The following is a 50104-nucleotide window of genomic DNA, read 5'->3' as shown; positions in this document are numbered from 1 at the left end:
TGGAGCGCCTTGCCCCGCTTGTAAGGGATAACCTTGTAAATCTTTGTAATCATCCATATATTTCCTCCTAAACGTTAGGTAGCTTGTACCATTGTCCTGCCATTCCCATAAAATAAAACCCATAACCTTGACCGCCATCAAAGAAACGAATGGACCCAGCTTGGCCCTATTTTATTACGCCCTAAATTTATTCCCTGCGTTAGAATAGGTTGATTTATGAATACATCCTTTTCTGTACTTATATCAAAGGTCTGCCCATGAGCAGCTGGACCTATGTTGTTATTTACGCTGCCTATAGCAATTCTATTAAACGGTTGAAGACCATCGGCCCTTTCTGCTGCCGCACGATCCCAGTTATACATGCAAGCGTAGTTACCACTAACCAATGTTATCCCTGAAACACAAACAGCTCTACCCGCAGAAACTTGTGCATTTGCAGCTGTAACTTTAATTACAATCATATGTTCTTGTGGATTGTAATTGTTAGGAACGGTAAACGTGAAATTATACCTTCTAATTTCACCATAAAATGTAGATGGCTCTGGAAAATCTTTATATATTTCGTGCCAAATTTTATAACTCACTTCATCCAATGGCGTAACAAAGCATACCTGCAATCGTGGTTTTGCCGTTACACGTACACTATTAATCTGTGCGGTTCTATAATGGGCTGACAATGTATAAGAGTTCCCTGGATGAATCCCGTTTTGAACTTTTGTTTCTGGGTAATTATACGTGTCGACACGGACTGCATTTACCATTTGTTCATAATTAAATATAAAAGTATTATTTTCTATCACTACACCGTTTCCTTGTACTTTCCAAGGTAGACCATATCCAGCACCAAACCCCTGATAATTGGGGTTACCTATGTTCAATTTTGGAACACTAGAAAAATCATGATCGGCTATTAAATTTCGTTTTGGCATAACGGTTGTTTTTGTTCCCCATTCATCTTCAAAAAGGAAGTCTAACATTTTAACAGTAACACCGTTTTTATCGATGGTAATTTTATCACCATTAACGTTTATAACATTCGTATCAATACCCTTTGCAGTTAACCATTTCACCATTGTGTCTGCGTTAATATCTAGTTTTGCAGCATTGATTGTAATTTTCCCAGGGGACATATTGATGGCAGTGACAATGCCGTCCTTTAAAATCTGCGCTAAAATCCCTTCATCTAACACTTCTAACTTAGATTCTGTTTTCTTTACATAGGCATTATAAGTCTCATTTATAAACGTTTCTTGTTTTCCAGAGATAATTGAAACGCCTTTTTCAGTAGCACTAATACTTCTTTCTAATTCTGTAACTTTTTTATTGTAAGGTTCAGTTGCTATCTTATCGGCCAATTCTTCCATGATTTTATCTTTATCTACAATATCAACAGGGTTCTCCATAAACGAAGAAGGTTTATCACCAATTTGTAGCATGGGCTGTGCCATCCATAGACACCCATTTTTACGAACCCAAAACAGCACTTTAACTTTTTTTGTGCCTTCGATTAATAGCCCTGCCACATGTGTACGAATCCATGTTCCTTGTAAAATAGTTATTTCTTGCAAGTAACTTTTAATCATTTTATTGTTTATATCGTAACATTGGAGCTCGATAGCAGCTCCAGCATCTATACTAGCTTTGTTATCTGTATAAAAGTAAGCAGAGAAAACATAATTCCATCCAGGACCAGCATTTATATAATCGTGCGATGCTCCTTTATACAAATTGCTCGCATTACCTGCAGTAATAACACTAAGTGAATTACATCCCTTATAAGTGACTTGTGTATCTCTTGCTGCGTTTGAAGTTAATTGCCAATATTTCGTGTCGTTCTTCCACAAGACATTGCGTAAAACCGTTTGGTCACCAATTCCACCAACGTAATCTTCAACATCTTTCATTTTTAATTGCAATTCCAATGCTTTACTATGTTGTTCTATCTTTGAAGTAGCCTCACTAAGCGTCTTCCCTTGCTGAGTTTGTATTTCTTGTACTTTACCGACGCTTTGTGAAATACTATCTGCGTTTTTCTCTACTGTTGTTACTCGTTTATCAAATCCCGTTTGATTTTGTTCAACCTTAGTTATATTTTCTTTTATACCATCCACACTTTTTTCAATTTCGGTTGTTCTCTTGGTGAATTTATCGGTTGTTACTTGATCTTCAGGCGCTGGTGTCCATCCAGTAGCTTTATTTCCTTTTTCAAGTTTAAAATTTTGAATAATGATTTTTGTTGTTTTAGCATCTATTCCCCAAAATTCCAGTCTCGCTTGTCCTGTGTTATTAAGCTGTTCTGTAATTTTTGTAGTGTACGTAACTCGTTGGAATTGGTCCGTAATTCCTGTGAATATTTGTCTAACGAATGTATATTTAGGCGAACCGTTTTCGCCATAAAACTGAACGCGACCTGCCGTTTTATCCGTTGTTATAATTTTTACATCGAAGCTAAAAGTTACGGTTTTGTCTACTAATTCACTAAAGATTTGATTTAAGTTATTCTTAAATACTCCATAAGCTGAATTTGAAGATAATTGCGTCGTTTCCCAATATTTCGTATCTGATATTAAATTACGTACTCCAATTTCTTGTTCATTGAAGTTCTTTTCTACACTTGTTAACTTCTCACTAATCTTTCCTGCTTGTTCTTTAATTTCAGTTGTTGTTTTCTTCAAGTCGTTTGTTGTTTGCTGCACATCAGAAATAATCTTCTTTGTGCCTTCTACAGTTTGTTCGACTGTATTTAATTTATTACTGATTTCAGTATCTTTTTTTGTTAACGATTCAATAGAAGTTTTAAATCCATTAGAATCCTGTTCAACCTGGGTTACTTTTTTATCAATTTCACCTTGTTTGTTCTCAATACTGGAAATCGTACGGCTCACACCTTGTAAGCTTTCCTTTACTTCGTTAAATTGTCCTGTCGCTTGATTTTGTGCTTCTTGAACCTTTTGATTTAACTCCGTTTTAGCTGTTTCAATATCTTTCTTAACATCTTTAATACTTTGCTGTAACGGAGCTGTATCAGGGACGACAGGTTCCCATGTTTTGCCTGTCCATATTTTTAAAATACCAGGCTTACCATTACTAATATCACGCCATAGTGTTTTATTTGATTTAAGATTAGTAGTAGGTGGATTAGCTCCTTCTATAATATCTACAAGGTTTTGATCCATATAATCTTTAGTCTTTTCTGCTATATCCTTTGCCGCTTTACTTTCTTTTTGAGCTTGTTCGGCTGTACCCTTCGCTTCTTCTGCTAACTTTTCTAGTTGTTCTAATAGTTCTTTATTGGCTTTATTACCTAAAGAAGCAAGCACTCTATTGTATAATTTTCGCATTTCTTCATTCGGATCGGTAATTTCACGGTAGTCACCAAATATATATTTATCTTGTGAAGGATCAGTAAATGATTCATCACCAGCGATTGCCCGTGCTTCTAAATACAGTTCAGGAGTAAAACCTGTATCTTTAATTCGGATTGTGTCACCTTCATTAATCAGCTCGTGAGCTAGGCCAAATACACGTCCAATGCTTTGTGCTTGAACATCGTAAGAAATAGAGGAATTTATCCGTTTGGCTAATTCTGTTTTCATAAGAGTCATTAAACGTTTCGGTGTTATATCGCCTTCTGTTTCTGGTGTATAAAAGCCAAATTTATGTTGCCCACGTTCGTTCCATCGTTGGAAAGCATCACTGTCCACAAGATAAGGAATACCGTCATTTATGTCAGTAATTGTAATAAATCCGTCCCCTTCTTTTTTTGGAGAAACCAAGTAATGCTGTACAAATGTTTTGTGAGTTCTCAACACGTTTAATTCCCACTAAATCTTTGCCAAGTGTTACTTCTTTCCCTGTTTCTTGACCGCGTTTCTTTACCATGTCCACATAGCGACTGACAATTTGAGAACCAACTACTTCAGCACGGTATTGGATTTCTAACTCGAACAAAGAAGCGATATCTTTTAAAAATTTCAGTGGATCTATGAATTCATCAATTGTCATTGTGTGGAAACCAGCATATTCTGTTCTTCCTCTTTTCCACTTCGTACCTACAAGAGCCATATCAATAAACTCATTTACTGTTTTACCTTCCACCTTCTGTGGAGTAATAATGCCAGCTTTCGCAAGTTGAATCCATTCACCAGATGCATAAGCAATGACTGATCTATCATTAGAATCCTTTTCGGTTTCAGTAATAACATACGGAACGATACGCCCGTCACGCACTTCTTTTAATACTAAATTTTGCTGCATGAGTGTAGCTGCATGTTCCGTATTATCAAACACTTTAAATTCTAATGTATCTATATTGTTCTTAATTTCCCAATGTCGTTTATCATCCCAATAATCTTTTGTTTGTATATTAGAAACGATTTGACTCGTTTTAAAATCAACAACATGTAATGTTCCGCTTGGTGTTCTCATCTAAATCGCTCCCTATACGTTATTTTGGCTATTCCCACATCGGAAGGCATAATTTCAAGCTTGTTTAATCCTTTGTTAACAACTGGATAATCACTGAATATATCTTTTAGATTAATCGCCTTTTTACCATTGATTGATACAAGGCTTCGCTCGGTATCAATAACTACTTTATCTCCAACATCAAAAATATAAGGCGGATTATCTTGGGTATTCATATTGACTTTCCAAATTTTTAAGTCATCGATGCTCATGTCTGTACAAAACATGTTATCCGAAAATTGACTGATGCTTATTTGAACTTGTGCCACTTTATCCATATTCATATTGTTTTCATCTTCCCACACGACAAAGCGCTCTGAATCATCCTTTTCGGTATTCCATAAAAACTTTGAAATATAAGCTTCCCACCTATTGCCGGTACGTGCTAACCATAATCGACCACGATATTGATTCCATGTAGTAGGATGATCTCCAGGTTCATTTATAAGCACTCGCTCGCTGTTTGGTTTCTTTTTGTTACCAAGCTTAGCGAACCCTGTATTCTGTTCTGCTTGCCAATGAACATCATTCATAGAAATACGAGCCACATAGTCGCTATTTTCATCTAATAAACCTATTTCAACACGCCCCATTTGATCGGGGTGAGAGCTTCTTACCCCAACATACGCCTGCATAATAAAATCTTGTAGTGGGCCTTGTGGGATGTTCTTTTTAGCTATGCAACCATGCCAACCTTTTATATTTGTTTCACCTAAATAAACCGGAACTAGGCGTGAGCCTGCATCTACTTTAAAAGCCCCGCCCCCAACCATATCTTCCGCACTCGGAACATCCGTCCAACCTACAGTTGTAGACATTTCATCCCACATTACCCGCTGATTTCTTTCAACAGGTATCTGATTTACACTAAGCGGCCATCCGATACGAAAATAATTGTTTCCATTCCATACATCAAGAAATGTGGAAGGGTTCTTCACTTCAACCTCTATAATTGGATTGGACTCTACACTTCCTTTGTTTTGAACATTTGCTATTAACACGCTTGCACCTGTTTGAAAATCTACTGTTCGAGTAGGTCCTAATTTATATGGCATTGGACAAATGAACTTAATTGTTCCTATTCCAAGTGTTACAAATTCATCTGGATCAAAGCTATCTTCCACAACTGCTAAATATGTTCTATTTGGTTCTACATCAAAAATAAGTTCTGCTGGTTGGCCTGTGATTAACCATTCTGCAATTTCTTCTTTCATAGTTTCCAAATCTGAACACTCAGGAACTATAATTCCTACAGGAATAGATAAAACACGCATTTCCGTTTGGGTGTTTAATAGTCTTGCTCCTGTATATCCTGGGACACTTAGAAAATTCCTTTTCACCGGTGCCCACGCTGGTCTTTTCCATCCCTTTTCTATTTGAACAAAATCTTTGCGTATGTTGTTAAATGAAAAAGAACTCATACTGTCACCCTATTTCTTTATAAAATAAAAGAAACCCAAACCTAAAAGTCTGAGTTTCTTTTTGCTTCTCTTTCTTGATACTCGGTTGTATAGCGATAAGTACCGCGTGCCACGTCTCTTCCTTCTAAATTAACAGGCACTTCAATAACTAAATCTCCACCAAGCATTGGAATAACTCCACCACCTGATGAACCAAAAGAGTTATTAATGACTTGATTTGATACACTGTTTGTCATGGCTTGTCTGCTGTTTGACATATTCCCATACACACCACTCATAACGGTTTTTAATCCCGCTAATTGGTTTGCAGAATTAGTCATCATACGGCTCATATCGCTCATTAGTTGATTTATTTCCCCTGGTATAGCAAATTGTTGTCGTGGCATGGCTGCTACGATTCCTGCGCCAATATCTCCAAGTGTCTTTTTATTTAAAGGTAAAACCGCTTCTTTTCCAGCTTCACCTGCACCTTGCAAGTTCCCACCATTCATTCCAAATATAGTCGGTTTAGTGAAGATACCACCTTTTGCACGCCAATCTATATTAAGTCCAGAAGGGAACGTAACATCCTTCCCTAAAATATTTTTCGTACTAGTTTGCAAGCTAAAGTGTGGAAGTGGTGGCATTTCAGGTTTAGGAATCTTTAACTTCAAATCACTAAAGAAGCTCTTAATCTTCCCAATAAATTTTTCTACACTGTCAACTGCATCTTTAATTGGATCAATTATAAAGCGTTTAGCTGCTTCGAATTTTTCTTGTGCAGCATTCTTTACGGAATCAAATTTTTCCTTCGCTGAATTATATAAATCAGTAAATTTTTGTTTGGCTGAATTGTAAGCTTCAGTTACTGGATCAATCACGTATTTCTTTGTCAAATTCCAAGCTGTTAGCGTATAAGATTTTATAGTTTCCCAGTTTGATAATATCCAATTAGCCAAATCTGAAAGTTTTTGCTTGGTTGTATTCCATAAGTCTTGAACAGGTTGAATAACATATTCTTTTACCAAATTCCAAGCTGCAAGAGTATATGATTTAGCAAGTTCCCATTTCGAACTTAACCAAGAAATTAAATCACCAAACTTTTCTTTTACTAAGTTCCAAGTATCTATGACAGGTTGAATAATATATTGCTTAAATAGTCCCCAAGCGATTTGCGCCATAGCTTTTGCAATTTCCCATTGTGTACCAAGCCAAGTGACCATTTCACCGATTTGTGTACTTACCCAATCGTAAGCTTCTTGGATTGGTTGAATAATGTATTGACAGATTGCTGCCCATGCAATTTGTGCACCTGCCTGTATTAACAACCAACCAGCTTCTAAAACGGTAGAAACTGCCGAAATAATTGGATCTAACACAGTAAGAATCGTATCCCAGGTTTCTTGCCATGCTTGCGTTAATAATCCCCACAATTCAGACGCTGTTTCAGTTAAAGAAGTCCACCAAGAGGAAGCTGTTTCCACAATTCCGGACCATAGACTACTAAAGAATTCACCTATCGGATCAAAGAAGCTATGCATCATTTCAGTGAATGAGGACCAAGCTCCTGAAAAGAATTCAACAATAGAATTCCATGTACTACTACATATTTCACCTATCCCTATCCATAAATCGCTAAAAAATTGCCCAATTGGATCAAAGAATGAATGCATTGCTTCTAAAAATGAATTCCATGCTTCACTAGAGGATTGAACTATCCCATCCCAAAGCTCTATTAAATATTCCTTAATAGAATTCCATGTATCTATTGTCCATTGTTTTATAGAATCCCAATTTTGATAAATGGCAATTCCTAGAGCAACTATAGCTGCTATGATAATAGGAACTATGGCAACTATGCCTAGTGCGGCGGCGGCTCCGATTTCAAATACACTCATGACCGCCATAACTATAGGAGCAAGCGCCATAACTGCACCTGAAATTACGCCAATAGCTATTGCAACAGCTGTTAATGTGGCTGCTAATTCTGGGTTATTAGAAATCCATTCAGCCACTTTTGAAATAACATCTGCTATAACACTAAGAACCGGCTGAAGTGAAACTTGTAAATCTTGCATCGCCTTTTGAAATTTAACTGCTGGGTTTGAATCCATTTTTTTAATAGAGTCATTCAATTTGTCCTGTTGCTTTCCAAAATCGACTGTTTTATCTTTCGCGCCTAGCAAAGTATTAATAATGTTTTGCCCTTGATCTTCGTACATTGTCATTTTGTTATCGTAAAGGCTTTTTATCCTCTACTTCTTGCACTTCATATTAATGCAAGCTCGGCATACGTTTTCACTTATAAAGAAAGTGTCGCGGTCTCGTGGAGGGATTATATCTTTTCACCCTCTATGCTCTGCCCCTGACTATACTTTGTATAGCCTTCGGTTCAAATTAGGATTCGCACCCTCTTTGCTTTATACCGCGATTTTACTTCGGCACAATTCATCATCTACCGAAAAATTTAACGCCTAATTCATTACGCTTTGTTTCATCATCAACTTGCGATAGAGCTTGTGCAATCTCGGTCATTGCTGCTGAACCTTCTTTACCACCATTTGCTACAGCTTGACCCCATTTTTGAACTTGTTCTGCTGAAATTTGTGTACCTTCAAGGGCTTCTATCATTGCTTTATCGACACCTTGACCGAATTCAGCAGCTTTTACACGACCTTCTTTCAGTCCATCTAGCAAATTATCGATATTCCAGGTTCCTGTTTCAACCCCAGCTGCCATAATAGCTTGTACTTCTTCAGCGTTGTATCCTGCTCGCGTTAACTGACCACCATATTCAGCGATAATATCTAATTGTTCCGGTGGAAAACCCATTTTTAATAAGGCATCAGCCATACCAAGAGCGCCTTCTTGTGAAATGCCTAATTCATTACCGATTTCATTCGTTTCTTGAATTAATTCAGTAAAATCAATGCCAGCATAAGCATTAGAAATAACAGCTGCACTCTGTACGAAAGAAGCATTTGCTTCATCACTAACATTTTTATTCAAAGCCCATTGTCTTCTTACACCCTCAAGTGCTTCTTCTGCATCTAATCCATAGGCTGAAATTCCTCTCACAGCATCCTCTACTGATTTTTTTGAGGACTCAGGAACATCAAATCCTATTTCAATTTTTGTTTTTAACTTTGACATATCAAGCGCTTTTTCAACAGCTGCTGCCATTCCGCCACCAGCTGCCATTCCACCGATAACATTTTCTAATCCAACTTTTAGACCTTCAAACTTCTTCTCAGTTCTTCCGGCTTCTTGTTGTAATTCTCTTAACTCATTTTGTACTTGCCGTATGGAGTTTCCAGCATCCACAGATCGAAGGGCTCTTTGTAATTTTTCAATATCAGCTTCTGTACCTAATGCTTCGCGCCCAATAATCCCAATCGCTTGTTCTAACTGACGACTTGTAGCTGTTCCATTCCGAATTGCATTCACAAGACGATTTCCTAATGCTCCTGCAAAATCATCAACGCTTTTTCCTGTAGCTCTAAACAATGTTTCTAATTGCCTTGTGGAACTCGCTACATTCTCTTGCTCAGCTTTCATGTTTCCTAGTTTATTTTTAAGACCATTAAGTGACCCTTCTGTAAATTCAATCTCACGCCTGAATGCACGATACTGTTCTTCAGAAATTTTACCGTTTTGAAATTGCGCTTGAACTTGTTGTTCCGCTGCTTTTAACTTATCTAATTTTTGCGTTGTGTTTTCAATCTGTTGCGTAAGTAACTGTTGTTTTTGAGAAAGTGCCTCAATATTACCTGGATCAAATTTTAGCAAACGCTCGACATCTTTTAATTCTTTAGCCAAAGCATCACTTTGTTTATTTACATCTTTTAAAGCATTTTGTAGCGGCTGAGTATTACCACCAATTTCAATCGTAATCCCTTTAATTCTTCCTGCCATTTTCTCACCCCTTTCTTAGAATGAATCGAAGTCTTTTTGATTTGCTTTTCTAACTTTTTCTTTATCTGGATTCTCCAGCTCAGCGAATTCAGCAATGTAATCAAAGCAATCACCAACGGTCATTTCTTCTAAATCACCTTGTGTTAAATTTGCTTTATAACAAAGAGCAAGAAACAATTCAGTAGTAAATTCTTCATCACTGAATGTTCCTTGCTCTCCATTATTTTTCTTTATTTTTTTTTTGCTCCCATAGTGACCTGAACCAATTCCATGACTTCTGGCATAATTTCTTCAATTGGGAATTCCTCAAATTTATCTAGCCACGTCATAGGATCAGGAATATTAGGATCAGCCGTTTTAGCGTATAACCACGTTAAGTCATAAATAAGTTCAAAATCTACTTTACTCATATCAACATTAGACATAGCAATGGGTTGTTCTGACCCATCTGATGAAGCTAAAGCATTAATTGCCCCTAACCCCATCAAATCTGCAAATAAATTACGTCTGAATTGTGCTTTATATCGTTTAACTGTTGCTGCTGTAGCTTTTAATCTGACTTGTTTTCCATCTATTGTAATTGTCTTTTCCATTCACTTACGCCCCTTTTGGTAATGCAGGTACTTTTGTATAAACTTTTTTGTACCAATTATCATAGATTTCTTGTTTTGATTTAGTAGTAGTTTTCGTTTTAACCATACGTTTTCCATTAATATCAATAGGGCTTGATACAAATTTAAGTTCATTTGTGTTAGGCTCTGCTGAATTTGTTTTCGTTTTAGATGCAAGTGTTGGACGACTTGCTGAACAGTTAAACATAACGTGTCGAGTCGCTCTTACATCGCCATCGAATTCAAATAATAACGCAAATGATTTTCCTTTTGCATCGGCTAATTCATTTAACACACCATCTTCTTCGTCTAATTCCTCACCTAATGCATCAATTGCAAATTGCTCTGGAATATGAGCGATTGATAGAGTGCCATCATACCCTTGGTTATTACTTGCTGCGTAGTAAAGCATGTCATCTGCATAGAACTCAATTAAATCCCCTCGTGGATCAAATGTTAATTCAACCGCCCCTGGTAATCGTATCGGTGTACTAAATGTAACTACACCATCTTTAATGTCATAGAGTGCATAGTGGACATTTTTCAGACCAAAAGCTACTTTGTTTTCATTCATTTATATCAACCTCGTTTCATAATTTTTTTGATACATTTTTTCAGATTCAATAAAAGTCTCATACGAGTCATAAGGAATCTCATAATCGTCTAGGACTTTTTCAAGTTTGGCTTCTGCAACTAAATCTTTTTTAGTTGTATAAAGCTCAATATTTGCATCGTCTATCTTGTGATACACCTTGTTATCAGCCATTAAATTTGCTGATCCATCCACAAGGAAACATATATAAGGTGGCGCTGGAACTGGCTTGGTCGGCGTTGCTGTGAAATGCGAATAAGCCACAGGATAACCTGTAGCCTCAAGGATTTTTGTTAATTCACCTAACGTCATTGTTGAATCGCCCTTTCAATACGTCTTGGCAACTCATCAATTACATACTGTTCAACTGGAAGGATATGAACTTGTGCTGGTACACGGCCCCCACCCACTTTCGCATGTCCCTTTTCTAAAAGATGTGTTAATTGTCCTTTTGTATTGTGAACGACAAAACCATTACCTTCTTTTTTCTTACGCCATCCTTTACGATAAGCACCTGTTTTTTTAGGGCTACCTTGCCTTAATTTTTCTACAGCGACATCAGCTACTTCTTCTTCTGCTATCATTAACTCTTCTTCCACAACATTTGCATATCTTTGTAATTCTCTAGCAATCTCACTCGCAAAATCATTCATATTAAGTATGCTCCTTTGCGATAATAGTCAATGTTTGATACATTTCATCATCATTCATTGGCGGTTCGATAATATCAAAGATACGATTCTTCATATTAATTCGCATTAATTCTGTAATACCTGTTGTATAAGGAATTACAAACCGATAAATTCGTGTAGACTGTGAAGCCGAAGCTTCAATGTACTCCGAACCTTTTACCGTTTTTATCATTGCCCATGCTTTTTTAACTTCTTGCCAATTCCCTGTTTCAATTTCTTGATTCAGTTCATCTTTTATTACCTCAGGTTGTTCAATGATAATTCGATTTCTACAATCACCTGTATTCAGTGGTTTCTTGTACTGAAAAGGACGCATATTAATCACCGTCCAATTTAATTTCTTCTAATGCTTTTGCAATACCAAAACTATTAATTTCCGTTAAAAAATTCTTAGTAAAATATTCAAGTGCATCATTATAAACATAACGAGAACGCTCAAAAACCAATTCTTTGAACGTCTCATCTTTGTTTATGTCATACAATCCACATACTTTTAATAAAGCTTCATTCGATGCAAAAAGGATGCGCTTTAGGTTATCGTCTTCATCATCACCCAAGTGCATCCTATCTTTGAACTGCTGTATTATTTCGTCTGAAATTACTGTTTCCATTTACATCATCCTTGTGTCGGTGGCGTTACTTCTTCAAGTTTCAGTGTATAAACTTGTGAAGTGTATTTATCCTTTGGTTTACCTGTAGCATATTGTTTAGCAATATAAACAGTTGCATCTTCTAAAGCTAATGTTTCTTCATACTTCTTGATTGGCTCTGTTCCACCCATTGCTGAAACATATTGACCTTTAACAAAGAATAATACTTTTCCTTGAGGTACAAACACTGATTCTGTAAGGATTGGGTTAAATGGCAAGCTAGTTACATATACTCCGGCCGCATTTTGAATTGTCGCGTTTGCCTGAATATCAAAAGTATCAAACGGATTAGTTACCATAACTACTTTACCAGCAATATTTTTTGGTCGATCTGCGTCTGAACCATCAGCATTTAATTTTTTAGCTAACAATTTAACAACGCCTTTTAGTTCGTTGATTGTTTCACGACCCGGTTCAAATGTTAAAGTACCTACTGGCTTTTTATCTGGATACACTCCGCCAACTACACTTCCACTTGGATCTTTTAATAACCCAATAGGTTCATTCTTACCTGTACCAGCTACAAATCCACGTTCTAAGCCTACTTTCATCGCTTCTGTAATCATTGTACGAACATAACGTTCTACCCATACAGGTCCAAGTTTCAACATGTCATTTGCTAATGGAATAAACGCCGTTAATTTAAGTTGTGAAATGCTATCTTTACGGAATGTAGCGTTTAATTGACCTTTAATACCATCAAATAATGGCCCCCATACCGCTGCACCTTCTGGATCTCCGTAAACGAATTCTGTTACTGCACCTAAATTCTCTAAACCAATATGTTGTAAGAAAGGATGATCTTCAACTAAGTCATCAAAAATACGTTCTTGAGTTGTTTTAGGTAAAGTTTCAGTAGACTTAAATCCACCTTCTTCAACTACTGCATTAAAGAACTTCATTTCTTCACTTGTTAATACATTAGCACCACGAGACTGCATAATAGAACGATCTACCATTGATTCATTCACTTGATTTAAAATATCTGCTCGTACATCTGTGGCAAGTGCTTCAATCATGGAGTTTAATGCTACTGATTGTTCTTCTGCGGTACCATCCTGTGTTGCTTTTGCAAAAGCTAGTTTTTTCTCTTCGAAATTATTAAACTTAATAACCATATTTTATTTTCCTCCTAAATTTAAAAAGAGCGTACTTAAATTCTGTTTTGTATGAACAGGTTTTTGAATAGGCTCTTTTGGATTTGTATTTGTTTGTAAATCATTCAGAATTTCATTTTTCAAAACTGATAATGCTGCATTTAAATCTTCTTTTGTAATCCCTTGGCCTTTGTTCATGGTTCCATTTCTAAAGCCATCGATTACTTTCTGTGGAAGCATGGCAGCAGTAGAAGCTGAAGCTATCATTTTTACCTGATTATCCATAAACATAATTTCATCCACAAAATTATTTTCTAACGCTTGTTGTGGACCCATCCACGTTTCTTCAGCCATCATATTAAGTAGTTCTTTTTCTGATTTACCGCTTTTAATGACATAGGCGTTTACAATTGCTCGATCTGTTGTTTTTAGCATTTCGGCAGCCTTTGACATATCGCGATGATCTCCACCATTCCACATTGAAGCGTTATGAATCATGATTTGTGCAGTTGGAGAAATTCGGACTTTATCAGCAGCCATTGCAATAACAGAAGCCGCACTTGCAGCCAAACCAACAATTTGAACTTCCACATGACCGGGATAATTTTTCAACGCTGTGTAAATCTCTGAACCTTCGTGTACATAACCACCAGGACTATTAATTGATACAACTAAGTCATCGCCATTTGCATCTTCAAGCGCTTTAGAAATCTTACCTGGGCTTGCAGCATCCATTTCAAACCAATCATAAATCCACGCTTCATCATTTGAAATGATTGGGCCTTTAACGTCAATGTTCACCGTCATTTTGTTTCTCACCTCCTTCAGATTCAGTTAATTTCGTATAGTTTTTCGTAATATGATGTGTATTTAAATTAGGATCATCTGAAATTTCATATCCTACTTCTAATCGAATTTCATTTCCTGTAAATGCACTTGAAGAAATGAGTTTATCAATACTTGTAGCGAGATCAAATATACTTTGATAAGATACAGCTTTAACTTCAATTTTTTTACCTAAAAGATACTCTTCTTTTTCAAAAAATTTAACGTTAGCTTCATCAGAAATCTTTTTCAACAAAGGTTTCACTGTGAAAAGCATGTAGTTTTTAGTTTGTTTTTCTACATCAGCCATTTCACCATAGATTAAAGCTGTAGGTATCCCCATTGCCATTGCTACTTGATTTAAAAAACCATTTGTAACTTTATTTATTTCTTCCACACTAGGGCCATTAGCAGATCCATTATAAACTTCTTTGTACTCAATTCCTTTTTGCTGCGGAACAATAGCAATATCTTTCTTACCAATTGCTTGATACATGTCATCTATGAATTTCTGTAACTTATCCACTTGTTCTTGTGTTTTAGCACCGATCATATCCATATCAACTACGCCACGAATTTGATTTTTTCGTTTCTGAGAACTTAAAATTCTTCCGAATAAGTCGCCATAATCAGCAAATAGTCCATCGATAAGTGGTGATAACTTATCATTTCGATATTTCAAATGGATAACTTCACTTTGTTTAAAACTTCTCTTAAACTGATAATCTTTTACTGTGACATTCGTAAAGGTATCTTCAAACACAGCATATTCGTTATGTTCAAAGTCATCAGCAATAAGTAAATCGCCATCATCAGCTTGAATAGCTAAACATTCATTATCATAAACAAGCTTTCGAATGAATATTTCCCAAAATGTACTTGCTGTCATGTTTTTATTCGGCCTAACATTTAACCGATAATATAGTTCGTTTTTTTCGAACTCTTCACCATTTTTCACCCTAAATTCTGATTGACTAATTGTTCTCCCTAATAAAGATATACAAGTATCAATAGCTAATCGCTTCATGTGGACTCTGTTCGCTGTATCAATGAACATATCTACATCAAACATAAATTTAATTTCCTTGTTTTTGTTTAATACATCACTGATCCATCCAATTATCATCACCCCCTTTATTAGAATTTAATATTGCCTATAACAAAATCAGTAGCTTCTTGTATCTCATCCGCCCGATAAAGAGCATGAACAAAACACTGAAATCCATCTGTTTTTCGACGAACAGGCTCTTTCTTTTCGTATATTTTATTTCCATCAGCTTTGATAACAACCAACACATTTTGCGTATACCAACGCATTAGTGGATTATCCTCAAAAATAATTTGTTTATTTGCAAACGCCATTTCAATACGTGGAGCTAACAAACTATGAATTGCTTTTGGGTTTCGTATAACTTCTATTTCAAACCCTTCTGCTACTAATAGTGGTCTTATTGCTTCCATACGGAAGTTATCCGCTATAATTTTTTTAATCCCATATTGTTCTCGCATTTCTACAAACCAATCAACAATGTGTTGAGGATTAATAGTCGGTTCATCAACAACTGTTAGTAATCCTTGCTCTTCCCACTCTTTAATTGGAGCGAATTTTTGTTTCTTGAACTCGCCTGCTTTTTTAGAATATCCGTAATAGATATCAACAAATTCTTTTCGTACGAAGGAATGAGTTTTAAAAATGTATTCCCCATTTTGTCTAAATAAAAGACCACATGCTGCAAAGTCCCGAATACTTGCAAAGTCTAACGCCCCTATGCATTCTTGAGCATATAAATCAGGAAAAGGACGATTTGTAGCAAGAATTTCTGACCATTTTGCAACGGACCGTTCTAAATTTGTAACAGGTAAGTTCATTCGCTTTGTCATGAACTCTTCTCGGTTACTTGGATCGTCCTCTAAATCCTCATACTCTTCTTTTATTGTTTCAAGTAAGCCTTCAGCATACTCACTTAACGGCTGAGATAACATTGGGTTCGCCATTTCCCAATTATCGATTTCATCAACTTCTTTTTCATCATTTAATTTACAGATGAAAGGGAACAGCGCATTCGGACGGGCTTCACCCTTTAAAACTTTCATTGCCTTTTCTTTTAATTTATCTAAGAATCCATCTCTTACATATCCATCTGTACCAATGTAAAACTCACGTGGATTTTTCTTTTTTCCCAAACCACTGATGTGAACACGGACATCTTTATTGCTTTCATATTGATGAACTTCATCAAACATTACAGCGCCATCGCGAAGACCATCTTTTGTGTCTCCGTTTGATGTTCTAAACTTCACTACACTTCCAGTCGATTTCGAAATGGTTTGTGTTAATGTTGTTTTAAAAGCTCTTTGTAAAACTTCATTTCTTTTAATACATTTATGAATTTCATCTGGGCTTGTTTTTGCTTGCTCTTCACTGTTTGCAACAACGGAAATGTTATATTCAGAAATTCCATGTAATTCGCTTATTAAAAAGTGAAGAATAACTGTCATTAAACCATTTTTACCGCCGCCACGGCCAAGCATCCACAAGAATTTACGATAAAATACACGGCCATTTTTCTTATAAAATAAAAAGACGAATGCTATTAAGAATTTTTGAAATGATTGTAATGGAAAGTACCACTTTTCACCAAAGCGGATACACTTCTCGATCATTTCATCATCAAAATACAAGTCGTCTCTGTTTAAAACGTATTTTTCCAGGTATTCAATTAACAGTTCTCTTTCATTATTGAACTTTACTTTACCACTTCTATAAAGTTCATTGTATTCATCTACATATTTTTGCCTAATCATACTAAATCACTTGGACTGTAACCCGAATTAGAAGCACCAACTTTAGGAGAAAGTTTTATATCTCTTCCCAAAGCAATTAATGAACTGTTAATTTTATTCCTCTCACTTATAAGAGGGTGGGCTTTAACAAAAACTTGAGAACCGTTTTTTATCGTTACGGACTCGCCTTCTTTATTAATAGTTTTATTTATTTTTCTAAATGCTTTTACAAGATCAATATATCTTTCTACCTTTTCAACTTCGACTAAATCTGTAATATCAATACTATTCATAAGCTGTTCTTTTAACCTCACAATACTAACAGCCATCTACCCACCCCCCTTACGTGCGTAAAATAGAAAAAAACCTGACAGTTAACCCCCTCCTCCGGTGCCCCTTAGAGCATTTTTTGATGAAATTTTTTAAGGGGGGGTTTATTTTTCTTTCCTTTTCTTTATATATTCCATACTCGTTTGTTTACCGCACTTTTTACATCTTCTTGCATCAGGATTTTTATAGTCTGATTCGATAAAGCCACAAGTTCTATCAATACAAGAATGTTTTACGAGTTTGTACTTCAACTTCATTACCACCTCTCATCGTCTTGCCATTTATTTACCTTCTTAACAAACACTCTTCCATGTTCTTTATTATGGCAATCCACACAGACTGTTTCTAGATTGTCCATTTCTAATGCAAGTTCAGGATGATGTTCCAGTTCTTTTATATGATGGACAACGAGCTGAATCTTCTTACGCTTTGCACTCTCACTGTATTCATTGGTGTCCACACGAACACTACCATTGCGCTTACACTCTTGGCATTCATAGTTGTCTCTCTTCTTTACTTGTTCACGTATGCTCTTCCATTCACCACTGTCATAGAACTTACGCTTCTGTTGTTTGGTCTTGTATTCATTCATCTGTCTTTACCCAACGTATTTGATTCTCTCTATCTCTTTCCAATAAATCTCTTATTGGCGTTTGCGTGAGATATTCTATCGAGTAAAGCATAGGTTCCTGTCCGTACAATTTGTAATACTTGAATCGATTAACGTCAATACCAGCCTTCTTATTTACTTTCTCATGCGGCTTAAGGTATTTGATATATGCTTTCTTATCAACAGGTAAAAGACCAAGTGCAGTAATCTTACCGTTTAAAACACTGTCCAATTATCCTCACTCCTTATCTTTCCTTAACAACAAACAAGACGCCACCCAGATCACGACAGCGCCTACGACAATTGCTATTGGCTTAATCACAATTTAACACCTGATGTTTGTTATAGTACGTCCATCCATTTCAGCATTAACATTAATCTTTGTTCGAGGGAAACCAGAAAATTTATCAGTTAACCTCTCCAACTTCTCCAATGCAGACACGCATTCATTAGCAGCCTCAGTAACTTCCCTCATTTGTTTTAATGCTTCAGTTGTATCAGCATCAATATTAATTTTTAATTTGTTATTAGCCATCCTTCATCCCTCCAAAATAAAAAGCACCCGAATGGGTGCTATTCATTAATTAAAATTTTCCTTGGCTTACTTCCTTCGTATGGTCCAATAATCCCATTTTCTTCAAGACGATCAATAATCTTATTTGCAGTTACGTACCCAATTCGGAATCTACGTTGTATCATAGATACTGATGCAGCTTGCATTGCGATTACACATTCTTTCGCTGGTTCATATAAGCTCTCTACAGCTTCATTAATCTTATATTCCATTTTTACTTCCTCCCTTTAAATAATACGAATCATTAAAATTAGTGCTTTTTATCTCAATATAAAATGACATACTCGTATTATTTTTTTATTATTAATCAATTTATTCAATAATTATTAAATCTCAGCAGGAAAAAAGGAAATAATTGTCGAATTTCTTATTTTTCAAGAGAGTTTTCTCTTTTTTGGAGGTGATTCATAAACTTCTAATAAAAGTGTCTTATCACACTTTATAATAACGTTTCCTACAGAATAAATATGATTATCTATTTGAAATACAGTGCCAACAGAGATCGTTTTAGACTTCTGACAAATACTTTTAATTGAAAACTCTCCTAGAAAAGAAAAATTCTTAATACTACGCACATTCTGATTCTCATCACCTTTTGAAAGGAAGATAACATGTCTAAATCAAAATTAACATTAAGCGAAAAATTATCCCTTTTTCACCCTTATTTCCAAAAGAAAACAATGCTACAAAAACTTAAATTTTATAATGTTTTTCCCGAATTTAATCAAGTCTACAATGCATTACGTCAAGAAAATAATAATGACCAAAACAGCAATGAATCTATATCCGATTATATAATTAAGACTTTAATTTATGGTATAGAGCATAATATTATTAATGAATCTAATCTAGATGATATACTCTTTTCATTATTAGAGGATTCGCTTTTAAATTCATATTTATTCAAACTTGATACAAGCTCATTTAATTTAAACCAATCCAATTTTTCTCAACAATTATTTCAATCATGGAATATACCCAAGCAACCAAAAATTCTCAGTAACATAGATAATTCAGATACTCATGAAGACTTTATTATTTGTGGATATAGAAAGATCGAAGATGAACAAATAGAGCTTATTAGACTACTTTTATTAGATACAAAAGTACTAAATACAGCATCTAAAAGAAATGAGTCCAAACAAATTATTTTCCCTACAATTATAGATATTGATTTTATCAATGAACTATTACACATTCGCTTGCGTGACGTTGACAATATTGTAAAGGAATCTCCAGAATTCAGTACAATGTCTGGAAGAATTAAAAATACTCTAACTTTTTTAGATCACTTTAATCCAGAAATTAAATACACACCATTTAGTAAATTTAAAAATAAGCTTTTTGATTTAGAAGAGCTCCTATTAGTTAATAAAAGGAATATTGTGAATGAAAAATTATCCGAATTTACAACAGAAATCGAAAATTTCACCAAGGTTATCTGTCAAAAATATTCTGTCCCCCAAAATAATGATATAGCACCAAAAGATTATATTTCTAACGGTGTTATGTCAATAATTGCATCAACACTAAATGATAGTGAGTTAGGAGATGTAGTTGGAATAAAGTTTCGTAATTCAAGACATGAAAAGGACTTGAATTATGCAGAAATAAAGATTATGGACAACGGTGATAAATGTATATCAACCAACAATCTTTATTGGCTCAATCTACCTGTTTTATTAAATCGAAAAGCCATTGAATACTTAAAAATTCAAAAGACACTCCCTTCTGGATTCGCAACTGTACATCTAGAATATTCACTTGATACTGCAAACATTAAAATTCTGCAAAAAAGCAAGAAAAAAACAAATGAAAACAAACAAGCAACTCAAGAGAAATATGATGATTTTATTAAATTCATCCTACCAATTATTAAATCGTAATAATAGATATTTCAAAAATAAAGAACCTCTAATATGATTATACTTTCACTAAAAAGCCACCTACCATTAGCTGGCTTTTTTAGTTTTAATAATCTGTTTACTTAACATAACCTCTATAGTATCTTAAATTATTTATAATATTTCCCCTTAAAATTTAAATGAATGTATTTTACATTTTTCCACTATAAAAAACTTTCTCTCACCAAAATAAAAAGCACCCGAATGGATGCTTTTTCATTAAGTATTAATTTGTACTCTAATTACGGTAAATGAAGTTTTATTCTTCTTCCAATCACCCTAATGTTGCTACATTCATCTGTTCCAAAAATATTAAGTAACTGGAAGAAGAGCAAAAGCTCTTCCTAATAACGGTAGCATTCAATCATTACCATCTGCTGGTTTCGGATTTTATTTGCCGTCATTATGATACCGTTTAGACAACATATAGATTATAAAGGAATCTTTATGAGCAATGTTTTCCGCCACTACTCACTCTACAAATATATCATGTTAATTGCAAAACAACCGACACATTTACTGCCAAAAAGCGGTCACGACTCTGCCACATAAATAACACTGTACTATTAATACAAAATATCACAAAAATACATTCATATTTTTATCGTATAACAATAATCTTTCGTCATTACCTGCTGAAATGGTTTTAGCATAATATTTATGGATTTTTGATTGCATTTTGTTACTTAATTTATTCCATCTTATTGGTGAAACAGCCCAGTTCTCAAAGTATGCTACTATTAAGTTCGAGATTATAACCTTTTGCATTTTAATACTTTGACTAAGAATTTGCTCCCTTATAAATTTATATTTTCTTTTATTTCTTTCAAAATAACTTAATAAAATATAGGTTTTTCCACCCTGTGGAAATATTGTAACGAACAACGGCGCCAATTGTGCGTTAAGATCCTTTAACTCATTTACCACTTTATCATTCAAATCTCTTTCAATATAAGCAATAGAAGAGACCGCTATATGATATTCTTCATCCAGTTCTATTACATCTGTAACAATCTCACTAAAGTTAGAATTATCTACAGCTTTATTCATCCTTTCCCTAAAAATTTGCAATCTAGCTTCTGACTCCTCATGTCCTATCAAAGTTCCAGTAATATATTCAGCTATTAATTTAATCTGTTCTATATCCGGCTTGTTATTTTCATCGAATGTATTACTTAATTTATGATACTCTCCAGCTTTGGTGTACTGCTTCATTTTTCTAGTCATATCCCCTGTAGTCATCTTAGTATGGTATTCTTTTGCCAAAGCTCTATATGCAAACAGAAATTCTTGTTCCTTATTCCCTATTTGATAATCTTTATCCTCGATAGGCGCAAACAAATTCTTATCATGCCCACCACAAAAACCTGTAAAAGTTGTTGCTATTTTTCTTCCTTTTCGTTGCATTGATGTCTTAAAAAATATGGAGTTATCATTTCCATCGTCAATCATTAGCACTTCTCCATTTTCGGATATTTTGTTTAAAATTTTATTATTTTGTATAGAGTGTGCTTTTATTATTCTATCACTACAATTTTCATCTTGATGGAAGCATTCCTTTAAAAAGCATTCTTTCTTAAGTCTATCAAAATCCGCAAAATTATTATTCTTTTTCTTCATTCTTATCCCTCCATAATTATATTTAATTATAACATTATACAAACTACTTACCCATATCTTATATTTTGTGTAACTAAGTCTAACGCTACAGTCCTTGATATTCATAGCTTCATAACACTTTCTCTTTTGGGTTACACAACAAAATATAAATGGATAACTGTATAAAATAGATATCACAAAATACCTATTAAGCTAAATTTTTGAGAAACCCCATAATGAAATTTACACCTTTTACAGTTATTTATGAGAATACATCCTCAACATAAAAAACCACTTCCTATAATAAAAGAAGTGGTCTTTCAAAATTATATATTTTATTAAAATAAGACTATGATAATATGGTCCCATTCAGCCATCCGTTTATGGCAATAAGGTCCATCAATACATGTAATTCTGTACCTATTAAAGCAGAAATAAAAATAATTTTTAATGAAGAGCTCTGTTTATAAGTAAACAATTTCATTAATCTAGGTATTGTTTTAAGACCTATCATAATTAGTAATGTCAATACTACAGCGCAAGCTAGTCCACCTATGAAACTCTCATCTACCGCGCCTCCTGGTATAAGCGGCACCTTTCCAATGAACATGCTTATAGCATCTGGAATCGCCATACCAAAAAATAAAGTTGTGATATTTAAATGTTTTTTATATACTAATCCTGCAGTTGCAGTAACTACTGTATGTCCTATAACGCCAGCCATATGAATCCTCCGTAATATATATTATTTTCTAGTTAATATCCAATTTAATTAGCACCTTTTTTATAGGCTTATTATTGTTTTATAATTGATAGCCCTTCTAAAAACTGTGAATTATCTTTTTTACTCTCAATAAGCTTTTGAAATGCGTTCTCCACTTGTACTGATTTTTTATCCTCGGTATCAACAACTCCATGATTATTTCCATAAACTTTGTTAAGTTCAAAAACTCCCATATAAGTTTCTTGTACAGGAATTTGAGTAAATGTAGAATTATTGACAATTAAAATACATTGTTCATAATTCGAGTTACGATAATGCCCAAACCAAGTATTACTATCATATTTTACCGGGATTTCCTTGTCAGCAATTACTATTTTTTTAGTTCTTTATTTTTTTCACCTGCAAATAACACAGCATTATCATTTGTTATTTTAGGCATAGATTTTATTGGGTCTGAAATCGGTGTAAAATGATTTTCTCCCTCTCGTAATATTCCTTTTTTTATTACGGCTTCACCTGTTTTTTGATCCATAATAAATACTGATTCTCCATTATGTTGTGCTGTTTTAACTTTATATAAATCGATAGACTTAATTTCACTTTTGTTTTCATTTCGTATATCTTGTAAAGCCTGTTTATCTCCTAACATCAAAATTCCATTTCTGGGTTCCTTAGGTGTGAACGCTAAGTATAAACCAAATAAGAGAGCTCCAATCATACATAGGTTAATAATTTTTCTCATTTTTAATCTCCTTAGAATTATTGTTTAAAGGTGGGTAAACTAGTTAAGATAATTGCTGTAAATCATCTATACGTATACCGATTCTTTAATTCGTATTTGCTCCTTATATAGAATAATTGTTTTATAAAATTTCACATATTCATTTACCTTTCATTTGTATTACATTTATGTAAGGTAAATGAATTATTAGCAAACTGCGACAGTCGGAATAACATCCTACACTATCAAACTCCAAAAACTATAGCGATAAAATGAAAAAACATTATTCTCCCTTAAGAATATTCAGAAAATATGTTGTTTTTTACATTTATTTCTGTATCTTATGAATTACAGTTATTTGCTGGACTACTAAGTCAAAAACTAGCCTCATCTATGCCAAATCCTTATTTATATAAAAAACTACAATTAGATTCTAAACCTAGTCATTGCTTTATCCATTGCATCTTGGTTTACTCCTATATAACGTAATGTTACTCGTTCACTCGAATGATTGAATATCTCCATTAGCAAAGCTATATTCTTTGTCTGCATGTACATATGATAACCGAATGTCTTACGTAATGTATGTGTACCAATCTCATCTAATCCAAACTCCGCTGCTGTACCGCTAAGTATTTTATATGCCATGCTTCTTCCGATTGGTCGATTTTTTCCTTGTCTGCTCTTGATGAGATACTCATAATTTTCCATATCTTCGATGTACCATTTTAACTCTCTTCTTAATGCTGCAGTAATTTGAATACGTTTCTGTTTACCCGTCTTCATTTCACGCATTGAGATATGACTTCCCTTTAAATCTCCAACCTTTAGCTTTAGAATGTCACTAATACGTAGACCTGTATTGATTCCAATTACAAACAAAATATAATTCCGTTCACTCTTTTTCCTTAAATACTCTTTAATTTGTTGTATTTGCTCTGGATCACGTATTGGCTGAACAAAATTCATTATTCATTACCTCCAGTTTCTTCTGTCTCGTAAACTTCTAATCTAAGAGCAAAAGCAAGTTTATAAAATACTCTAGCCTTAACACGTCGATAAGTACGCTCGCTCATGCCGATTTCGTTATATACCATATAATCACATACATCTTCATCTTCTAAATAACGCTTAATGATGATGTCTCTTTGATCCTTTCCTGCACGTCCATTACCCAAACGACTAAGAAACTGGTCAATACGAAATGATGTTTGCTTAATCCACTCTTCTCTTTTACTTTGTTGAATATTAGCCATCGCTATATCTTCTAGTGGCTTCCCTACATCATTTGTAGGCCCGTGATATCTAATTACATAAGAAGGAGTGACTTTCATTTCTTCACGCATCATTCCAAACTGTCTATATAAACGTACATTTTCGAGAACACCTTCTAATTTTTTCTGCGTTGCTACTCTATCAATTTTTGGTAAGAAAGATAATTGTTTATTCATGTAAGACCACTCCTTTTTATTTTTAAATTACTTTTGTCTTATTGCTCCGCGTCTTCGTTCATAACAAGATCTATGCATCCCCATTAAATCCTCAATTTCACGAGTACTTAATTTCTCTTTGTGTTTTTTCTTGTTTTTCTTCTTTCCTTGCTTGGATTGCTTTTTCCATTCGCGTAATCGGGCTTTTAGTGCCTTCATATTTCCCCATCTCCCTTTTCAAAATAAAAAGGACACCTATTCCTAAAACAGCTTTAATTGCTGCTTTAATGAATTGGTGTCCTCTAGTTTTCTAGCCGGACTATATTCTGTTTGCTTTACTTTAAAATGCCAGCTTGTACAAAAATGTTTCTCCAAGCTTTATTAACTTGATACTTCTTCACTTCTTTTGTGCGACGAGCAATTGCTTTTCTTACTTTTCTTTTCTTCAAAGCTTTCATTCTGCTAACCTCACTTTCTATTCAAAGGATTATTTTGTTGTCTTTTAAACTTTTTAAATACATTTTTTATTTTTCATATGATACTTTTTATATATAATTTAACTGTTATATACATTTATACTACTTAAGGAGTATTTACTATGATTGAAACATTTTTATTAACAGGTTTTATATTTTTAATCGTCTTTGTACCATGGCATATGCGTTTAAAACGCGAAAACGAAGAAGCACTTCTACGTATAAAGCAAGAAAGAGAAAGAGTATATAAACTACGTATGGAAGAACTTCGTCAGTCAAGTATTGATGAAATCGATAAAATGAATGGCCAACAATTTGAAGAGTACTTAAGCTCCTTATACCAATCCCTCGGATACATCACAGAAGTTACAAAAGGATCTGGTGATTTTGGGGCCGACCTAATTTTAGAAAACAATGGTGAAAAAATTATTGTTCAAGCAAAACGTTATAAAAATAAAGTCAGTATCCAATCAGTTCAAGAAATAGCTGCAGCAAAAGGATACTATAACGCTAATCATGCATGGGTAGTAACTAATAGTTATTTCACAGCACCAGCCCGTAAATTAGCTGATGCTAACGATGTCTTACTTATAGACCGTGACCTGCTAATCAAACTAAGCGCACAAGTGAATCTTCAAAATAACCAGCAATCCACAAACTTAGAGCAGAGCAGTTATTAAAAGCTGACTGTTCTTTTTTCTTTAAAATGAAATTTTTGTGATTTTTCTCTACAATCCAATACTACTTTTTCCTATCTACTATAGTTTGTGAAAAACTTAAACCTCACTAACCATACTTGAAAGTGCTATAATTTAAATGTTTTCAACATTTCGATTACGGAGGGTTAGAGAATGAAAATTTCAATAGTCTGTTTCGATAATTTCACTGATATAGATGTTTTTTTACCCTGGGATTTATTAAATCGTGTACGTCTAGTTGGTGGTATTGCTGATTGGGAGGTCCAACTATTAGGAACAGAAAAAACTCATGTATCCATGTCTGGTTTACGTATACCCATGACAGGAAGCATATCCGATATCCCTTCTGCTGACGCTGTAATATTTGCAAGTGGTAAGGGTATACAAGGTTTATATAAAAATCAACAATATCTTAATAACATTCATGTAGATCCTCAAAAACAATTAATAGGCTCTATGTGTTCTGGTTCACTACTACTAGGAGCTAAAAAATTATTAACTGGCAAAAAAGCAACTACATATCCATCCGTAGTAGAACAACTTAAAGAATTTGATGTAGACGTTATTGAACAAAGTTTTGTAAACGAAGGCAATATTTCGACTGCTGCAGGTTGCTTTGCTGCACAAGACCTCTCAGCTTGGATTATAAGAACCCTAATTAATGAAGAAATGGTTGATACTGTGCTAGAAACTGTTCAGCCAGTGGGCAAAGGTTTATATTTTTAATTTCAAATCAAGTCAGATATTTATTTCTGACTTGATTTTTTTATAGCGTTTTTGTTTAAATTCACTTTTTTTAACTGTGGCCTTAATAATACTTTTGTGCTAAAATCCACTAGGATATTTATTTTAAAATTATTTTTGGAGGCTTTATGAATAATCAAAACAACAATGAAAAAAACAATAGCAATAGACTATTGGCAATTTTTCTAATAGTATCGCCACTATTAATACCTATCGTGCTCCCTACAGCCATAATTGTTGGAATGAAGCCATGGATGCCTGATGACGTTGAATACCAAAATATAATGTCACTATTGACCTTATGTATTGGATTTTTCATAGTTGGGATTATCTTCTCTTTCGTATTACGCGTATTTAAATTATCTGAAGAAAAGTTAAAAGAATTAGGTTTCTTAGGATTTACAATTTCAATTGTTAGTACTTTCCTGACAATGTATGTCGGATATTTTTGGCTAGCAAAACTTAATTTAACAGCAGTGCAATTATCACCACATGCTGTATTAATCTTTTCGATTTTATCTACAATTCTTTTAGAAGCAATCTTTAAATTGACTGATAAATTTGATACACCTGATGCAAAAGAAACACTTGAATAGATATTAAAATGATTATCTTAGAGCACATATCAACATGTTGTTTTTTTTTCTTTTAATCAAATAACGATTTTGTTAGGTTCTGCCCCATCCATTTTTTATACGTCTTTCCGCTAAACACATTTTTCTAGAAAATCCTATATTATTGAACAGAGTTATCGACTTTCAACTTGAAAATTTTTACTTTTGATGATGTAACCACCTATAATGGAAATATACTTTTTTTCAAAGGAGGTATCTAATGTATATATCAAATAAGATTGGCTTATTTAGCTGGATTGCAACTTGTCTATACTTTTTAATTGAACCTTTCTTTATTTTCACTTCTACAGCACCTTATAACTATTTGCATCACGCAATGAGTGATCTAGGTGTAACAACCTGCGGAGAATTCACCTACGAAATAGCTCCGTATGAAATATGCTCCCCTAATCATTTTGGGATGAATATACTCTTTATTGTTAATGGAATAACATTTTGTATTGGAGTACTATATATTTCACAACATCTAGAAAAAACAAGAATTAATAGAATAGCAACATTTTTTATACTTATAATAGGAATCTCTACTATAGTTTCAGGATTAATTCCTGCAGATGTAAACCTAATTGGACATTCCATTCTAGTTTGGATAGGCATGCTTACGGTATTTCCAGGACTATTTATTTTTGCTAAGAATCTAAAAAAAACTAGAAAATGGACATATTTCTGTTTACTAAGCTTAATAGTAATAACTATCCTTATCGCACTTGTTTTTCTTTTCCCCTTACCTGCAGGTCTATTACAAAGACTTTTTTACTTGGTTCTTTTCGTTTGGGGAACTGTATCAACCTATAAATTGATAAAATAAAGATTTTGTTATATTTCTTGCACTTTTAAATGAGACAAGCATATGTTGTAGTATAGTGTTTCATTACTTATATACACTTCCTTTTTTCAAGAGTACATATTCGATATGTACTCTTTTTGCATCACTATAAAATAACGCTTTTGTTAAGATTTTAAATACCCTAATTCTTTAGCAAATGTAACTATCGCATCCATGTCTTCCTTTGGATACCCCCAATACTCATGGGTCCACTTTAAATAACTTTTTTCGATTTCTTTCCCAAATATGAAATCCTTAAATTCCATAACTAGCCCTAGTAAAGAATCACCTTCACAAAAGCGTGTGTAATATCGCTCCTGCAATTTTCGAGAACCTTTAAAAAGTGGAATCTTTGCTTCTGTGTATCTATCGACGTAATAAATCCGCTGCCCTTCAGTGCTTGCAAAATATGATATGCGATTCTTTTCAGCATAAGAAAATAATCTGCGCCCTCTATTTGCAATTTCACAAATGATTTTATTCACGATTTTGATACGCTCTTGCTTATCCATATCTCATTCCCCTTTTTTTAATAAAATTCAAATTTTATACCAATTAATTGACTAACATTGAATTTTTTGGGATTATATGATAATATTTATATATAAAATCATTACCCTTATAAAAAAGAGCTATGAGCCTTTCCACTCACGGCTCTTTTTTATTACAATTTTCATTTCATATCTACACGATTTTGACTAGCTTCTCGGCTAAATCCGTCTGGGTATCTCGTTGCTAATTTAGATATATTCATTTGAGCAATATCTTCTAGGGTATATCCCATTTCATGAGACATGATTGAAATGTAGTACAAGATGTCCCCTAGCTCTAAAGCGATTTTATGTGTATTTCCTTCTTCTTCTCCTGGACAATGAGCTGGATCAAATCCATGACCATGAAAAATTGCTTTTTTTACAACATCAGCAACCTCACCAGCTTCTCCCGTAAGACCTAATGCTGCATTTAAAACACGTCCACCAAAATCGTTATTTGTATTCCATGTACGTAATGCCGCTTCTTGATATTGATCTAATTCACTAATATGATTGATATTCATTACAGCTTGTCCTTCCTTTGATTCACTAACTAATTTAGTTGTTTCATATACACCGTTTTCCATAACGTTCATTTTATTTTCCCCTTCCTATTTAGCAAATCCCTAATCCTATTGGACGATTTTCAATTAAATACTTATCAGCTTGATCTATTACAAGAAGCGCAACTTCCGCTTGGTGTCTCCTTAACGCTTTTGCCATCTTCGGCAAACTCATACCTTGACTCCACATTTCACGAAAACGTACTACATCTCTTTCATCCCAAATGAAGTTAGCTTCTTCTAAAGCGATGTATATTTTTAACCGTGATTCCTTCATCGCTTTATGATTTCTTGCTACACTCATAAGCGAACCTACTTTCTAAAATTGATTATTTTATCTTTTCAGTAAACTTAGTATCTACACGATCAACTTTACCGTTTATCCAAACCGCCACTTGTTCTCCGAATCCACTCATTGGCGGATTTACTGCTGTTACATTTCCGTCCTTCACTATTAAAAGTTTGTTGCTGCTAACATCAATTTCTATTTTTTTCATATGTCCCTCTCCTTTTTACTACCGCATGTACTCGACAACATCAGGTTTAAATCCACTTCCTAAATAAACCCTTACCGGAATTATTTCTTTTTTATCCCTTGCTGCCTTACACAATTCTTCAGCTGTATCCCAATTAAAAAACTTATCTACAGCCCGTTGAAATCTCCAAATTGCCATTACATATTGTTCAAAGATGTCATAACGATCATCTTGCTTAGTTGTGCGTGGTAATTCATCCGTACACTTTGCATTCGTTGGAACTTGGACGCGTACGTCAGCGTATTTAGTGCGTCCAGTTCCTCTCTTCACATTTGCCTTCATTACATCGAACTCACAAATTGCTGGCTCTACATCGAAAATGTTTAGTTGCTTAGGCATGTGCCATCCCACTCTTCTGAATAAGATCCAGTAATTCAATTACCCCTTCCTTGCTTAAAAACATTCGTCCACCTAGCAACTCTATGTTATTTTCAGAAACTTCACCCGTTACAAAGCATGACTTTTCATGTTTTCTTAAAACGATGTTTTCACCATCGATATGAAAATCTAGTGCCGTTCCTTCGGTAATACCTAAAGTTCTGCGTAACTCTACTGGAATTACTACACGACCTAGCTCGTCCACTTTTCTTGCAACACCTGTGTTTTTCATATCTTACTCCCCTTTAGTATTTTTATATTTATTTAGAATCTCATCCAAACGTTTCTTATTATTTTCAAAATCATCGCTTTGAGTTTGCTGTGGCTGCTGTATTGGCTCTTGTTCTTCTTGTTTGCGTAACCAATCCGGTACAACTTCCGTTCGTTTGGAATAACCTTTACCAGTACGTTTGTTGTTTTTCTTACTCATTTCAAATCGAGTATCTAAAGCAGCAACATCATTTAATGTTTTTACTTTTTCCTTTTCCCAACTACTTAAAATACTGCGGATATATCTCCACTTTGGTACATTTTCATCAATTGCTTTATTAACAGCGTGAATAACTAATTCATTACCGAATCTATCGCAAAACCCACCTAATTCTTGAATTGCAATTTCACTTAAAGGAATTCCCTTTTCAAGTAAAAAATTGTAACTAATTTTAAATTCTTGATCAATTAATTTCTGAGTTGAAGTAGCATCATCATCATTTATATTTGTAGTAATATTTGTAGTAATCTCTGTATTTGTCTTACGTTCTAGTGTAAGAGACTCTTCCGTTTTATCGTAGAAGGGTATTGCTTTAGAATGTAAGACCCTCTTGCTTTCTAAAGTAACAGGGCTATTACTTTTCAGTGTAGGAGGGTTACCATTTCCCCAATACATAATGGATATTTTCTGAACCATTTCAGGTACAGGTTCAACATACATAACGTTATTACACCTAGTTCCGTTAACAAGAATCGTCCTAAACTCAATTTTTATAAGTCCACGTTCTTTCAGAAAGTCACACGCTTCTTTTACTTGTCTTTTTGTAAATCCAAATGAATCGGCTAATTGTTGATAGCTCTTTTGAAGCGTGTCTGCCTTAAACTTTTGCTTATATTGAACTTGACTAGATTCTTCACTTCTTACTTCAGTAGGTTTATACCAATAAACAATTTCTCCTAAGATAGTAATTGCAACAATATTAGGTTTACCATTATCTAATGTAAGTGTTTTAAACCATCCATGATCTATAACATTGCCACGAAAATTTATTTGCCCTATTTGTAATACCTTGGTGTTCATAGTTTTCACTCCTTTTCATAAAACCAATGTGCTATCTCCCTATTTTCCGTGGTATACTTATAACAACTTATTTTTTGAAAAGGACCCACTGCAATGGGTCTTTTTACTTTGCTTCACATCACTCCAAGCCCATTGTTTTATCGGTTCATAAGTTATGTAAAACAAACATGAACCACATGCAATTAATATCGCTAATATAGCTAATGAGGTTGTATCTTCCACTAAATCACCTCCTTTTGTGCTTCAAGCCAAGCTTCTAAATCCTTTTGCAAGAAAAGTAATTTACGTCCTTCCCTGATCACTGGAAAATGTGGGTGATTTGCTAATTCATACATTCTACAAACTGCTATATTGAGGTAAGCAGCTGCTTCTTTCACCCTCATTACCTTGTTTGGTTGTGATTGTTGTTGGAATGAAGCTAAAGCTGCTTGAATTTCTTCGCGAACAACTTCGCGGATTGACTCTTTAATGATTTGATCTAATCCCATTTTGTTTTGCTCCTTTCTAATTCACTTAACCAACCACAACTTAACTAAGGGTTAAGTTGTGGACAAAAAATTTTAATTGCATCTAACTTCACTTTAAAAAACTCAGCAATTTTCACAATTAAATCATAATAAGGTCGACGCTTCCCGTTTTCTATATACCAATAATAAACTTCAGTAATACCAACGGCTTCAGCTACTTCCTTACATGTATATCCCTGTTCTACACGTAGCTGCTTTAGAGTTTTCATAAACAACTCCTCTCTTCCGTTTTTGTTGTTAATTACATAATAACTTAACCTTAAGTTAAGTTCAAGTGTTTCCAAAAACTTTTTCCATAAAAATTACCTTTCCACTTAACTGATAGTTAATATATAATGACAGTGTGACACCATAATAGTAATTAAGAAAAAATAATTTCATATAAAATAAACTTGGGGTGTTTTTTATTATGTTTAGTCATGAGAGATTGAAATCATTAATTGAAAAGAAGAGCATCACCCAACAACAGTTAGCCGACGCAATTGGTGTTAGTCATGTTTCTGTTTATAATTATGTCGAGGGAAAAAAAGCACCCGGTACACGTACACTTCAGAAGATAGCAAATTATTTAAAAGTAACAACAGATTATTTGTTGGGTTTATCTGATTCACCAGATTTAACAGCGGGCGAAGACTTACAGTTAACAAAAGAAGCACACGAAATTCTTCAAATCATTAATGACTTACCTGAAGAACAACGAAAAAAAGCATTAGAGCAATTAGAGATGTTTGTGAACTACGAGAAATCTAAAGGAAATATGTAGTATAAAAAGACTATCCAAGAAAGTTAGATAGTCTTTTTTACATGACTTTTTCTTTTTTGGATTCACTCAAACAAATAGAAAATAATTTCTCTTTTGGATTATCTTCTTCTTGCAAAAGTAATAAAGCTTGTTTAATTAGATTAACTTCCCCTTCTTTACTCTTCATCTTCTTCGATCTCCCTCTTTTTGTTTTTGGATTTTTTTTACAATAATTTCTTTTTTCTTCTTTTAGTAAAAAAAGAAATTTCTCCTAAAACTACAAATGACATCGTCAATTAAGACGATGTCATTTGTAATATATATATACCTTTATTATGTATTTTACCAGCCGCCACCAGGGTCAACCATCATGTGTTGAATTGTAGGTTTTGAATTATTTGTACTAGGCTTTTCTTTTATAGAATCAGTGTTAATGAATAATGTAGCAGCTATTAATAGCGCAGGAATGATTGTAATTATTTTTTTCATTATTTCACCTCTTTCCGAAGACAATTATACCAATTATTCAAATTAAACCCAAGTGTATTTTTGGTAAATTCGAATAAAATATATTCCCTGATTTTTGACACATCAAAAGAGAACGTTTCATTAACTCTTCTTTTTTTGTACCTTCATATGTTAAACCTAAATATGCAGTCTGTATGTCTGTTAATCTTCCATTCTTCTCATTTAATTGATTTAATAGTTTTCTCGCTTCAATCTTCTTACCTTGTTTAATCCTTAAATATGCTAATTCACCTGGATGGACAACATCTAAGCTACTAATTCCTTTATCATGATGAATCTTTAGAAATGATAATGTATGTTGCACCATTTTTCTTTTTCTCTCAATTCCATTAATCTTACTATCCCCTATCACTTCAAGAGTCTTTTCCAAATAATATTTTGCCTTCTCATATTCATTCGCTGAAAAAATATAAGATTCACCTAACTTTAAATATGCATTTACTTTTGGAAAAGAAAAAAAGTTATCCCATTCAAGATCATCTAATAGTTCCATGCTAAAATTCCTTGCTTCACTGACTTCACCACCCTGCAACGAAGTAACGGCAATGGCTTCTTTATATCGTAATTTATAACATTCTCGAATGTACCTATTACTTATTTTATTTATTTTTATTTCAAGAGATTTTAAACGCTCATTTAAAGAAGTAAAATTACCCGATTGATATTGCGCTTGACACAATAAAATTTCAATTAACACTTCCATCTCTGAGGTTCTTATTGATTTACTTTCGAGGCTTAATGCCTTATGGTACTGTGTAGCATCAATCTCACCTATATATCGTCTATATATAATTCGATACACATTAGCAAATTCTCTATTTTCTGCTACCTTTGATTGTGATTCACTATTTATAATATTAATTAATAGATTAAACTTTCCCCTTAAAGCTAAATCCTCCATTGCCTCACGTAAGTTTTCTGATTTTGGTTTCGTTATATGTATATAATCTGTTAATAAATTTTCTTGAACATGTATGCCTTTGTTTAATAGGATGACTGTCTTAGAAAGAAAGCCAAAACTCATATCTGTGTTACCTTTAAAAACTTTTGTAACAGTACTTGGCTTAACTCCCCAATAATTTGCTAGTTTATTTTTCCTTATTCCAGCTGCACATAACTCTTTTTCAATTTGATTTAGAGCTTTCCACATGTTTTGTCCCCCCTTATTGGAACAAGACACACTTCCCTATCATGAAAACGCACCTTAATGATGAATTACATCTAAAAGCTGTGTTATACTAGCCGTATATGTTACGCATAGTCGTAACTGAAAGGCTCATGGCAAATGTTTTCCCTACTACAATTAGGGCAAACGGTGTAAAAGTGTTCCCAGCACAATTACACACGCTATGGGTCTTTTTCGTTCCGTCAAATTATATTATTAAGAATATTCTATCACAAATAACCCAAACATCTATTCTCTCAAATTCTGAAAATACTTGAGAAAGTTAAACTTTATGTTGAAGCGTTGTTTTTTTAATCCTAAATTTAAATATGTAAAATTGCATTTATAAAATCTGTAAAAAGTAATATAATGTTATAGCGTTTTAAATTCACAATTAAAAAGGATGATTTGATGCCCCTTATGTACTCTTCACCTGTAACTAAAGAAACTGGTTTTATTGATTTAAAGAAATTTCTAACAGAAAAAAATGAAAACTTTATACTAGTATTAGACTCTAATGTTTGTATCTATCTAGAAGATTATTTCAAGAATCCAATCGATACCATTAACAGATGGAAAAAATCTAATCCAGAACTATTAACCGATTTTTTCGAAATGATAAAAACAGTTAGAGAATATAATTTAGAATTCCAAATACATCAGGCTTTAAATGAAAATTGTAGAAACATATCACAAGACTACTCATTAAATGTAGAGAGTTTTGTAACAAAGCAAGATTATATATTGTCTATATTAGAAGATTTCCCCTTAAAAAAAGTTTTATATCCTAATAAGCCTTTTGAATCCGAACACAATATTAATCATTTAAAACAAATCATGGAACCTATTGTAAAAAATTTAGATAATCCAAAAGTTACTTTAAATTTATTGTTATCCTATATTTGTACACTCAAATTAAGACTATTAATAGAGAATAGAGAATTAAAGAACCATGAAAAATTAAGAAACTATTATGATTTTATGTCTAAAACGGTTAACATCATTAGTTTAGCCCACTTTGGTACCGCAATTTTAACCTTTAGTGATTTCAAACTCAAAAATGGTAAAGGTATGGCTAGTTTAATTCACGCTAAAAAGAAGAAAAATTTCTCAAAAAGAGAATCCTTTATTAAGGCCATTTGGAATGCAGCAATTGATTTTGCTTGGGTTATTGAAGTATGTCAGGAAGCTGACTACGAAAAAACACCTATTTTTGTTACTAATGATTTTGCATTAAATGAAATAATGCAGAGATACAATATGATATTACGTATTAAAGACATTCAAAGCGCGCCAGTTTTTGCAAGATATGATTACTCTGGTATAAAGTTCGATTCACAATTTAACAAAGAATTAAATATAATTGAAGAAGAGTTAAAATTAAGACACGCTGATATGGACAATATGATTTATAGTTTTAATCAACAAAATAATAATAACGAAATTATGCAAAGGTTATTATCTATAAAAGAAGAACTAGAAGCTTTAATACCATACTAACATGCATATCACATTTCCTATATGGTAAAATGTATCTATCGCTGATATGTCCAACTATGTAATTTTCAAAGCAGCAAAATTACAACTAGACTTATACAACATGATTCAAAACAAATGAAGGAGTGTTTTAAGTGAAAGGACATATTCGAAAAAGAGGAAATAAGTATTGTATTGTTATTGATATTGGGCCTGATCCAGAGACAGGAAAAAGAAGACAAAAGTGGTTTTCTGGGTATAAGACAAAAAAAGAAGCACAGGCTGATGTGGCAAAGAAAATTACAGAGTTGAATGAAGGAACTTTTATAGAACCATCTAAAGTTACGTTAAAGGATTATCTAAATCATTGGCTAGAAATTAAAAGTATGAGCATAGAAAAGAGTACCTTTGCTGGCTATAAGGCGTTTATCAACCAACATGTTATACCTAGTATAGGAATGGTTGCACTCCATAAATTAAATGTTATACACATTCAAAAATGTTATAAGACTGCAATAGATAAAGGGATTGCAAACAATTCTATTCTGCTTATGCATAGAATTTTAAAGAGCGCTTTAAACCTAGCCGTAAAACAAAATATTATTTCTCGAAATCCCGCTGATTTTGCTGAGATACCTAAAAAAGAAAAAACCCCTATCCAGACTTGGACAGAGGAAGAAGTAAAAAAGTTTTTAGCTCATTCACAAGAATCACGATATCACATTGGGTATCTACTTGCAATAACTACAGGTATGCGTCTGGGAGAAGTTTTAGGTTTACGATGGCAGGACATTGATTTTGAAAAACATACTGTTACAATAAATCAAACATCTGGTCATGACAATAAAATCAAAAAAACTGCAAAAACAAATTCATCAAAACGCACAATTCCTGTACCTAATGAAACAATAGCAGCCTTAAAAAAACATAAAATTTTAATCAATAAAGAGAAATTAAGGTTTGGTTCTGCTTATCTAGATCAAGATTTAATAAATTGTAATGAGTTTGGAAGAATAATAAAAAGAGCACATTTCAGAAAAAGTTTCATTAGGATGACACACAAAGTAGGTATAAAAGAAATTAAATTCCATGATTTAAGACATACACACGCAACTCTACTATTGAAACAAGGAGTTAACCCTAAAATCATCAGTGAGCGATTAGGTCATACAGATATTTCAATGACATTAAGTGTCTATTCTCATGTTTTACCGAATATGCAAGAAGAAGCTGTTAAAAACTTCGGTAAAAGTATCTTTGGATAACTTATGTTTGCAAAATGTTTGCATTTTATAAAAATAAGTCAAACAAACGTTGTTATATCAAGGTTTGTTTGACCCAACATCTTATATTCTTGATAAAATCTCCGAATCCCTATTGAAATATTTAATAATGGAGCGTTCTCACCACCGCGGGTTATGCATTGGAATCGATATACATAGGAGAAAAAATCTTGTGTTTTTTCATCTTTTATCGGCTCTGACATCGCCTCACAAATATTTTGTGATCTAAGAGGAGAAAAATAGATTTCTTCTTCATTTGTATTTTCTAAATATATAGGACGCTCACAAAAAATATGTGAGATTAAAGCGGGTACCCACTTAGAATACGTTTCATTATCATGTAGTACTGGCAAATTAGAAATCAAATCGGATTGCCATTCATATTTTGGTAGTTCTACTAATCTATTTGGCTTCCAATCATGAATAATCTCATACCAACTTTGAAAAATATAATCGAGCTGCTCTTGTTTAATAGGTTCTTTTGATACAATCCATGGTGTATTTTCATTTAATACGTACGGATTATGCTGAATAAACAATATATCTGAAAACATATCATACAATCTTTCATTCAAACGTTTCAACTTACTCGTTAATAAAAATGTCTTATAATGTATCTCTACGATGTCCAGCCATTCAATAGGAAAGTATATAAATGATACCTTTTCATTTAAAAGGGGTTCTACTATATTTTCAAATGTTAGCAGCCTTAATTTTTTCATAAAATGATTCCTTCCTTTCTTCAGTTGTCTTGATTATCAAAAAGCTAGAACAATAGTTACTTAATCTAATCCATTTAAACCAAGTATTTAAAAGAAACGTAAAAACTATTTATCTACATAAACTATTATCAAACCGACTCTTTTAAAAATTCAAAGTAATTATCATGTATAACACCTCTATAATATTTGTATTTCAATACATTCGAATTATACATTAAACCTAATGCATTGTACTTATCATTTACAATAACTTTACAAAAAAACCAAAAAAGAACACCTTAATTCGGTGCCCTTTTTACAAATATCAACCTTTATGTAATTGAACATATAGATAACAGTAATCCCCCAAATGAAATTGCTCCTAGTAAACCTACTACAACTCCTGTTAAACAAATACAATCAGCAAGACAAATAGAAGACTGCGATAATGGAACGAATGACCTACTTGTACCCGAACCATATTGTTTTATCTTCTCATAATTCATATCTAACATTAAATGTAGACATGTTACACCATCCTCAATAGTATGTACAGATTCTTTTTCTAATCGCTCCAATAATTTACTATCAAAAGCAACTGCTAGAGGGTACTGCTTATCCGATTTCATATTTTGATAAATTAGTTGCAAACGAGATAATATATTATTTTTCTTCTTTTCAGATGTTACTGTACATTTCATATTATTAAATTCATTTAATAACAGTGATAATTCATCTCTTTTTCCGTATAAATCTTTAGCTATTTTTCTCTTTAGTTTATACGAATGGAAAATAGATTTTAGTTCAACCATATTCATACACTTCCTAATTACATAGTATTTACCCTATTATTTTGTAGATAAACAGTACTTTTTAATCTTATTTAAAATACACTTAAGCAACTTATTTTACTATCGATTAACATTACATTAACCTTACACGGTTGTAATAAAATCATTAGCTAGAAGGAAGCAATGCCCAAACTAGACAGATATTTAATGATAAAACCATAAGAAAAAAACAATGATTAGATTTTAAATCTAGTCATTGCTTTATCCATCACATCTTGATTACATCTATATATCTTATTGTTACTCTTTCACTTGAATGATTGAATATATCCATTAATAATGGCTATATTCTTTGTCGGCACGTACATATAACTAATGTTTTTTAATTGATAAAGTGAAACTTTAATCAGCTCTCACCAATCGGGCTTTTATGGGCAGTCCTCCACCTAACTTCTCTTTGCTCTCGCTGAATTTTTTTGGGGATGTTACTGCCCGCAACTAGCAAGATAGATGTTATCAATATTCATACGTTACAATAGTACCGGTAGTATCAGTAAAACCATCAAAACAGTTAGAGCAACCACCACAGCCTCCACAACCGCCACAGCCTCCGCAACCAAAACAACCGAAGCAACCAATACAACGGAAGCCACCACAACGGAAGCCGCCACAACGACCTCCACCACAACCGCCACAACGACCACAACCGCCACAGCGACGAGCAGCATCTTCAATATAGTAATATGGATATTGGTTTTGCTGGTCCCAATAGACAATATTTCCAGACCGGTAATCATTAAGGCTTAACGCTTGTAGTTCTTGTTGAAACTGATTCATTTTCATAACCTCCGTTTATAAAATACAACCTCATCGATACTTCCCTATATTCCTGTTCGTTACATCTAAGTAGAAATAGCGCTATAAACTAAGTTCAATACGTACATCAACAAAGTATGACTTATCACTAGATGATGCACCTTGTTCATATACCTATTTTTACTATGGGCTCATTTTTATAAAGTGAAACTTTAATCAGTGGGGTTTTGTTCATCCCCTACCTAACTTCTTTGCTTCCGCTGAATTTTGAGGTGGGGGGCTTACTGCCCGGCAAATAGCGGGATAAATAAAAATTAAAAAATATGAATTCTAGCGTCATATCTTCATACTTACTAAGTTCAATTAATTTCTCAATAATTATGATCCATATCCTATATATTTCCGTCTGCTGCTTAGATTTTTCTGTACTGTAAATGGCTTTCGCTATAACACCTCCAAGTGACCAGTTTTTATGACGGTTAAGAAATTCCAACAAAAAAAGCCCTAATTAGGGCTTTTCATTCTATTTCTCCAGCAAAGCTCTCTATGAAATTGTTAATTAAAAAAGACACACTTAGATTGATGCGTCTTTTTGTGATGCCTCTTTTGTGAAATCATATAAAGCAATTGCGCCTAAAAGAACAAGTATACCTTGAGGAACATCTAGCAAAATAGTTTTCCAAATTTCTGGAATTACCCATTTAATATCTGCTGCTGTTTCAAGATATGTTTGGAAATAGCTGATTGTAAAATTAATTATCCCTAAAAATACAAACAACGATAAACCAAATCGAATTAATTTCTTATTTGTAAACATATAACACCTCTCAAAATTCATTGGATATTCCTGCTTTTGCTTCTTTATATTTCCATATCTCTATATCTAATTTTAACACATAAAGAGCTCAAAAAAAATACGATATGCATATTTGCATATCGTATTAACAACACTCCATGATAATTTAGAAATTCCTGCAAAGAAAAAACAACTCCGTTACAGCTAACAGCTCGGGTTTCTTTTCTTATTTAACTTCATACCACCAACATTTACGTTCTTTGATTGTAAAATAAATGTGACAGAAGTTTATCCAGTTAATGCGTAGACAAGTAAATGAGCTAAATTATCGATATTCTATTTCGCCATATCCGTAGCACTAATGACTTTACGCAAATTTGACAAGAAAAAATATATAGATAGGTATGATCCATACCTATCTATAACATTACTTCTATTCTTTATCCAATTACGTCTTTTACGTCTGTATCCACTGGCCACTTTTCTAATGTATAAGCCATTTCCCAAAATGAATATTCATATTGACTGCTAATAATAAAATGCTGTTTCATACGTTTGCGGTCTGCCTCTGTTACTTTTTCAGCGATAGTATCTAAACGTGTAATTTGTTCTTCAACTAGCGTACGGAACCAATCAGATCCATAAGCAGAAATCCATTCGTTATAAATTGGCTCTTCCGGCTGGCACTCTTTTAAGCGTTCGCCAATTTCATAATACAACCAATAGCAAGGTAAAATTGCTGCAATGATATCTCCTAAATGCCCTTCATACGCAGCACGATACATATGTGAAGTATACGCATATGCAGTTGGCGCAGGAATAAAATTATCTTTTTCTTCTTTCGTTATCCCTAGTTTTTTAGCAAAATTCTCATGTAAAGATAACTCTGCTTCATATGTATTTTGAGCATGGTGTGCCATACGAGCTGTCGTTTCTAATTCAAGAGCTTTCGCAGCTCCTAATGTTTGTACTCTAGCAAAATGACTCAAATAATATGAATCTTGAAGAACATAATAGCGAAAACTAGCTAAATCTAACGTTCCTTCACCAAGTTTTTTTACAAAAGGATGGTTAAAACTCGCTTCCCAAATTGAATCTACTTCTTTACGTAATGATTGTGAAAAAGTCACTTAAATCCCTCCAATAATGTATAAAATATAAGTATTTATCCACAATTATTAAAGCTGTAAAATAAAAAAACTTTCTTTACAGGCGTAAAGAAAGTGAAATCGACAGTATTTATTTACTCATTAAATAGCAACGTCTTTCCCACTTCCCTACGCTGGCATTAACCAGATCAGGTACTAAGAGTCTCAAAATCACATTTGATCTCAGCCTATAAAAGGCCCCCCTAGTGGATAAATATTTTGTTTTTATAATGTATTCATCATAGCATACTTCGTGAAACTGTCAAAAAATTAGTTATATAATTCCCTTAAAACCCTTCTTCTTTTCTAACTTTTAATGATGTTTCAATAATCATATCTAATAGTTCGCTATAACTAATTCCCGCCGCTTCTGCACTTTTTGGCAATAAACTTGATTGTGTCATCCCTGGTAATGTATTAATTTCCATTACATATGGAATTCCGTCCTTCACCATCATATCAACTCTTGCATAAACACTACATTTTAATGCTTTATAACAAGCAAGTGACGCTTTATTTACACGTTCATTAATTTCTGCTGGAAGTTCGATAACTTCCTCAACTGTACTAGTATCATCATATTTTGCATTGTAGTCAAAGAACTCGGCTGCATGTCGAATTGAAACTATAGGTAACTGTTTTCCATCCAGAATTGAACATGTAATTTCATCACCTTTTATATACTTCTCAATTACTACTTCAGAATCCCATTCGAATACAGTTTCTAGCATTGAGATCAATTCATTTTTATTATAAACGATTTTCACTCCGACACTCGATCCGCCAGAGTTTGGTTTTACTACTAATGGAAATCCTAACTTATCTAACTCATCAAGATTTAGATCCTCCATTTTTGTAAGTTCAATCCAATCTGGTGTTTCTACACCTTCATAACGTAAAATCTTTTTCGAAATATTTTTATCCATACATATACTGCTAGATAACATATTACTTCCGCTATAAGGAATCCCTAAACTCTCCAGTGTTCCTTGAACTGTCCCATCTTCTCCGTATTTTCCGTGTAACGCGAGCAACGCAAAATCAATGTCTTTCGTTTTTTCAATTAAATCCACTTTTTCATTTAATGTAATTGGAACTATTTCATACTTATTTTTATCTAAATGAGCAATCATTTCATTCCCCGTCATAATTGAAACTTGTTTTTCAGACGATACCCCGCCCATAATAACACCGATTTTCATTTTCTCAACTCCAAATTTCATTTTTTAATGTATCACCAATTATTTTAATTCCCCGAACTATTTCTTCTTCTTTCAAGCGCGAAAACCCTAATCGGAAAGTGTTCGCTCCTTCTCCATCAGAGTAAAAAACATCTCCAGGTGAAAACGTAACGCCTTTCTCATAACACTTTTGTAAAAGTGTGCGGGCATTCATATGCTCTTCTAGTTCTATAAATAAATGAAGTCCACCATCTCCAGTCATTCTTTTGAAATGAATGTACTGGTTACATGCCCCGACAGCTAACTCATATTTTTTCTTATAAACAGATCTTGCCTTTTTTAAATATTTCTCAAAATATCCCTCATGTAAATATTGAAACAGAACAGCTTGATCTAGCGTAGATGTGTGAATCGTTCTTGCTCTTTTTACGCTTTCTAAATAATGAATCAGCTCTTTATCTGCAATAATCCAGCCTACACGTAAACCAGGGAAAAGTACCTTTGAAAAGCTACTAATATAAATCACATTATTGCCAGCTCCCGCAAAAGTTAATAATGGAGCTAAATGTGAACCTGAATAACGTAATTCTTCATTAAATCCGTCCTCTATAATAGGAACGTTGTATTTTGAGAATAACCTCATCAATTCCGTTCTTTTCTCTGAACTCGTAACAATACCGGTTGGATTATGATAAGACGGAATTAAATAAGCAAAATCAAAATCTTTTTCACGCAAACTTTTTTCAACTTCATTCGTATCAATACCATCCTCATGCATATCAATCCCATGAACTTCAAGTCCATGTAAACGGAACAGCTTTAGTGCAGCGTGGTGAGTTGGATTCTCACAAATGACACGACCAGATTTTTTTGATAAAGAAGAGAGTACAATATCCAATCCTTCTGTAAATCCATTTGTAATTAGAATATCTTTATTCGAAATGTCTACACCTTTCATTTCCATGTAATGAAGTAAATAATTCATTAACGGTCTATATCCCTTTGCATATCCGTAGTTCAATACGATGTCTCCTTCAATGGACATACGAGTAAGAAAAGCTCTTTTGAAATTTTCAACATCAAATAGCTTCTCATCCGGGGCTATACTATTAAAGACAATCATTCCCTTTTCCCAACGAACACCATGTTTCATTAAATCTAATTCATCCGCTAATGCGGTCACTGTATTAAGTTTATTTTTCCAATTTATTTCAACAGACGAAGTGTTAGATATATCCACCTTCGCAACAAAGTTCCCTTTTCCTTTAACTGCATAAATGAGTCCTTCTTGTTCTAAATCTGCATAAGCAGCGAGTACAGTGTTTCTACTCACACTTAGTAATTCACTTAGTTCCCTTGTTGATGGGATTTTTTGATCCCCGAGCAAATGCCCTTTCATAATCATCTTCTTCAAATAATCTTTCAATTGAATATAAACGGGACGATCTTTAACAACTTTAAAATCCTTAAACAATTCCTTACCCCCTGCAATCATTTTTTCATATTTATTTCATTCTCAAAAGGTCCACGACATATGTATTTTTTATAAAGGGCGGTACGGTCTTACAAATCTTTTCGATATAAGTTAATCACATCTTTTAAAGCTGCAGCTGCAGCGCCTCGTGGATTAGAAGCCCCACCAATTGTAGTAACTTGTCCCATCGTATCTGTAAAGAACGTAATTCCTTTTTCGGTCCCATTTACTTTTGCTAACGGATGATCTTTCTCTATTTCGCACGGTTCAACATTTAAATTGACATTGCCACCCTCATCCTTATATATTGATGCTATTAATTTAATAATTTTATGTTGTTCCTTAGCATTTCTAATTTGCTGTTTTGTAACGTGCTCGATTCCTTTTATATGTATATCAGTAAGTGTTTTCTCTGTTTCCATTAAGCTGTTTGTCAAAAGTAACAATTTACACGCACTATCTGAACCACTTATATCTAATATAGGGTTTGTCTCAGCAATTCCTTTATCTTGTCCTTCTTTCAATGCTTCTTCAAATGTCATATCTTCCTCATACATTTTCGTAAGAATATAATTAGTTGTTCCATTTAATATTCCTTCTATTTTTTCAATACTGCAACCGGCTAAACTAAATTGTCCGATATCTAGGGTCGGTAATGCAGCGGCTGTTGCACCGCTATATCGAATTCGTACATTTGCGCCTCTTGCTGCTTCATTTATTTCTCTCCAGTTTGTAACGAGCGCCCCTTTAGAAATTGCTACTATATCCATCTGTTTCTCAATCGCTTGTTTCATATATTGTCTTCCTGGATTTCCATCTTTAAGATTTGTAACTGTTGATTCTACCAATACAGTGCCACTTATGCTAGTTGTTGCACGTTCCTTCGGATGATACTCTAAATATTTTTCAATTGCAGCGGTACCGCCACCATACATCAATAAATGATGAAGTGATAAGCCGTCTTCATTATGTATTGCAATATTTCTCCCTAATACGCCACTTACAACTAATTGAATCCCATATGTTTCATATATATATGAATATTTTTCATTTAATAATTTTATAAACTCTCTGCCTACTGTTCCGTATCCTGATAATACAACTTGAATTTTCATAATATCCCCCCATATTTTTCTACCAAATCCCTCTTTCAATATAATATAAAGCGCTCTCGAATTCCATCGAGAGCGCTTTATTATTACCTATTTCGGTAAACGTGATAGCTTTTCAGCAATTGTTCTATAAAACTCTTGAATGCTAGAAAAACCTAATGAGTCTGAAACACTTAATCCTACCATATCGAGATGATCCCAATTCGCTTTCGTTTCGATATGGTTCCATTTTCCAATCTGTAATGACCCATTATTATTTACAGCAACATTAGAAGATGGTGCAATCATAGAATTCGTATTTACTACACCATCATTTTGCCACCAAGAAGTATCAACTAACGGACGGTTTTCTTCATATCTCGCATAAGAACCTAAGAAAAATGCATTCCCCATCAACACTTTATTCATCGTAATATGCGGTAAATGTAAACCTGTTATAGGTGCTGCTTGTGATGCATGTCCACTATAAGATAAGTAATACACATCCGGTTGCGTCTTTACCCAATTATTTAACTCCTTTGCACCATCTGTACTTAAATCCCATTGACTTATATCTTTTGTATTTTTCCAAAGTGAACTATTTAGAATACGATTACTATATTGGAAAAAGGACTCTCCAGCATTTTTCTTTATACCCCATTGATCCAATTTAAAATCATATAATGATAAATTATTGTTTCCTCCAAAGCTTGCAGCTGTAATGAGTAAATCTTTAACGAACGGCAGTAGAAGACTACCATCCGCAAGTGTTGTACCGTTGTGAGGGGTTGCTAATGTTGTAACACTATGAACATATGATTTTCCGCCTTCAAATAGTGGTGATATTTTGGTGTCTGGGTGATTTTTCACATAATTCTTTTCTTCAAAACTACCTTCTTTTAATAGCTGTACTAATGTTCTAATCGTTTGTCCACCCATGCTATGTCCAACTAAATGAACTTTATTTGTTTCACTCCAATTCGGCGCAAAACCACTATAAGTTCTGCCAAAACGATTATGTCCATGTTTCTCAGCATGTACTGCACCATAGTCTACTGTCCCACCGCTAATTTGTGCATACAATTCACATGCACGATCCCAGTTACTAGAAACAGGTCCAACAGCTGCGGTATGTACCGTATAACCATTGCGTTTCAAATCTTCCTGTATATCATGAACACCACCCCAATATTTTACGCCAAGCATTTCTTCTCTACCCCATCCAGCAAATCCATTCACCAATATGATAGGATAATTATTTTGTTGCCTCTCTTCAGCGTATGATATTTTTGCTGCGAATGAACATACGGTCACTAATGCGAAAAAACATATTTTTAAAAATAACTTCCCCATACTTCCCCCCCTAATAAAACGTTTACATGTTTCTTTTTTAAAAAATAACAGAATACTTTAACAACTTAAACATAATGTAAAGTATTTTATATACGTTGTATATATAGAAAACATATACAAATGTTGATAAATATTAATTCAAGTAAATATTTACTTTTTACAATACAACTTGTAAATCTGTTTATTTGAATTTATAATTAGATATAGTTGCCTCATGTTAAAAAGATTTAAAAACCATAAGAAAACTAATCTCATTGCTTGAAAAGGAGGAAAAAGCATGCAAATCGGATCAAATATTCATACATTATCTCAACCTACTAAAATAACTCCATCTACTCTTGAGCATAATACTATCTCTTCTACTAAACTTGAAAGTAAGAAAATAAATGATCCTATCAAGTTTGATATTCGTTCATCTGAAAAAGAAATGAAACAGCCTGAACATAAATTTAATGAATTAGATTTATGGAAGATGTTAAAGGATAAAGGTGTTCCCTTATGGATCATCCTTGAAATGCTACAAAAGGCTCGTAAAGAAAAAGAAGCCCAAAATAATTCAGTTCAAAATTCAAATGGGATTGAGGAAACAAACGAGACTCGATTAAATGAAGTAATGTAAAGCATAGTAATTGATTTGTCTATAGACTAAAAAGAGTTCGAAGCTGATGAAATTTTTATCAACTCCGAACTCTTTTTTAAGGTTTTTCGCCAATCGTTACAAATTGAAAAGATACTTCTCCTTCCAAACCTTTAATTAGCTTTTTTACTTTGACATTTTCATTAACCATTGTATTATCTGTCGACATTTTAGGTCTTTCATCGCCTAAAGATCTCTTTAATTGAAGAAGGTGCATTTTCGTTTCATTTGCTTTTATTTCCTTATATACGCTATTTTTTGCTACAATCACATACGATTGCGTTGGATATTTACGAGTGTTTCCTATCCAAGTGTCACTATCGTATGTAACAGGAATCTCATTTCCTTCTATTTTAATACTTTTCATAGTCTTTTCGTCTTCATTTGTAAACAATAGTGATCCTTCTTTTGGGAATTTTGGTAACGTATCTAAAATATAATTGGAGCCATTACCTCGTTTATGAAAAATTTTTTCTTTAATCAGTGCTAGTGCTGTAGATTCATTTAAAATTAATACATGTCCATTTCCGACTTCACCTTTTTTCACAGAAAACACTTCATTTTCTTTCGTAATTTCCTGATAACGATTAATAATTGGTGAAATATTATTTTCATCTCCAATAATTAATACACCGTTTGCAGGAAATGAGTTATCCTTTTTAGAGCATGAACTAAAGCTTATTAAAAGTATTATAGTTAACATAAAAATAGTTAAAGTTCTTTTCATCACGGTTCCTTTCATAATTCATATCATTTTTTACATGCTTTTCTGTAATTTTATTAGTTGATATCCTTTATTGCTCCATAGTCTTATAAAGCTTTTGTAGGTAACGCCAACGAGTAATAAAGAAATATAAAACTTGTATACATATAAATGAAATTAAAATAAAAATCGAGCTATTTAAAATAGAAAAACTAACTAATTGTTGCAGTGCCGTATACGCTACTACAGTATGAATCACCGCAACAGCAATCGGTAAGAAGAACATTAATAATAACTGTCTCGTTACAACTTTTTTTAACTCTTGTTTACTTAATCCCATTTTCGAAATCATTTTATATTGTTGTTGATCACGGTCCAAATCAGTGTATAATCGGAAATAAATAAAACTAGCAGCAAATGTAAAGAAAACGATTCCGACTAAAACACTTGCCATAAGTAATAAACCATTTTTTTGCTTTGCCTCCAACAAGTTTAATGTTAAAGCTCCAAAGTAGAAATCACTGTCCCTAAGATCTTTATCGAATATACTCTTTAATTGATTTGAAATCTCTTTCGTTCTTATCCAATCATCTACAACAAATCCGTAAGTACGATGTTGAATATCTTTATCCTCTGGATTACTCGTCAGAGGAATTTCATCATACACATGATCTTGAACAGCAATATAAATACTACTAGAATCATGTGGTAAAACTAAATTCTCTACAGTTTTCTTCACACGAAATGTCTTTGTCCAATCTCCTTGAATGACTTCAATATTTTTTTTATAGTCACCATTTTTAAATTCTTGCTTTTGTGACACCCTCCCAGGGATTAGTAAAATTTCATCTTCTTTTTCAATCGTTTCATGTTGGTACCCGAGTGCTCTCGTAAGTTCGTTATATTCACTTAATTTCAATACATTTACGTTACTTTCTGTAAATTTACTTGAAGATGAAGCCATTCGATACGGAATATTTGCATCCAAGAGGTGTTTTTTTATAATAGAGAGATGTTTATCTACCAATTTGTTGTTTTCAGAGCTTTCATACAGAAATGTATATGGGTTTGTCATCCACACTAAATTTCTATTACCAATAGCAGCTGTTGTACCAATAGCTGTAAATGCAACTGCTGAAATAATAGATACAATAAAAAACATCGTTGCATTATCTTTCATACGGTAAATTAATTCAGAAAACGTTAATATATTTGTTCTTTTTAAAAAGAAAGATTCTCTCCTTTTAGCAAGATGTAATATATAAACGCTACACTGTGTATATAAAAAGTACGTTCCTACAATTACTAGTAGGACACCCATTCCGAGCGTAGTAAAACTGGAACTTGAAATAAAGCGAAATACTGAGAAATATCCATATCCTATACTAATTAAAGAAAGCAGTGATAATAAAATTGAAGATTTCGGTTCAGGTTTTGGTTTTTCCTCTGCTCGAATAAGTTCCACAAGTTCCGTTATTTTTACCATTTTAAATGTAAATAGTGAAACAATGAAAAATAAGAAAAGAAAAGTGATAACTGTTAATAATACAGCCTTCACTGGTGTATAAAAAGGCAAACCATTATTAATCATTAATACACTTGCGCTTATCAATAAGACTAGTTTAGAAAATATGAGTCCAATGAAAATCCCTATACAAATTGAACCAAGTCCAATCAACATATTTTCAATTAATAATAATTTCTTAAACTGTCTCATTGACATACCTTGCATCATTAATATGCCAAATTCTTTCTTACGAGTTTTTAAAAATGAACTAACTGAATATAGAATAAAGAAAAATGAAAATACAAAAATCAAACCTTGCGAAATTGTAAATCCCATCGTACCATATGCACTCATTGTTGCACTTGTTGATTTTAATTCCCCTTGTAAATCAGGATGAAATAATAAAAGAGCATACGTAAAGAAAACCATAATAGAAAATGTACTACTTAAAAAATGGGCAGCATATGTACGCTTATTACGAAAAATATTATTAAATGCGAACTGACGAAAAGTCATGCCTTTTCCCTCCTAACAAAGAAAGAACATCCATAATCTTTTGATAAAAGGCTTGTCTGCTTTC

The 50104-nt window shown here is 33.4% G+C and carries 61 protein-coding genes, 3 pseudogenes and 1 riboswitch (1 of these 65 running past the window's edge); of the genes and pseudogenes, 9 read left to right on the top strand and 55 right to left on the bottom strand.

Features of this window, described 5'->3' with window-relative positions:
- Positions 1–67: 67 nt before the first annotated feature.
- The 21 genes and pseudogenes from HMPREF1014_RS13055 to HMPREF1014_RS12955 all read right to left on the bottom strand — a co-directional run bounded on the left by HMPREF1014_RS13055 (position 68) and on the right by HMPREF1014_RS12955 (position 18759).
- Positions 68–4428: pseudogene (locus tag HMPREF1014_RS13055) on the bottom strand (phage tail spike protein).
- Complete coding sequence (locus HMPREF1014_RS13045) at positions 4425–5888, bottom strand: distal tail protein Dit (protein WP_000094089.1); 1464 nt, start codon at positions 5886–5888, stop codon at positions 4425–4427. Before HMPREF1014_RS13045 ends, HMPREF1014_RS13055 begins: the two are co-directional and overlap by 4 nt.
- 41 nt (positions 5889–5929) lie before the next feature.
- Complete coding sequence (locus HMPREF1014_RS13040; RefSeq protein ID WP_000180076.1) at positions 5930–8095, bottom strand: phage tail tape measure protein; 2166 nt, start codon at positions 8093–8095, stop codon at positions 5930–5932.
- Positions 8096–8324: 229 nt separating this feature from the next.
- A pseudogene (locus tag HMPREF1014_RS13035) lies at positions 8325–9782 on the bottom strand (DUF2207 domain-containing protein); the annotation flags it as partial.
- Positions 9783–9797: 15 nt separating this feature from the next.
- Positions 9798–9959, bottom strand: a complete 162-nt coding sequence (locus tag HMPREF1014_RS31870) for a hypothetical protein (protein ID WP_000477717.1) — start codon at positions 9957–9959, stop codon at positions 9798–9800.
- 53 nt (positions 9960–10012) lie between these two features.
- Entirely contained in the window at positions 10013–10375 is a 363-nt protein-coding gene (locus HMPREF1014_RS13025; protein ID WP_000415916.1) for a hypothetical protein, read from the bottom strand.
- Between the two features lie 4 nt (positions 10376–10379).
- Complete coding sequence (locus HMPREF1014_RS13020) at positions 10380–10967, bottom strand: major tail protein (protein WP_001004911.1); 588 nt, start codon at positions 10965–10967, stop codon at positions 10380–10382.
- On the bottom strand, positions 10968–11297 hold the full coding sequence (locus HMPREF1014_RS13015) for a hypothetical protein (RefSeq protein ID WP_000172090.1): 330 nt from the start codon (positions 11295–11297) through the stop codon (positions 10968–10970).
- A complete protein-coding gene (locus HMPREF1014_RS13010) occupies positions 11294–11638 on the bottom strand; it encodes an HK97 gp10 family phage protein (protein ID WP_000997554.1) in 345 nt (114 codons plus the stop codon). The genes HMPREF1014_RS13015 and HMPREF1014_RS13010 overlap by 4 nt, the downstream gene beginning before the upstream one ends.
- 1 nt (position 11639) lies before the next feature.
- Complete coding sequence (locus HMPREF1014_RS13005; RefSeq protein WP_001247280.1) at positions 11640–11993, bottom strand: phage head closure protein; 354 nt, start codon at positions 11991–11993, stop codon at positions 11640–11642.
- 1 nt (position 11994) lies between these two features.
- Positions 11995–12288, bottom strand: a complete 294-nt coding sequence (locus tag HMPREF1014_RS13000; protein ID WP_000450784.1) for a hypothetical protein — start codon at positions 12286–12288, stop codon at positions 11995–11997.
- Positions 12289–12293: 5 nt separating this feature from the next.
- Entirely contained in the window at positions 12294–13445 is a 1152-nt protein-coding gene (locus HMPREF1014_RS12995) for a phage major capsid protein (RefSeq protein WP_000234865.1), read from the bottom strand.
- A gap of 3 nt (positions 13446–13448) precedes the next feature.
- Positions 13449–14231: a head maturation protease, ClpP-related gene (locus HMPREF1014_RS12990; protein WP_000217699.1), complete on the bottom strand. Its 783-nt coding sequence runs from the start codon at positions 14229–14231 to the stop codon at positions 13449–13451.
- Positions 14215–15375 carry a phage portal protein gene (locus HMPREF1014_RS12985; RefSeq protein ID WP_000583522.1) on the bottom strand — a complete coding sequence of 387 codons (1161 nt, stop codon included), beginning with the start codon at positions 15373–15375 and terminating at the stop codon, positions 14215–14217. The genes HMPREF1014_RS12990 and HMPREF1014_RS12985 overlap by 17 nt, the downstream gene beginning before the upstream one ends.
- Positions 15376–15386: 11 nt before the next feature.
- Positions 15387–17054, bottom strand: a complete 1668-nt coding sequence (locus HMPREF1014_RS12980; protein WP_000621036.1) for a terminase TerL endonuclease subunit — start codon at positions 17052–17054, stop codon at positions 15387–15389.
- Entirely contained in the window at positions 17051–17362 is a 312-nt protein-coding gene (locus HMPREF1014_RS12975; protein WP_000301142.1) for a P27 family phage terminase small subunit, read from the bottom strand. The genes HMPREF1014_RS12980 and HMPREF1014_RS12975 overlap by 4 nt, the downstream gene beginning before the upstream one ends.
- Before the next feature lie 105 nt (positions 17363–17467).
- Complete coding sequence (locus tag HMPREF1014_RS31260) at positions 17468–17614, bottom strand: hypothetical protein (protein WP_157466023.1); 147 nt, start codon at positions 17612–17614, stop codon at positions 17468–17470.
- 5 nt (positions 17615–17619) lie between these two features.
- The gene (locus tag HMPREF1014_RS12970; RefSeq protein ID WP_001008151.1) at positions 17620–17955 is read right to left on the bottom strand and encodes an HNH endonuclease; all 336 of its coding nucleotides are present in this window, start codon (positions 17953–17955) and stop codon (positions 17620–17622) included.
- A complete protein-coding gene (locus HMPREF1014_RS12965) occupies positions 17948–18205 on the bottom strand; it encodes a hypothetical protein (protein ID WP_000378701.1) in 258 nt (85 codons plus the stop codon). Before HMPREF1014_RS12965 ends, HMPREF1014_RS12970 begins: the two co-directional genes overlap by 8 nt.
- 93 nt (positions 18206–18298) lie before the next feature.
- A complete protein-coding gene (locus HMPREF1014_RS12960) occupies positions 18299–18508 on the bottom strand; it encodes a hypothetical protein (protein ID WP_000002734.1) in 210 nt (69 codons plus the stop codon).
- 38 nt (positions 18509–18546) lie between these two features.
- Positions 18547–18759 (bottom strand): DNA translocase FtsK, encoded by a 213-nt coding sequence (locus HMPREF1014_RS12955; RefSeq protein ID WP_000455856.1) that lies wholly within the window; start codon positions 18757–18759, stop codon positions 18547–18549.
- Positions 18760–19158: 399 nt separating this feature from the next.
- Here HMPREF1014_RS12955 and HMPREF1014_RS12945 point away from each other — a divergent pair, with 399 nt between their 5' ends.
- Entirely contained in the window at positions 19159–20433 is a 1275-nt protein-coding gene (locus HMPREF1014_RS12945; RefSeq protein ID WP_000045623.1) for a hypothetical protein, read from the top strand.
- A 597-nt stretch (positions 20434–21030) separates the two neighbouring features.
- On the opposite strand, the gene HMPREF1014_RS29250 is transcribed toward HMPREF1014_RS12945, so the two are convergent.
- The 8 genes from HMPREF1014_RS29250 to HMPREF1014_RS12910 form a co-directional block, all read right to left on the bottom strand.
- Complete coding sequence (locus HMPREF1014_RS29250; RefSeq protein WP_000728849.1) at positions 21031–22071, bottom strand: hypothetical protein; 1041 nt, start codon at positions 22069–22071, stop codon at positions 21031–21033.
- 328 nt (positions 22072–22399) lie between these two features.
- On the bottom strand, positions 22400–22774 hold the full coding sequence (locus tag HMPREF1014_RS12935; RefSeq protein WP_000929329.1) for a hypothetical protein: 375 nt from the start codon (positions 22772–22774) through the stop codon (positions 22400–22402).
- 71 nt (positions 22775–22845) lie between these two features.
- Positions 22846–23127, bottom strand: a complete 282-nt coding sequence (locus HMPREF1014_RS32125) for a lipoprotein BA_5634 family protein (RefSeq protein ID WP_255344392.1) — start codon at positions 23125–23127, stop codon at positions 22846–22848.
- 17 nt (positions 23128–23144) lie between these two features.
- Positions 23145–23516 (bottom strand): lipoprotein BA_5634 family protein, encoded by a 372-nt coding sequence (locus HMPREF1014_RS32120; protein ID WP_009326982.1) that lies wholly within the window; start codon positions 23514–23516, stop codon positions 23145–23147.
- Positions 23517–23921: 405 nt separating this feature from the next.
- Positions 23922–24464, bottom strand: a complete 543-nt coding sequence (locus HMPREF1014_RS12925; protein ID WP_001012144.1) for a site-specific integrase — start codon at positions 24462–24464, stop codon at positions 23922–23924.
- A complete protein-coding gene (locus tag HMPREF1014_RS12920) occupies positions 24464–24946 on the bottom strand; it encodes an ArpU family phage packaging/lysis transcriptional regulator (protein WP_001041485.1) in 483 nt (160 codons plus the stop codon). The genes HMPREF1014_RS12925 and HMPREF1014_RS12920 overlap by 1 nt, the downstream gene beginning before the upstream one ends.
- Before the next feature lie 27 nt (positions 24947–24973).
- Positions 24974–25144 carry a hypothetical protein gene (locus HMPREF1014_RS31580; protein WP_000645526.1) on the bottom strand — a complete coding sequence of 57 codons (171 nt, stop codon included), beginning with the start codon at positions 25142–25144 and terminating at the stop codon, positions 24974–24976.
- A 116-nt stretch (positions 25145–25260) separates the two neighbouring features.
- Positions 25261–25383, bottom strand: coding sequence for a DUF3983 domain-containing protein (locus HMPREF1014_RS12910; protein ID WP_000645589.1), 123 nt, complete (start codon positions 25381–25383; stop codon positions 25261–25263).
- 140 nt (positions 25384–25523) lie between these two features.
- Between HMPREF1014_RS12910 and HMPREF1014_RS12905 the strand changes: the two genes are divergently transcribed.
- From HMPREF1014_RS12905 to HMPREF1014_RS12890, 4 genes are all read left to right on the top strand, one after another.
- Positions 25524–26081 carry a restriction endonuclease gene (locus HMPREF1014_RS12905; RefSeq protein ID WP_000573252.1) on the top strand — a complete coding sequence of 186 codons (558 nt, stop codon included), beginning with the start codon at positions 25524–25526 and terminating at the stop codon, positions 26079–26081.
- A 171-nt stretch (positions 26082–26252) separates the two neighbouring features.
- Positions 26253–26825, top strand: coding sequence for a DJ-1/PfpI family protein (locus tag HMPREF1014_RS12900; protein WP_000703252.1), 573 nt, complete (start codon positions 26253–26255; stop codon positions 26823–26825).
- A 146-nt stretch (positions 26826–26971) separates the two neighbouring features.
- Complete coding sequence (locus tag HMPREF1014_RS12895) at positions 26972–27439, top strand: hypothetical protein (RefSeq protein ID WP_001064726.1); 468 nt, start codon at positions 26972–26974, stop codon at positions 27437–27439.
- Between the two features lie 238 nt (positions 27440–27677).
- Positions 27678–28286 carry a DUF998 domain-containing protein gene (locus HMPREF1014_RS12890; protein ID WP_000275955.1) on the top strand — a complete coding sequence of 203 codons (609 nt, stop codon included), beginning with the start codon at positions 27678–27680 and terminating at the stop codon, positions 28284–28286.
- 143 nt (positions 28287–28429) lie between these two features.
- Here the strand turns inward: HMPREF1014_RS12890 and HMPREF1014_RS12885 are convergent, their stop codons facing one another.
- The 10 genes from HMPREF1014_RS12885 to HMPREF1014_RS12840 form a co-directional block, all read right to left on the bottom strand.
- Positions 28430–28816: a YoqU family phage-derived protein gene (locus HMPREF1014_RS12885; RefSeq protein WP_000360684.1), complete on the bottom strand. Its 387-nt coding sequence runs from the start codon at positions 28814–28816 to the stop codon at positions 28430–28432.
- Between the two features lie 161 nt (positions 28817–28977).
- Positions 28978–29433 carry a nucleoside triphosphate pyrophosphohydrolase family protein gene (locus HMPREF1014_RS12880; RefSeq protein WP_001102014.1) on the bottom strand — a complete coding sequence of 152 codons (456 nt, stop codon included), beginning with the start codon at positions 29431–29433 and terminating at the stop codon, positions 28978–28980.
- A 19-nt stretch (positions 29434–29452) separates the two neighbouring features.
- Positions 29453–29704, bottom strand: a complete 252-nt coding sequence (locus HMPREF1014_RS12875; RefSeq protein ID WP_000109500.1) for a hypothetical protein — start codon at positions 29702–29704, stop codon at positions 29453–29455.
- Between the two features lie 25 nt (positions 29705–29729).
- Positions 29730–29897 carry a DUF3954 domain-containing protein gene (locus HMPREF1014_RS12870; RefSeq protein WP_000717825.1) on the bottom strand — a complete coding sequence of 56 codons (168 nt, stop codon included), beginning with the start codon at positions 29895–29897 and terminating at the stop codon, positions 29730–29732.
- 18 nt (positions 29898–29915) lie between these two features.
- Positions 29916–30275 (bottom strand): hypothetical protein, encoded by a 360-nt coding sequence (locus tag HMPREF1014_RS12865; protein ID WP_001125962.1) that lies wholly within the window; start codon positions 30273–30275, stop codon positions 29916–29918.
- Positions 30268–30546 carry an AbrB/MazE/SpoVT family DNA-binding domain-containing protein gene (locus tag HMPREF1014_RS12860; RefSeq protein ID WP_000799087.1) on the bottom strand — a complete coding sequence of 93 codons (279 nt, stop codon included), beginning with the start codon at positions 30544–30546 and terminating at the stop codon, positions 30268–30270. The genes HMPREF1014_RS12865 and HMPREF1014_RS12860 overlap by 8 nt, the downstream gene beginning before the upstream one ends.
- Before the next feature lie 3 nt (positions 30547–30549).
- Positions 30550–31605: a DnaD domain-containing protein gene (locus tag HMPREF1014_RS12855; protein WP_001093546.1), complete on the bottom strand. Its 1056-nt coding sequence runs from the start codon at positions 31603–31605 to the stop codon at positions 30550–30552.
- A 57-nt stretch (positions 31606–31662) separates the two neighbouring features.
- Positions 31663–31827, bottom strand: coding sequence for a hypothetical protein (locus HMPREF1014_RS31575; RefSeq protein ID WP_000390284.1), 165 nt, complete (start codon positions 31825–31827; stop codon positions 31663–31665).
- The gene (locus HMPREF1014_RS12845; protein ID WP_000522030.1) at positions 31827–32093 is read right to left on the bottom strand and encodes a helix-turn-helix domain-containing protein; all 267 of its coding nucleotides are present in this window, start codon (positions 32091–32093) and stop codon (positions 31827–31829) included. Before HMPREF1014_RS12845 ends, HMPREF1014_RS31575 begins: the two co-directional genes overlap by 1 nt.
- A gap of 44 nt (positions 32094–32137) precedes the next feature.
- Positions 32138–32341 (bottom strand): helix-turn-helix domain-containing protein, encoded by a 204-nt coding sequence (locus HMPREF1014_RS12840; protein ID WP_000854269.1) that lies wholly within the window; start codon positions 32339–32341, stop codon positions 32138–32140.
- A gap of 200 nt (positions 32342–32541) precedes the next feature.
- Here HMPREF1014_RS12840 and HMPREF1014_RS12835 point away from each other — a divergent pair, with 200 nt between their 5' ends.
- Positions 32542–32895, top strand: a complete 354-nt coding sequence (locus tag HMPREF1014_RS12835) for a helix-turn-helix domain-containing protein (RefSeq protein WP_000491236.1) — start codon at positions 32542–32544, stop codon at positions 32893–32895.
- 37 nt (positions 32896–32932) lie between these two features.
- Here the strand turns inward: HMPREF1014_RS12835 and HMPREF1014_RS32115 are convergent, their stop codons facing one another.
- The 3 genes from HMPREF1014_RS32115 to HMPREF1014_RS12825 all read right to left on the bottom strand — a co-directional run bounded on the left by HMPREF1014_RS32115 (position 32933) and on the right by HMPREF1014_RS12825 (position 34552).
- Positions 32933–33061, bottom strand: coding sequence for a hypothetical protein (locus HMPREF1014_RS32115; protein WP_000836783.1), 129 nt, complete (start codon positions 33059–33061; stop codon positions 32933–32935).
- Positions 33062–33216: 155 nt separating this feature from the next.
- Positions 33217–33363, bottom strand: a complete 147-nt coding sequence (locus tag HMPREF1014_RS12830; protein WP_000720922.1) for a hypothetical protein — start codon at positions 33361–33363, stop codon at positions 33217–33219.
- Positions 33364–33400: 37 nt separating this feature from the next.
- A complete protein-coding gene (locus HMPREF1014_RS12825) occupies positions 33401–34552 on the bottom strand; it encodes an AimR family lysis-lysogeny pheromone receptor (protein WP_000265310.1) in 1152 nt (383 codons plus the stop codon).
- A 435-nt stretch (positions 34553–34987) separates the two neighbouring features.
- Between HMPREF1014_RS12825 and HMPREF1014_RS12820 the strand changes: the two genes are divergently transcribed.
- A complete protein-coding gene (locus HMPREF1014_RS12820) occupies positions 34988–36067 on the top strand; it encodes a hypothetical protein (RefSeq protein WP_157466022.1) in 1080 nt (359 codons plus the stop codon).
- A 131-nt stretch (positions 36068–36198) separates the two neighbouring features.
- Positions 36199–37308, top strand: coding sequence for a site-specific integrase (locus tag HMPREF1014_RS12815; RefSeq protein ID WP_000675852.1), 1110 nt, complete (start codon positions 36199–36201; stop codon positions 37306–37308).
- A 38-nt stretch (positions 37309–37346) separates the two neighbouring features.
- Here the strand turns inward: HMPREF1014_RS12815 and HMPREF1014_RS12810 are convergent, their stop codons facing one another.
- The 10 genes and pseudogenes from HMPREF1014_RS12810 to HMPREF1014_RS12765 form a co-directional block, all read right to left on the bottom strand.
- On the bottom strand, positions 37347–38048 hold the full coding sequence (locus tag HMPREF1014_RS12810) for a pPIWI_RE module domain-containing protein (RefSeq protein WP_000736193.1): 702 nt from the start codon (positions 38046–38048) through the stop codon (positions 37347–37349).
- Between the two features lie 311 nt (positions 38049–38359).
- The gene (locus tag HMPREF1014_RS12805) at positions 38360–38845 is read right to left on the bottom strand and encodes a hypothetical protein (protein WP_009326979.1); all 486 of its coding nucleotides are present in this window, start codon (positions 38843–38845) and stop codon (positions 38360–38362) included.
- 209 nt (positions 38846–39054) lie between these two features.
- Positions 39055–39189 (bottom strand): annotated as a pseudogene (locus HMPREF1014_RS31255) (site-specific integrase); the annotation flags it as partial.
- 145 nt (positions 39190–39334) lie between these two features.
- Positions 39335–39655, bottom strand: coding sequence for a heterocycloanthracin/sonorensin family bacteriocin (locus HMPREF1014_RS12800; RefSeq protein ID WP_001071364.1), 321 nt, complete (start codon positions 39653–39655; stop codon positions 39335–39337).
- A gap of 553 nt (positions 39656–40208) precedes the next feature.
- Complete coding sequence (locus HMPREF1014_RS12790; protein WP_002082716.1) at positions 40209–40472, bottom strand: DUF3937 domain-containing protein; 264 nt, start codon at positions 40470–40472, stop codon at positions 40209–40211.
- Positions 40473–40870: 398 nt separating this feature from the next.
- Positions 40871–41560 carry a thiaminase II gene (tenA, locus tag HMPREF1014_RS12785; protein WP_000144509.1) on the bottom strand — a complete coding sequence of 230 codons (690 nt, stop codon included), beginning with the start codon at positions 41558–41560 and terminating at the stop codon, positions 40871–40873.
- A gap of 127 nt (positions 41561–41687) precedes the next feature.
- A riboswitch (TPP riboswitch) is annotated at positions 41688–41793 on the bottom strand.
- 72 nt (positions 41794–41865) lie between these two features.
- Positions 41866–42780 carry a D-alanine--D-alanine ligase gene (locus HMPREF1014_RS12780; protein WP_009326978.1) on the bottom strand — a complete coding sequence of 305 codons (915 nt, stop codon included), beginning with the start codon at positions 42778–42780 and terminating at the stop codon, positions 41866–41868.
- A 4-nt stretch (positions 42781–42784) separates the two neighbouring features.
- A complete protein-coding gene (pdxR, locus tag HMPREF1014_RS12775; protein ID WP_000471629.1) occupies positions 42785–44233 on the bottom strand; it encodes a MocR-like pyridoxine biosynthesis transcription factor PdxR in 1449 nt (482 codons plus the stop codon).
- An 89-nt stretch (positions 44234–44322) separates the two neighbouring features.
- The gene (locus HMPREF1014_RS12770) at positions 44323–45348 is read right to left on the bottom strand and encodes a homoserine dehydrogenase (RefSeq protein WP_000701768.1); all 1026 of its coding nucleotides are present in this window, start codon (positions 45346–45348) and stop codon (positions 44323–44325) included.
- An 87-nt stretch (positions 45349–45435) separates the two neighbouring features.
- Positions 45436–46677: an esterase/lipase family protein gene (locus tag HMPREF1014_RS12765; RefSeq protein ID WP_000517069.1), complete on the bottom strand. Its 1242-nt coding sequence runs from the start codon at positions 46675–46677 to the stop codon at positions 45436–45438.
- 277 nt (positions 46678–46954) lie between these two features.
- Between HMPREF1014_RS12765 and HMPREF1014_RS12760 the strand changes: the two genes are divergently transcribed.
- The gene (locus HMPREF1014_RS12760; RefSeq protein WP_001165516.1) at positions 46955–47296 is read left to right on the top strand and encodes a DUF3914 domain-containing protein; all 342 of its coding nucleotides are present in this window, start codon (positions 46955–46957) and stop codon (positions 47294–47296) included.
- A gap of 76 nt (positions 47297–47372) precedes the next feature.
- Here the strand turns inward: HMPREF1014_RS12760 and HMPREF1014_RS12755 are convergent, their stop codons facing one another.
- From HMPREF1014_RS12755 to HMPREF1014_RS12745, 3 genes are all read right to left on the bottom strand, one after another.
- On the bottom strand, positions 47373–48041 hold the full coding sequence (locus HMPREF1014_RS12755) for a lipoprotein BA_5634 family protein (RefSeq protein WP_000831684.1): 669 nt from the start codon (positions 48039–48041) through the stop codon (positions 47373–47375).
- Positions 48042–48108: 67 nt separating this feature from the next.
- The gene (locus tag HMPREF1014_RS12750) at positions 48109–50040 is read right to left on the bottom strand and encodes an ABC transporter permease (protein ID WP_000144183.1); all 1932 of its coding nucleotides are present in this window, start codon (positions 50038–50040) and stop codon (positions 48109–48111) included.
- Positions 50015–50104: the 3' end of an ABC transporter ATP-binding protein gene (locus HMPREF1014_RS12745; protein WP_000404277.1), read on the bottom strand. Its footprint extends 681 nt past the window's final position; 90 of the gene's 771 nt are visible here — the last part of the coding sequence; its start codon lies beyond the right edge, outside the window; its stop codon occupies positions 50015–50017. Before HMPREF1014_RS12745 ends, HMPREF1014_RS12750 begins: the two co-directional genes overlap by 26 nt.

It is taken from the genome of Bacillus sp. 7_6_55CFAA_CT2 (assembly GCF_000238655.1).
Classification (GTDB): Bacteria; Bacillota; Bacilli; order Bacillales; family Bacillaceae_G; genus Bacillus_A; species Bacillus_A cereus.
This window is presented reverse-complemented; position numbering and strand designations above follow the sequence as displayed.

Bases quoted from the DNA above. Each gene is read 5' to 3' on its own strand.
- HMPREF1014_RS13045 (WP_000094089.1), bottom strand. From the start codon at position 5,888: ATGAGTTCTTTTTCATTTAACAACATACGCAAAGATTTTGTTCAAATA.
- HMPREF1014_RS13040 (WP_000180076.1), bottom strand. From the start codon at position 8,095: ATGACAATGTACGAAGATCAAGGGCAAAACATTATTAATACTTTGCTA.
- HMPREF1014_RS13025 (WP_000415916.1), bottom strand. From the start codon at position 10,375: ATGGAAAAGACAATTACAATAGATGGAAAACAAGTCAGATTAAAAGCT.
- HMPREF1014_RS13020 (WP_001004911.1), bottom strand. From the start codon at position 10,967: ATGAATGAAAACAAAGTAGCTTTTGGTCTGAAAAATGTCCACTATGCA.
- HMPREF1014_RS13015 (WP_000172090.1), bottom strand. From the start codon at position 11,297: ATGACGTTAGGTGAATTAACAAAAATCCTTGAGGCTACAGGTTATCCT.
- HMPREF1014_RS13010 (WP_000997554.1), bottom strand. From the start codon at position 11,638: ATGAATGATTTTGCGAGTGAGATTGCTAGAGAATTACAAAGATATGCA.
- HMPREF1014_RS13005 (WP_001247280.1), bottom strand. From the start codon at position 11,993: ATGCGTCCTTTTCAGTACAAGAAACCACTGAATACAGGTGATTGTAGA.
- HMPREF1014_RS13000 (WP_000450784.1), bottom strand. From the start codon at position 12,288: ATGGAAACAGTAATTTCAGACGAAATAATACAGCAGTTCAAAGATAGG.
- HMPREF1014_RS12995 (WP_000234865.1), bottom strand. From the start codon at position 13,445: ATGGTTATTAAGTTTAATAATTTCGAAGAGAAAAAACTAGCTTTTGCA.
- HMPREF1014_RS12990 (WP_000217699.1), bottom strand. From the start codon at position 14,231: ATGACGGTGAACATTGACGTTAAAGGCCCAATCATTTCAAATGATGAA.
- HMPREF1014_RS12985 (WP_000583522.1), bottom strand. From the start codon at position 15,375: ATGATAATTGGATGGATCAGTGATGTATTAAACAAAAACAAGGAAATT.
- HMPREF1014_RS12980 (WP_000621036.1), bottom strand. From the start codon at position 17,054: ATGATTAGGCAAAAATATGTAGATGAATACAATGAACTTTATAGAAGT.
- HMPREF1014_RS12975 (WP_000301142.1), bottom strand. From the start codon at position 17,362: ATGGCTGTTAGTATTGTGAGGTTAAAAGAACAGCTTATGAATAGTATT.
- HMPREF1014_RS12970 (WP_001008151.1), bottom strand. From the start codon at position 17,955: ATGAATGAATACAAGACCAAACAACAGAAGCGTAAGTTCTATGACAGT.
- HMPREF1014_RS12960 (WP_000002734.1), bottom strand. From the start codon at position 18,508: ATGGCTAATAACAAATTAAAAATTAATATTGATGCTGATACAACTGAA.
- HMPREF1014_RS12955 (WP_000455856.1), bottom strand. From the start codon at position 18,759: ATGGAATATAAGATTAATGAAGCTGTAGAGAGCTTATATGAACCAGCG.
- HMPREF1014_RS12945 (WP_000045623.1), top strand. From the start codon at position 19,159: ATGTCTAAATCAAAATTAACATTAAGCGAAAAATTATCCCTTTTTCAC.
- HMPREF1014_RS29250 (WP_000728849.1), bottom strand. From the start codon at position 22,071: ATGAAGAAAAAGAATAATAATTTTGCGGATTTTGATAGACTTAAGAAA.
- HMPREF1014_RS12935 (WP_000929329.1), bottom strand. From the start codon at position 22,774: ATGGCTGGCGTTATAGGACATACAGTAGTTACTGCAACTGCAGGATTA.
- HMPREF1014_RS32120 (WP_009326982.1), bottom strand. From the start codon at position 23,516: ATGAGAAAAATTATTAACCTATGTATGATTGGAGCTCTCTTATTTGGT.
- HMPREF1014_RS12925 (WP_001012144.1), bottom strand. From the start codon at position 24,464: ATGAATTTTGTTCAGCCAATACGTGATCCAGAGCAAATACAACAAATT.
- HMPREF1014_RS12920 (WP_001041485.1), bottom strand. From the start codon at position 24,946: ATGAATAAACAATTATCTTTCTTACCAAAAATTGATAGAGTAGCAACG.
- HMPREF1014_RS31580 (WP_000645526.1), bottom strand. From the start codon at position 25,144: ATGAAGGCACTAAAAGCCCGATTACGCGAATGGAAAAAGCAATCCAAG.
- HMPREF1014_RS12910 (WP_000645589.1), bottom strand. From the start codon at position 25,383: ATGAAAGCTTTGAAGAAAAGAAAAGTAAGAAAAGCAATTGCTCGTCGC.
- HMPREF1014_RS12905 (WP_000573252.1), top strand. From the start codon at position 25,524: ATGATTGAAACATTTTTATTAACAGGTTTTATATTTTTAATCGTCTTT.
- HMPREF1014_RS12900 (WP_000703252.1), top strand. From the start codon at position 26,253: ATGAAAATTTCAATAGTCTGTTTCGATAATTTCACTGATATAGATGTT.
- HMPREF1014_RS12895 (WP_001064726.1), top strand. From the start codon at position 26,972: ATGAATAATCAAAACAACAATGAAAAAAACAATAGCAATAGACTATTG.
- HMPREF1014_RS12890 (WP_000275955.1), top strand. From the start codon at position 27,678: ATGTATATATCAAATAAGATTGGCTTATTTAGCTGGATTGCAACTTGT.
- HMPREF1014_RS12885 (WP_000360684.1), bottom strand. From the start codon at position 28,816: ATGGATAAGCAAGAGCGTATCAAAATCGTGAATAAAATCATTTGTGAA.
- HMPREF1014_RS12880 (WP_001102014.1), bottom strand. From the start codon at position 29,433: ATGAACGTTATGGAAAACGGTGTATATGAAACAACTAAATTAGTTAGT.
- HMPREF1014_RS12875 (WP_000109500.1), bottom strand. From the start codon at position 29,704: ATGAGTGTAGCAAGAAATCATAAAGCGATGAAGGAATCACGGTTAAAA.
- HMPREF1014_RS12870 (WP_000717825.1), bottom strand. From the start codon at position 29,897: ATGAAAAAAATAGAAATTGATGTTAGCAGCAACAAACTTTTAATAGTG.
- HMPREF1014_RS12865 (WP_001125962.1), bottom strand. From the start codon at position 30,275: ATGCCTAAGCAACTAAACATTTTCGATGTAGAGCCAGCAATTTGTGAG.
- HMPREF1014_RS12860 (WP_000799087.1), bottom strand. From the start codon at position 30,546: ATGAAAAACACAGGTGTTGCAAGAAAAGTGGACGAGCTAGGTCGTGTA.
- HMPREF1014_RS12855 (WP_001093546.1), bottom strand. From the start codon at position 31,605: ATGAACACCAAGGTATTACAAATAGGGCAAATAAATTTTCGTGGCAAT.
- HMPREF1014_RS12845 (WP_000522030.1), bottom strand. From the start codon at position 32,093: ATGGGATTAGATCAAATCATTAAAGAGTCAATCCGCGAAGTTGTTCGC.
- HMPREF1014_RS12840 (WP_000854269.1), bottom strand. From the start codon at position 32,341: ATGAAAACTCTAAAGCAGCTACGTGTAGAACAGGGATATACATGTAAG.
- HMPREF1014_RS12835 (WP_000491236.1), top strand. From the start codon at position 32,542: ATGTTTAGTCATGAGAGATTGAAATCATTAATTGAAAAGAAGAGCATC.
- HMPREF1014_RS32115 (WP_000836783.1), bottom strand. From the start codon at position 33,061: ATGAAGAGTAAAGAAGGGGAAGTTAATCTAATTAAACAAGCTTTATTA.
- HMPREF1014_RS12830 (WP_000720922.1), bottom strand. From the start codon at position 33,363: ATGAAAAAAATAATTACAATCATTCCTGCGCTATTAATAGCTGCTACA.
- HMPREF1014_RS12825 (WP_000265310.1), bottom strand. From the start codon at position 34,552: ATGTGGAAAGCTCTAAATCAAATTGAAAAAGAGTTATGTGCAGCTGGA.
- HMPREF1014_RS12820 (WP_157466022.1), top strand. From the start codon at position 34,988: ATGTACTCTTCACCTGTAACTAAAGAAACTGGTTTTATTGATTTAAAG.
- HMPREF1014_RS12810 (WP_000736193.1), bottom strand. From the start codon at position 38,048: ATGAAAAAATTAAGGCTGCTAACATTTGAAAATATAGTAGAACCCCTT.
- HMPREF1014_RS12805 (WP_009326979.1), bottom strand. From the start codon at position 38,845: ATGAATATGGTTGAACTAAAATCTATTTTCCATTCGTATAAACTAAAG.
- HMPREF1014_RS12800 (WP_001071364.1), bottom strand. From the start codon at position 39,655: ATGAATCAGTTTCAACAAGAACTACAAGCGTTAAGCCTTAATGATTAC.
- HMPREF1014_RS12790 (WP_002082716.1), bottom strand. From the start codon at position 40,472: ATGAATTTTGAGAGGTGTTATATGTTTACAAATAAGAAATTAATTCGA.
- HMPREF1014_RS12780 (WP_009326978.1), bottom strand. From the start codon at position 42,780: ATGAAAATCGGTGTTATTATGGGCGGGGTATCGTCTGAAAAACAAGTT.
- HMPREF1014_RS12770 (WP_000701768.1), bottom strand. From the start codon at position 45,348: ATGAAAATTCAAGTTGTATTATCAGGATACGGAACAGTAGGCAGAGAG.
- HMPREF1014_RS12765 (WP_000517069.1), bottom strand. From the start codon at position 46,677: ATGGGGAAGTTATTTTTAAAAATATGTTTTTTCGCATTAGTGACCGTA.
- HMPREF1014_RS12760 (WP_001165516.1), top strand. From the start codon at position 46,955: ATGCAAATCGGATCAAATATTCATACATTATCTCAACCTACTAAAATA.
- HMPREF1014_RS12755 (WP_000831684.1), bottom strand. From the start codon at position 48,041: ATGAAAAGAACTTTAACTATTTTTATGTTAACTATAATACTTTTAATA.
- HMPREF1014_RS12750 (WP_000144183.1), bottom strand. From the start codon at position 50,040: ATGACTTTTCGTCAGTTCGCATTTAATAATATTTTTCGTAATAAGCGT.